52 protein-coding genes and 1 CRISPR repeat array (2 of these 53 running past the window's edge) are annotated in these 57671 nt (G+C 54.4%); of the genes, 36 read left to right on the forward strand and 16 right to left on the reverse strand.

Going from position 1 to position 57671, the window contains the following annotated elements; all coding sequences use genetic code 11:
- From E0E37_RS11970 to E0E37_RS12015, 10 genes are all read left to right on the forward strand, one after another.
- Positions 1-320: the 3' portion of a TerD family protein gene (locus E0E37_RS11970; protein WP_130863265.1), read on the forward strand. It extends 259 nt beyond the left edge of the window; the window shows 320 of its 579 coding nt (coding positions 260-579); its start codon lies off the left edge, out of view; its stop codon occupies positions 318-320.
- A 21-nt stretch (positions 321-341) separates the two neighbouring features.
- On the forward strand, positions 342-929 hold the full coding sequence (locus E0E37_RS11975; RefSeq protein WP_130863266.1) for a TerD family protein: 588 nt from the start codon (positions 342-344) through the stop codon (positions 927-929).
- 339 nt (positions 930-1268) lie between these two features.
- Positions 1269-3926 (forward strand): calcium-translocating P-type ATPase, PMCA-type, encoded by a 2658-nt coding sequence (locus E0E37_RS11980; protein ID WP_130863267.1) that lies wholly within the window; start codon positions 1269-1271, stop codon positions 3924-3926.
- 126 nt (positions 3927-4052) lie between these two features.
- Entirely contained in the window at positions 4053-4865 is an 813-nt protein-coding gene (locus E0E37_RS11985) for an HAD family hydrolase (protein WP_130863268.1), read from the forward strand.
- Between the two features lie 162 nt (positions 4866-5027).
- Positions 5028-5372 carry a hypothetical protein gene (locus E0E37_RS11990; RefSeq protein WP_130863269.1) on the forward strand — a complete coding sequence of 115 codons (345 nt, stop codon included), beginning with the start codon at positions 5028-5030 and terminating at the stop codon, positions 5370-5372.
- Positions 5373-5617: 245 nt separating this feature from the next.
- A complete protein-coding gene (locus tag E0E37_RS11995; protein ID WP_130863270.1) occupies positions 5618-6337 on the forward strand; it encodes a Bax inhibitor-1/YccA family protein in 720 nt (239 codons plus the stop codon).
- A gap of 263 nt (positions 6338-6600) precedes the next feature.
- Positions 6601-7287 carry a response regulator transcription factor gene (locus tag E0E37_RS12000; protein WP_130863271.1) on the forward strand — a complete coding sequence of 229 codons (687 nt, stop codon included), beginning with the start codon at positions 6601-6603 and terminating at the stop codon, positions 7285-7287.
- Entirely contained in the window at positions 7274-8263 is a 990-nt protein-coding gene (locus E0E37_RS12005) for a sensor histidine kinase (protein ID WP_130863272.1), read from the forward strand. The genes E0E37_RS12000 and E0E37_RS12005 overlap by 14 nt, the downstream gene beginning before the upstream one ends.
- Positions 8264-8348: 85 nt before the next feature.
- Positions 8349-9032 (forward strand): ABC transporter ATP-binding protein, encoded by a 684-nt coding sequence (locus E0E37_RS12010; RefSeq protein WP_130863273.1) that lies wholly within the window; start codon positions 8349-8351, stop codon positions 9030-9032.
- Positions 9029-11617, forward strand: coding sequence for an ABC transporter permease (locus E0E37_RS12015; protein ID WP_130863274.1), 2589 nt, complete (start codon positions 9029-9031; stop codon positions 11615-11617). The genes E0E37_RS12010 and E0E37_RS12015 overlap by 4 nt, the downstream gene beginning before the upstream one ends.
- Here E0E37_RS12015 and larA read toward each other — a convergent pair.
- The 6 genes from larA to E0E37_RS12045 all read right to left on the reverse strand — a co-directional run bounded on the left by larA (position 11614) and on the right by E0E37_RS12045 (position 19780).
- Positions 11614-13152: a nickel-dependent lactate racemase gene (gene larA / locus E0E37_RS12020; protein ID WP_130863275.1), complete on the reverse strand. Its 1539-nt coding sequence runs from the start codon at positions 13150-13152 to the stop codon at positions 11614-11616. The genes E0E37_RS12015 and larA overlap by 4 nt on opposite strands.
- Before the next feature lie 1235 nt (positions 13153-14387).
- Positions 14388-15788, reverse strand: coding sequence for an FAD-binding oxidoreductase (locus E0E37_RS12025; RefSeq protein ID WP_130863276.1), 1401 nt, complete (start codon positions 15786-15788; stop codon positions 14388-14390).
- Entirely contained in the window at positions 15775-16986 is a 1212-nt protein-coding gene (locus E0E37_RS12030) for an electron transfer flavoprotein subunit alpha (RefSeq protein ID WP_130863277.1), read from the reverse strand. Before E0E37_RS12030 ends, E0E37_RS12025 begins: the two co-directional genes overlap by 14 nt.
- A gap of 17 nt (positions 16987-17003) precedes the next feature.
- Positions 17004-17792, reverse strand: coding sequence for an electron transfer flavoprotein subunit beta/FixA family protein (locus E0E37_RS12035; protein ID WP_130863278.1), 789 nt, complete (start codon positions 17790-17792; stop codon positions 17004-17006).
- A gap of 299 nt (positions 17793-18091) precedes the next feature.
- Positions 18092-18994 (reverse strand): FadR/GntR family transcriptional regulator, encoded by a 903-nt coding sequence (locus tag E0E37_RS12040; protein WP_130863279.1) that lies wholly within the window; start codon positions 18992-18994, stop codon positions 18092-18094.
- A 24-nt stretch (positions 18995-19018) separates the two neighbouring features.
- Positions 19019-19780 (reverse strand): IclR family transcriptional regulator, encoded by a 762-nt coding sequence (locus E0E37_RS12045; RefSeq protein WP_130863280.1) that lies wholly within the window; start codon positions 19778-19780, stop codon positions 19019-19021.
- Positions 19781-20193: 413 nt separating this feature from the next.
- Here E0E37_RS12045 and E0E37_RS12050 point away from each other — a divergent pair, with 413 nt between their 5' ends.
- From E0E37_RS12050 to E0E37_RS12095, 10 genes are all read left to right on the forward strand, one after another.
- Positions 20194-20391 carry a 4Fe-4S dicluster domain-containing protein gene (locus E0E37_RS12050; protein ID WP_130863281.1) on the forward strand — a complete coding sequence of 66 codons (198 nt, stop codon included), beginning with the start codon at positions 20194-20196 and terminating at the stop codon, positions 20389-20391.
- 21 nt (positions 20392-20412) lie between these two features.
- Positions 20413-21462 (forward strand): 3-methyl-2-oxobutanoate dehydrogenase subunit beta, encoded by a 1050-nt coding sequence (locus E0E37_RS12055; protein ID WP_246019784.1) that lies wholly within the window; start codon positions 20413-20415, stop codon positions 21460-21462.
- A 1-nt stretch (position 21463) separates the two neighbouring features.
- Positions 21464-22207 (forward strand): thiamine pyrophosphate-dependent enzyme, encoded by a 744-nt coding sequence (locus E0E37_RS12060; protein WP_130863283.1) that lies wholly within the window; start codon positions 21464-21466, stop codon positions 22205-22207.
- Complete coding sequence (locus E0E37_RS12065; RefSeq protein WP_130863284.1) at positions 22204-22737, forward strand: 2-oxoacid:acceptor oxidoreductase family protein; 534 nt, start codon at positions 22204-22206, stop codon at positions 22735-22737. Before E0E37_RS12060 ends, E0E37_RS12065 begins: the two co-directional genes overlap by 4 nt.
- Positions 22738-22795: 58 nt before the next feature.
- A complete protein-coding gene (gene nhaC, locus E0E37_RS12070) occupies positions 22796-24280 on the forward strand; it encodes a Na+/H+ antiporter NhaC (RefSeq protein WP_130863285.1) in 1485 nt (494 codons plus the stop codon).
- Between the two features lie 21 nt (positions 24281-24301).
- Positions 24302-25363, forward strand: a complete 1062-nt coding sequence (gene buk, locus E0E37_RS12075; protein WP_130863286.1) for a butyrate kinase — start codon at positions 24302-24304, stop codon at positions 25361-25363.
- Entirely contained in the window at positions 25356-26300 is a 945-nt protein-coding gene (locus E0E37_RS12080; protein WP_246019716.1) for a phosphate acyltransferase, read from the forward strand. The genes buk and E0E37_RS12080 overlap by 8 nt, the downstream gene beginning before the upstream one ends.
- Positions 26297-27484 carry an aminotransferase-like domain-containing protein gene (locus E0E37_RS12085; protein WP_130863288.1) on the forward strand — a complete coding sequence of 396 codons (1188 nt, stop codon included), beginning with the start codon at positions 26297-26299 and terminating at the stop codon, positions 27482-27484. The genes E0E37_RS12080 and E0E37_RS12085 overlap by 4 nt, the downstream gene beginning before the upstream one ends.
- A 7-nt stretch (positions 27485-27491) precedes the next feature.
- Positions 27492-28877: an MFS transporter gene (locus tag E0E37_RS12090; protein WP_130863289.1), complete on the forward strand. Its 1386-nt coding sequence runs from the start codon at positions 27492-27494 to the stop codon at positions 28875-28877.
- A 615-nt stretch (positions 28878-29492) separates the two neighbouring features.
- Complete coding sequence (locus tag E0E37_RS12095) at positions 29493-29972, forward strand: metallopeptidase family protein (protein WP_246019717.1); 480 nt, start codon at positions 29493-29495, stop codon at positions 29970-29972.
- A gap of 199 nt (positions 29973-30171) precedes the next feature.
- Here the strand turns inward: E0E37_RS12095 and fabZ are convergent, their stop codons facing one another.
- The 3 genes from fabZ to E0E37_RS12110 all read right to left on the reverse strand — a co-directional run bounded on the left by fabZ (position 30172) and on the right by E0E37_RS12110 (position 31989).
- Positions 30172-30603 (reverse strand): 3-hydroxyacyl-ACP dehydratase FabZ, encoded by a 432-nt coding sequence (gene fabZ / locus E0E37_RS12100; RefSeq protein ID WP_130863290.1) that lies wholly within the window; start codon positions 30601-30603, stop codon positions 30172-30174.
- A gap of 15 nt (positions 30604-30618) precedes the next feature.
- A complete protein-coding gene (locus E0E37_RS12105) occupies positions 30619-31020 on the reverse strand; it encodes a MerR family transcriptional regulator (protein ID WP_130863291.1) in 402 nt (133 codons plus the stop codon).
- 90 nt (positions 31021-31110) lie between these two features.
- Entirely contained in the window at positions 31111-31989 is an 879-nt protein-coding gene (locus tag E0E37_RS12110; RefSeq protein ID WP_130863292.1) for a DUF362 domain-containing protein, read from the reverse strand.
- A gap of 318 nt (positions 31990-32307) precedes the next feature.
- Between E0E37_RS12110 and E0E37_RS12115 the strand changes: the two genes are divergently transcribed.
- The 11 genes from E0E37_RS12115 to E0E37_RS12165 all read left to right on the forward strand — a co-directional run bounded on the left by E0E37_RS12115 (position 32308) and on the right by E0E37_RS12165 (position 42431).
- Positions 32308-32655, forward strand: a complete 348-nt coding sequence (locus E0E37_RS12115; RefSeq protein WP_130863293.1) for a DRTGG domain-containing protein — start codon at positions 32308-32310, stop codon at positions 32653-32655.
- The gene (locus tag E0E37_RS12120; protein ID WP_130863294.1) at positions 32655-33077 is read left to right on the forward strand and encodes an ATP-binding protein; all 423 of its coding nucleotides are present in this window, start codon (positions 32655-32657) and stop codon (positions 33075-33077) included. The genes E0E37_RS12115 and E0E37_RS12120 overlap by 1 nt, the downstream gene beginning before the upstream one ends.
- Positions 33078-33186: 109 nt before the next feature.
- Entirely contained in the window at positions 33187-34692 is a 1506-nt protein-coding gene (locus E0E37_RS12125) for a [Fe-Fe] hydrogenase large subunit C-terminal domain-containing protein (RefSeq protein ID WP_130863295.1), read from the forward strand.
- Positions 34693-34722: 30 nt separating this feature from the next.
- Positions 34723-35133 carry a hypothetical protein gene (locus E0E37_RS12130; protein ID WP_130863296.1) on the forward strand — a complete coding sequence of 137 codons (411 nt, stop codon included), beginning with the start codon at positions 34723-34725 and terminating at the stop codon, positions 35131-35133.
- Positions 35134-35160: 27 nt separating this feature from the next.
- Entirely contained in the window at positions 35161-35961 is an 801-nt protein-coding gene (locus E0E37_RS12135; RefSeq protein WP_130863297.1) for a PHP domain-containing protein, read from the forward strand.
- 372 nt (positions 35962-36333) lie between these two features.
- Positions 36334-36828, forward strand: a complete 495-nt coding sequence (gene nuoE / locus E0E37_RS12140) for an NADH-quinone oxidoreductase subunit NuoE (RefSeq protein ID WP_130863298.1) — start codon at positions 36334-36336, stop codon at positions 36826-36828.
- 63 nt (positions 36829-36891) lie between these two features.
- Positions 36892-37452, forward strand: coding sequence for an ATP-binding protein (locus E0E37_RS12145; RefSeq protein ID WP_130863299.1), 561 nt, complete (start codon positions 36892-36894; stop codon positions 37450-37452).
- Entirely contained in the window at positions 37449-37820 is a 372-nt protein-coding gene (locus E0E37_RS12150; protein ID WP_130863300.1) for a (2Fe-2S) ferredoxin domain-containing protein, read from the forward strand. Before E0E37_RS12145 ends, E0E37_RS12150 begins: the two co-directional genes overlap by 4 nt.
- A 13-nt stretch (positions 37821-37833) precedes the next feature.
- A complete protein-coding gene (nuoF, locus tag E0E37_RS12155; protein ID WP_130863301.1) occupies positions 37834-39627 on the forward strand; it encodes an NADH-quinone oxidoreductase subunit NuoF in 1794 nt (597 codons plus the stop codon).
- Positions 39628-39645: 18 nt separating this feature from the next.
- A complete protein-coding gene (locus E0E37_RS12160) occupies positions 39646-41397 on the forward strand; it encodes an NADH-dependent [FeFe] hydrogenase, group A6 (RefSeq protein ID WP_130863302.1) in 1752 nt (583 codons plus the stop codon).
- A gap of 365 nt (positions 41398-41762) precedes the next feature.
- Complete coding sequence (locus E0E37_RS12165; protein WP_130863303.1) at positions 41763-42431, forward strand: hypothetical protein; 669 nt, start codon at positions 41763-41765, stop codon at positions 42429-42431.
- A 73-nt stretch (positions 42432-42504) separates the two neighbouring features.
- On the opposite strand, the gene E0E37_RS19120 is transcribed toward E0E37_RS12165, so the two are convergent.
- The 3 genes from E0E37_RS19120 to E0E37_RS12175 are packed head-to-tail and all read right to left on the reverse strand — an operon-like array spanning position 42505 to position 43884.
- Complete coding sequence (locus tag E0E37_RS19120) at positions 42505-42894, reverse strand: hypothetical protein (protein WP_330548578.1); 390 nt, start codon at positions 42892-42894, stop codon at positions 42505-42507.
- Entirely contained in the window at positions 42891-43301 is a 411-nt protein-coding gene (locus tag E0E37_RS19125; RefSeq protein WP_330548579.1) for a class I SAM-dependent methyltransferase, read from the reverse strand. Before E0E37_RS19125 ends, E0E37_RS19120 begins: the two co-directional genes overlap by 4 nt.
- A gap of 25 nt (positions 43302-43326) precedes the next feature.
- Positions 43327-43884 (reverse strand): TetR/AcrR family transcriptional regulator, encoded by a 558-nt coding sequence (locus E0E37_RS12175; RefSeq protein ID WP_130863304.1) that lies wholly within the window; start codon positions 43882-43884, stop codon positions 43327-43329.
- Between the two features lie 498 nt (positions 43885-44382).
- Between E0E37_RS12175 and E0E37_RS12180 the strand changes: the two genes are divergently transcribed.
- The 4 genes from E0E37_RS12180 (at position 44383) to E0E37_RS12195 (ending at position 50805) form a co-directional block, all read left to right on the forward strand.
- Positions 44383-44997, forward strand: a complete 615-nt coding sequence (locus E0E37_RS12180; RefSeq protein WP_130863305.1) for a class I SAM-dependent methyltransferase — start codon at positions 44383-44385, stop codon at positions 44995-44997.
- Entirely contained in the window at positions 44990-47488 is a 2499-nt protein-coding gene (locus tag E0E37_RS12185) for a DEAD/DEAH box helicase family protein (RefSeq protein ID WP_130863306.1), read from the forward strand. The genes E0E37_RS12180 and E0E37_RS12185 overlap by 8 nt, the downstream gene beginning before the upstream one ends.
- 7 nt (positions 47489-47495) lie before the next feature.
- A complete protein-coding gene (locus E0E37_RS12190; RefSeq protein WP_130863307.1) occupies positions 47496-47900 on the forward strand; it encodes a (deoxy)nucleoside triphosphate pyrophosphohydrolase in 405 nt (134 codons plus the stop codon).
- Positions 47901-47964: 64 nt separating this feature from the next.
- Positions 47965-50805 carry a DUF3427 domain-containing protein gene (locus E0E37_RS12195; RefSeq protein WP_246019718.1) on the forward strand — a complete coding sequence of 947 codons (2841 nt, stop codon included), beginning with the start codon at positions 47965-47967 and terminating at the stop codon, positions 50803-50805.
- Positions 50806-50874: 69 nt separating this feature from the next.
- Here the strand turns inward: E0E37_RS12195 and E0E37_RS12200 are convergent, their stop codons facing one another.
- From E0E37_RS12200 to E0E37_RS12215, 4 genes are all read right to left on the reverse strand, one after another.
- Positions 50875-51759 carry a helix-turn-helix domain-containing protein gene (locus tag E0E37_RS12200; protein WP_130863309.1) on the reverse strand — a complete coding sequence of 295 codons (885 nt, stop codon included), beginning with the start codon at positions 51757-51759 and terminating at the stop codon, positions 50875-50877.
- Positions 51760-51936: 177 nt separating this feature from the next.
- A complete protein-coding gene (locus E0E37_RS12205; protein WP_130863310.1) occupies positions 51937-52827 on the reverse strand; it encodes a cation diffusion facilitator family transporter in 891 nt (296 codons plus the stop codon).
- 45 nt (positions 52828-52872) lie between these two features.
- Complete coding sequence (locus E0E37_RS12210) at positions 52873-53511, reverse strand: MarR family winged helix-turn-helix transcriptional regulator (protein ID WP_130863311.1); 639 nt, start codon at positions 53509-53511, stop codon at positions 52873-52875.
- A 158-nt stretch (positions 53512-53669) separates the two neighbouring features.
- Entirely contained in the window at positions 53670-54320 is a 651-nt protein-coding gene (locus E0E37_RS12215; RefSeq protein ID WP_130863312.1) for a VanZ family protein, read from the reverse strand.
- 302 nt (positions 54321-54622) lie between these two features.
- Here E0E37_RS12215 and E0E37_RS12220 point away from each other — a divergent pair, with 302 nt between their 5' ends.
- The gene (locus E0E37_RS12220; RefSeq protein WP_330548605.1) at positions 54623-55063 is read left to right on the forward strand and encodes a UPF0236 family transposase-like protein; all 441 of its coding nucleotides are present in this window, start codon (positions 54623-54625) and stop codon (positions 55061-55063) included.
- Positions 55064-56715: 1652 nt separating this feature from the next.
- Positions 56716-57671: direct repeats of the CRISPR family, unit length 32 nt; unit sequence GTCAGGCTCCGTGTGAGCCTGTGGATTGAAAT (it continues 670 nt past the right edge of the window).

The raw sequence follows: 57671 nt of genomic DNA on the forward strand, positions 1-57671 counted from the left end.
ACGACGAACAGATCCAGGTGGATCTGACGAAAGTGCCCGCCGGCGTCAGCAAGATCGCTTTTGCGGTCACCATCTACGATTCCGACGTGCGGAAGCAGAATTTCGGTCAGGTCTCCAACGCGTATATCCGCATTGTGGACATGGATACCAATCAGGAAATGATCCGCTACGATCTGGGAGAAGATTTCTCCATCGAGACGGCTGTAGTAGTCGGCGAGATCTATCAGCACAACGGCGAATGGAAGTTCAACGCCATCGGCAGCGGATTCCAGGGCGGACTGGCTGCGCTGTGCGGAAACTATGGGATTGATGTGGCGTAAAACGCCGAAGGAGGAATAGAGATGTCAGTCAGTTTGCAGAAGGGACAGAAGGTAAGCCTGACCAAGGACAACGCAGGATTGAGCAGGATCCTGATCGGTCTGGGTTGGGATGAAGTAAAGCAGAAGAAGGGATTTTTCGCGCCCAAGCCGGCGGCCATCGACTGCGACGCTTCCGTGATGGCGCTGAAAGAAGGCAAGCTCCGGGGCGTGGAAGACGTGGTCTACTTTGGCAACCTGCGCCATAAATCCGGTGCGATCCAGCACATGGGAGACAATCTGACGGGAGCCGGAGACGGAGACGACGAACAGATCGTGGTGGATCTGACCAAGGTTCCGGCGGAGTATGACAAGCTGGTCTTTGTGGTGAACATCTATCAGGCGGTACAGCGGAAGCAGGACTTCGGTCTCATTGAAAACGCCTTTATCCGCATCGTGGACGGGCAGAAAAATCAGGAGATGCTGAGATACAACCTGAGCGCGGAGTACGCCGGTATGACCGCGGTCATTTTCGGAGAGATCTATCGCTACAACAACGAGTGGAAGTTCAACGCCATCGGACAGGGAACCACCGATCCGGGCCTGAACGAACTGGTCAGGAGATTCCAGTAGAGGGGATCTGACGGTTGTTCGTATGCCGGAGATGAGATATGGTCTCCACCGCAGATTGGAAAAGAGGAAATCACCCCCTTCAGGAGCGGTTTCCTCCTTTTCGTTTCAATGAAGGTCCCGGCGCGCCGGGTTTTGACGGGGCGAGAGTCTGCCGCGAAGAAAGGTCCGCCCGCTTCCGTTTCTGAGAATAGAACGCGAAGGCCGCGGCTGCATCCCTCAGAGCCGGGGCGAAGGGCCAGGCCTGCCGCGCCGCATTGTCGGCAGCCGGCGTTGAGAAGGCGCGTTTCGGACAGCCGGGACAAAATAATAAAACAGGAGATAAAGAGGTAACTAGCAAAAATGAAAATAATGGGATTAACAGATGAGCAGGTGGAATCGTCGAAACAACAGTACGGCGACAACCGCATGACGGAACAGGAGACAGAGAGCTTTTGGAGTAAGCTGCTGGGCAACTTCGGAGATCCGATGATCAAGATCCTTTGCGTCGCCCTGATCATCAATATTGTGTTCGCCTTTTTGGGACAGACGGAATGGTACGAGTCCGTGGGCATCGCGCTGGCCGTGATCCTGGCTACTTTTGTGTCAACTTTTTCTGAGTTCAGGAATGAGAACGCCTTCCAGAAGCTGCAGGAGGAGGCGTCCAGGATCTACTGCAAAGTATACAGAAACGGACAGGTGGCGGAGGTCTCCATCAACGATATCGTGGTGGGCGACTGCATCCTGCTGCAGACCGGCGACAAGATCCCGGCTGACGGCGTCGTCATCGACGGGACCATAAAAGTGGACCAGTCGGTGCTCAACGGCGAGAGCAAGGAGGCCACGAAAAAAGTCATTCCCGAGGACTACACGGAGGAGGACGCGTCGCTGGATTTCCTCAATCCGTATAAGGTGTTCCGCGGGGCGGTAGTCTGTTCCGGAAATTCCGTCATGCGGGTCACCACCGTGGGCGATAAGTCTGTTTACGGACAGATCGCCAGCGAACTGCAGAGCGAGGAAGACCGGGATTCCCCGCTGAAGGTGAAGCTGGGCAATCTGGCAGACGGCATCAGCAAGTTCGGTTATATCGGCGGTATCGCCATTGCCGTGGCATTTCTGTTCCAGTCTATCGTGATCCAGAACGGGTTCGACATGGCGCAGATCATGGCTTACTGTTCCAACTGGATGACGGTGGTCAACGACGTGGTGCAGGCAGTCATGCTGGCTGTCATCATCATCGTTATGGCGGTGCCGGAAGGCCTGCCGCTGATGATCGCGCTGGTATCCGCCCTGAATATGGGCAAAATGCTCAAAGACAACGTACTGGTGAGAAAGATCGCGGGCATTGAGACCGCAGGCAGCCTGAACATCCTGTTCAGCGATAAGACGGGGACCATTACCAAGGGAAAACTGGAAGCCGTCACTTTTGTGGACGGTTCGGCAAGGGATTACGCCAGTTTTGACAACGTGATGAACGAGCTGGGAAATGTACTGTCCCTGAGCGTTTATCACAATACGGACGCCGTTATCTCTGACGAGGGCGGCGAGATGAAGATCTTCGGCGGAAACGCTACGGAGCGTGCCATCCTCAGTTATGCCGCCAACTCCAGACACGCCAATACCATGAATGTGGCGCACATTTCCGCCATCCCCTTCAGCAGCGACAAAAAGTATTCCGCCACCAGCGTGGAAGGCGACTACAACCTGACGCTGATCAAGGGAGCGCCGGAAAAGATCCTGGCTAAATGTCAGTTCTATTATGACGCGGAGGGAAAGAAGCAGCCCCTGGACATGGCGGGAAAAGGCCGCATCGACGACAAGATCAACGAGCTGGCGGAGAGGGCCATCCGCGTGCTGGCTTTCGCCACCTCCGACGACAAGATCAGAGACGACGAGCTGCCTGAGGGCGCCTGGACGCTCATCGGTGTTCTGGGCATCCGCGACGAGGTGAGACCGGAATCCGTGACTGCCATCAAGGAGGTGCAGGGCGCCGGCGTTCAGGTGGTCATGATCACGGGAGACCGTCTCGATACTGCGGTGGCCATCGCCAAGGAAGCGGGTATCGTTCAGAGCGATAAGGATATCGTGCTGACATCCGATCAGCTGGCCAAGATGTCCGACGACGCGGTGAAGGAGCACATCAAAAACATCCGCGTGGTTGCCCGGGCGCTGCCCAGCGACAAGAGCAGACTGGTGCGTCTGGCGCAGGAGATGGATCTTGTGGTAGGCATGACAGGCGACGGGGTCAACGATTCCCCGGCGCTGAAAAAGGCCGATGTGGGCTTCGCTATGGGCGGAGGAACAGAGGTGGCCAAGGAAGCCAGCGACATCGTGATCCTGGATGACAATTTCAGCTCCATCGACAAGGCGATCCTCTACGGAAGAACGATCTTCAACAGCATCCGGAAGTTTATCATCTTCCAGCTGACGATCAACGTCAGCGCTGTGCTGATCTGTTTCGTTTCGCCTTTCCTGGGCATTCCCACTCCGCTGTCCATCATTCAGATCCTCTGGGTCAATCTGGTCATGGATACGCTGGCGGCTCTGGCCTTCGGAGGCGAACCGGCCCTCAGGAGGTACATGCGGGAGAAACCCAAGCGCAGAGACGAGAGTATCATCAGCAGATACATGTGGACGGAGATCCTCACGGCCAGCCTTTGGGGCTTTGCCCTGTCCATGTTCCTGCTGCTGTCTCAGACCGCGGATCACTTCTTCCGCGACGATTACAACTTCCTGCTGACGGGATATTTCACATTCTTCATCTTCTTCGCCGTGTTCAATGCGTTCAACGCCAGAACAGAGCAGATGAACCTGTTTGACAATATCGGCAAGAATCACGGATTCTGGCAAGTAATGGGTCTCATCGTCGTGGTTCAGATCATCATGACCGACTTTGGAGGAGATATTCTTCGCTGCTACGGACTGAACGGAGGAGAATGGGCGCTGGTGCTGGCGCTGGCCTTCACCATCATTCCTGTGGATCTGATCCGCAAGGCTGTGTTAAAGATCGGCGGGAAATAGCCGGAAGTTCCGCCCAGAAGGGACGGAAAAAAGAAAAAGCGGATAAACTGCAGAGCAGCGGACCGGCGTATACTGCGTGAAGACAGAGCAGGATCGCCGGTCCGTTTTTTCAGAAAGGAGGACTGGGTGGATCTTTTCGTATCGGACCTGGACAATACGCTGATCTATTCGTATAAGAGAGACATCGGTCCGCAGAAACGGCTGGTGGAGGTAAAGGAGGGGAAGGAGCTTTCCTTTATGACGGAGTACTCCTGCCGCCTGCTCTGCCAGATCGCGGACCGCTGCTGCTTCGTGCCGGCTACCACCCGGTCCCTTGAGCAGTACGGGCGGATCCGATTTTTTATAGGGACGGCAGGATCGCCGTCCGCAGAGCCGGAGTACGCGCTGGTGAGCAACGGCGGAAACCTGCTGCGCGGGGGCGTCCCGGACAGACAGTGGTATGAAGATTCGCTGCGCCTCTGCGCACCGGCGGAGGAAAGTTTAAAGGAAGCGGAAAGGCTGCTGGCCGCCGATCCCCGCGTAAACTTTGATGTGCGGAGGGTGGACGGGCTGTTCGTCTTCACAAAGAGCGGCGATCCGCAGGGGACTATGGCCGGACTGCGGGCCGGTCTGTATGGCGGGAATGTGAGGATCTTAAACAACGGGTCCAAGATCTACATCCTTCCCGGAGCCCTGGACAAGGGGACGGCGCTGCTGCGTCTGCGGAAGCTGCTGGGCGCAGAACTGGTGCTGGCCGCAGGCGACAGCGAGTTCGATGTACCCCTGCTTCTGGCCGCCGACGAGGCCTGGATGCCCCGACAGCTGTATCAGGCCGCGTCCGGCAGTCTCAGCGGGATGGATGGGCGGCGGCTCCACGTTCCGCCCGGGGACGGCCTGTTCTCCGACCTGATGCTGACAGAAGCGGCAAAACGGCTGGGGATCGCCTGCAGACAGGAGTAACGGCTCCCGCTGAGGGACCCACGACGCTGAAAATGAGACCCTGTCGAAAATTTGGGCGAAGGCGTAAACGCATTTTGACGTTTTTCTCCTTCCGTCTGTGGTAACCTGTTCAATGGATGAAGGAAAATTGGACAAGACCTTTGACAGAAGGAGGAATTTGATATGAACAGAGCGATGGAAATGTACGGAAGGCCGGAGATGCCGGCGATCGAGGGACTGAGAACGAGAAACGCCGCGGGGGATGAGATCATCATTTATATAACGGGCCAGTCGGCGGGAGGCCGGATCAAATTTGTGATCTCTGACATTACGGTCCGAAAAAAGCGGTCCAGGCAGTACTGCTCTGTGACAGAACTGGCTAAGGACAGCTATCTCTACCGCTGCCTGTCCACAGGCCGGGAGCGGAAAGCCTATCTGGCGGACGTCTATCTGAAATATGTGACGGAAGAGCAGGTGGAGCAGGCCCTTCTGTGCGCGTGGGAAATGTGCCGGCCGCAGATCGCCTGACGCGAAAGCGGCTGCGGCTGGGTTCGAGATCCGTATGACTCCTCTGTGACTGGAAAAAGTATACTGTTGTCAGCAGAGTTAAAAAAAAGTGCTGTAAAATCGCCTGTTTTGTCGTATAATAAAGTGGTATAAGTATACTTGTATCAAGAATTGAAAGCAGGCTTTTGGCCGGGCATCGGCGCCGCAGAGGGTCCGCAGCCGGCCGGCGGCAATTGCAGTAATGAATTGGAGAAGGGGGATATTACATGGATGATCTGAATGAAATGAAAAGCGACTTTATCGGAGGCGCGTCGTACGGACAGGAGATCGAACCTGTAGGCGCATACGCGGCGAAAACGTTCGGCTGGATGTGTCTGGGACTGCTGACCACTTTTGCGGTGGCTATGGCCATGATCTTTACGGGAGCGATCTGGGCAGTATTTTCTGTTCCGGCTATGCCGTTTATTCTGCTGATCGCAGAGCTGGGCGTTGTAATTTACCTGTCGGCCCGCATCGGTTCCATGTCTGTGGGAAAGGCCAAGGGGCTGTTTTTCACCTATGCGGTGCTGAACGGAATCGTATTTTCTACCATTTTTGTGGCATACGGCATGTGGAGCGTACTGCTGGCATTTCTGTCTGCGTCGCTGTATTTCGGCGTCATGGCGGGAGTGGGTTATTACACTAAGGTGGATCTCTCCGGCATGAGACCGATCTTGTTCAGCGGCCTGATCTTCCTCGTGGTGGTCTGGTTCCTCTCTATCTTCATCGGACTGGGCGCTTTTGAGAGGATCGTCTGCATGATCGGCGTAGCTGTGTTCCTGGGCTTTACCGCCTACGACACGCAGAAGATCAGAGCGTATCACGCCGCTTTCAGCTGTGACCCTGAGATGGCGAAAAAGGCGTCGATCTTTTCCGCGCTGCAGCTGTATCTGGACTTCATCAATCTGTTCCTGTACATCCTGCGGTTCATGGGCAAGAGAAACTAGTCCGGGCGTTGCACCGGCAGTTCCATATGAGAACACAGATCAGCAGATCTTAACATCTGCTGATCTTTTTTTGTTTTGGATCAGGGCTGCGCTCATAGGCGCACTTTCTCTTTTTGCGGGTTCGTGGTATAATCTTTCGGTCATATCTCCGTTGACAAGGCGCAGCGGGCGCCTGCAAGCGGAGAGCACCGGCTGACAGAAACGCCCGCGGTCTTCAGGGGCGGGCGGAAGAAGAGCCGGAAAAAATGAAGGAGGGCAGCTGCATGACACGAATATTCCTGGTGGAGGACGACAGCGCTATTGCCAGAAATCTGGAACTTTTGCTGCAGTCGAAAAATTTTACAGTCACCCATGTTTCCTCTAGGGAGGAGGCGCACAGAGCGCTTGAAAAGCGGAAATTCGACCTGGCGCTGGTGGATATCTCTCTGCCGGACGGAAATGGATTTACGGTGTGTACGGAGGTCAAAGCCACACAGGACATCCCTGTCATCTTTCTGACGGCCTCCGGAGACGAAGCCAGTGTGGTCACCGGGCTGAATATGGGAGCGGACGATTATATCACCAAACCTTTCCGCCCCCGCGAACTGGTGGCGCGGATCCAGGCCGCCCTGAGAAAAAACGGGCGCTCTCAATCCGTTTTTGAAGTGGACGGCCTGCAAGTAGATACGACAAGCGGCGTGGTCAGGAAAAACGGCGGCGAAATTTACTTATCCGCGCTGGAATATCGTCTGCTGCTGGTATTCGTCAACAATCCCCAAAATATCATCACCCGGGGCCGGCTGCTGGACGAACTGTGGGACGCGGCGGGCGAGTTTGTCAATGACAATACTCTAACTGTTTATATCAAACGTCTGCGGGAGAAAATAGAGGATGACCCCGGAGAACCCAGGATCATTCTGACCGTCCGGGGCACCGGTTATCGATTGGGAGGCGGAAATGTTTCGGAATAGAGAATTTCGGCTTTTTGCCGTTTCGTTTTTCCTGATGGCGGCCGTGGCCGCGGCGTTTGGCTTTGCCATCGGACAGGCGGCGGGTATTCTATGCCTGGCGTCCGCGGCCGTTTACGGCGCGGCCTTTACATTGTTTACAAGAGCCCGATATCGAAACATCGCCAGGATCTCAGACCAGATCGATCTTGTGCTGCACAATGAAGACCGCCTCTACATTGACGATCTGGATGAGGGAGAGCTTAATATCCTCCACAGCGAGATCACAAAAATGATGCTGCGCATTCGGGAACAGAACCAGTCGCTGAAGGACGAAAAAGTACATCTGGCTGATTCTCTGGCCGATATCGCCCATCAGCTGCGCACGCCGCTCACGTCGGCAAACCTCATACTATCGCTTTTGGAGGAAACTTCCGATGAAAGCCGGCGCCGGGCGTTTGTGCGCGAGGCGGAGGAGCTGCTCGTCAGGATGGACTGGCTGATCACTTCGCTGTTGAAATTGTCCCGGCTGGACGCGGGGGTGGTGGAGTTTCAGAGCCGGAGGGCAAAAGCGGCCGATCTGATATACGCTTCCGCACGTCCGCTGCTGATCCCCATGGAACTGCACAATATCCATCTGCACACAGATCTGCCAGAGGAGATCGTGATCCGCTGCGATCCGGGCTGGCTCCAGGAAGCGATCCAAAACATCCTGAAAAACGGTATGGAGAGCGCGGGCGACAATGGGAGCATCGAAATCGCCTGCAGGGATAATCCCCTCTATACGGAGATCACCATCCGCGACGACGGCCCGGGATTTGATGAAGAAGAACTGCCCCGGCTCTTCGACAGGTTTTACCGCGGCAAAAGCGCCGGCGTTTCCGGTTATGGGATCGGCCTGGCTCTCTGTAAAATGATCATCACGCGGCAGGGCGGAACCATCACGGCTAAAAATCACCCCCTGGGCGGTTCGATCTTTTCCATTCGTTTTCCAAAGTGACAGATCTCTCACCGGAAAGTCATCGAGATACACAGTTAACTGCTCTATGATGTGGATAGCCAATTAAAAGAAGGGAGGCTCACAAATGGAGCTGATTAAAATCGAAGATCTGTGCAAGGTCTACGGCGAGGGAGGAAATCGGGTGACCGCCTTGGACCACGTCTCGCTGACCATCGAAAAAGGAGAGTTTATCGCGATCATCGGTTCCTCCGGTTCCGGCAAATCCACACTGCTGCACATCATCGGCGGCGTGGACGTGCCCACAAGCGGAAAGGTGTATGTGGACGGGAATGACGTATACGCACAAAACAATGAAAAGCTGGCTATTTTCCGCAGACGGCAGGTGGGGTTGATCTACCAGTTTCACAATCTGATCCCTACGCTGAACGTGGTGGAAAACATTACACTGCCTGTCCTGATGGACAAGCGCAGGGTGAACAAAGAGCGTCTGAACGATCTGTTGGAGATGCTGGGGCTTGAAGGCCGCAGGACGCATCTGCCCAATCAGCTCTCAGGCGGCCAGCAGCAGCGCGTGTCCATAGGCCGCGCTCTGATGAACGCTCCGGCCGTCATGCTTGCCGACGAACCCACGGGCAGTCTGGACAGCCGGAATGGACGCGAGATCGTCGATCTGCTGAAGCTGAGCAATAAAAAATACGGGCAGACCCTGATCATCGTGACCCACGATGAAAATATCGCGCTGCAGGCGGACCGCATTATCAGTATCTCGGACGGCAGGATCGTGAGAGACGAGAGGGTGCGGCCATGAATATTTTTAATAAAGTCACCTTGCAGGGTATGAAAAAAAGCCGGGCGCGGACCATCGTGACGGTGATCGGAGTCATCCTGTCCGCCGCCATGATCACAGGGGTGGCCACCTTCGTTGTGTCCCTGCAGAATTATATGGTCGATGGCGCCATGTTGAAATACGGAGGCTGGCATGTGGAGTTCCCGGATGTTTCTCCTTCCTTCGCGCAGGAACGGGAGACAGACGGCAGAACAGCTGACGCCGCGGAGTTTCAGAACATCGGCTACGCAGTCCTTGAGGGCGGAAAAAATCCTGACAAACCGTATTTGTTTCTGGCGGGATTCAGTCAGAAAGCTTTCGAACTTCTGCCCATCGACCTTATCTCCGGCAGACTGCCGGAAAACAGCGGGGAGGTCCTGATCCCGGCCCACGTGGCGGCAAACGGCGGCGTTAAAATTTCGGTGGGAGACACCCTGTCGCTGGCCGTGGGAGAGCGTCAGGCTGGGGATGGAGCCCTTAGCCAGCATGATCCCTATGTTTCCGGAGATGAGTCCGGGACGGCGGGAGAAGCTCTTGTACCGGAATTCAGGAAGTCCTACACGGTGGTGGGCATCTGTGAGAGACCCGCTTTCGAGGAATTTTCCGCACCGGGCTACACGCTGATCACAACGGAAGATCCCGCGTCGCAGGCAGACAGCGTCAGTGTTTTCGTCACTCTGAAAAATCCGCGGCAGGTCCGCAATTATGTGAAAGACACGGCCGGAAGCTGCGCCTACGTCTTAAACGACAACATTCTGCGCTTTATGGGTCTCTCAGAGGACAAAATGTTCAATACGCTGCTGTATTCCATCGGCGGCGTACTGGTGGCTCTGATCATGACCGGCGCCATATTTCTCATCTACAATTCGTTCAACATATCGCTGAACGAACGAACGCGTCAGTTCGGCATCCTTTCATCTGTGGGGGCCACAGCAAAGCAGCTGCGGAATTCCGTGTTGTTTGAAGGACTCTGCATCGGCGCGGCGGGCATCCCCATCGGCGTCGCGGCAGGGATCGGAAGTATGGGCATTGTGATCTCGTCTGTGGCGGGGAATTTCGGAACTTTTGCTTACAGCGCCGTGCCGCTGACTCTGAAAGTATCCGCTCCTGCCGTGGCAGCCGCGGCGGCGGTCAGCATGGTTACCATACTGATCGCGGCCTATGTTCCGTCCCGGAAAGCCGCAGGTACGCCTGTGATGGAGAACATTCGCCAGACCAACGCAGTGAGGATATCATCCGGCGCTGTGAAAACTTCCAGGTTCGCACAGCGCATGTTCGGTCTGGAAGGCACGCTGGCGCTGAAGAATTTTAAAAGAAACAGAAGGCGTTATCGCAGCATCGTATTATCGCTCACGTTAAGCGTGGTACTGTTCGTGTCGGCCGATACTTTTGGAGCACACCTGAAACAAGCTGCGGAACAGTCCGTGATGGAAAGCGATTATGATATCTGCTTTTATACACAGGACATGGACGAGGGAGAATGGTTCAGGCTTTACGACCGGCTGAAAACAGCCGGCGGAGTCACGGAAAGCTCCTATCAGACGATCTCGGCATACCAATGCGCGGTCCGGGCAGGGGATCTTTCCGACAGCTACCGGAAGATCGCCGGATATGATCAGGGGGATGAAATGATCGATCTGCCCATGGACATCCAGTTTGTGGAGGACAGCGTGTTTCTGAGCTTTATCGAGAGCCAGGGATTGTCCCAGGAGGATTATACCGGGGAGAATGCGAAGATGATCGCCGTCGCCAAGGCCAAAGAGAAGGATGAGACAAAGGACGGGAAGACCGTGCTGATCAACATGTTCGAAGACTCTTCCGGGGATTTCCGGGTGACGCCTGAGACAGGCGGCGGTACCGGGCTTGAACGGGAGCAGGATATCCATATGACCTTTGTAGATACCATACCCTCCGATACGCTTCCCAGAAAACCCTCAGAGGTAAAGCCGTACGTTTTTATGGTGGTGGCTCCGTACCAGCTGAAAGAGAAGTTTGAGACGCCCGGCGTCCGTGAAGAAATGGGCCTGACTTTTCTGTCCGGGGATCCCGCCCGGTCGGTGGCTGAAATGGAAGCGATGATAAAGGCCGAGGGGATCACCGCGGACTATACCCTGTACAACACGCACAAAATGTTTGAAGAGAATCGCAGCATCATGTACGTAGTCAATGTGTTCACATCTGTTTTTGCCGCGATGATCTCGCTGATCGCGGTGGCCAATGTGTTTAACACCATTTCCACCAACATCCGGCTTCGACGGCGGGAACTGGCCATGCTCCGCTCTGTGGGAATGCCTGACCGCGATTTCAGAAAAATGATGAACTTTGAATGCGCTTTTTACGGCATGCGGACGCTGCTGCTGGGGCTTCCTGCAGCAGGCGTGCTCTCCTGGCTGATCTACAGAGGATTCGTCCTGGGCGGAGCGGATATGAATTTTATATTCCCGTGGAGGAGCATGACGATCAGCGTGCTGGGCGTTTTCTTCGTGGTGTTCATCACCATGCTTTACGCCGTCAGCAAGATCAAAAAAGAAAATATCATCGATGCGCTCCGGGACGATATGAATTAACAGCCGCTGCGTTTCACGATGACGGATACGCCGTCAGGGATGACGCTGACGCTGCCTTTTCCGCCCAGCCATCTGTCTGCCATGCGCAGAGCTTCCGCGATGTCAGGCGCCCATTCCATGTGCATGGCCCGTACCATATCCCGGGGCGCGTCAGTGACCATGATGACCCGATACTTCAGGAGGATGCGGCAGAGGATCTGGGATTCCCACTGGTCGGGGACCGTATCGTTTTGCTCTGTGGCCAGGAAACGTTCCATGATGGCTTCCGCAGAAGGCTGCTGTGCAAAGGTCTCGTAGAAGGATTGTCCGCCGTGACCGTCGGAGCAGGCGGAGACCATGATGATGACGCCGCCGGGACGGCACGCAGCTTCTGCGGCGGTCATGCCCTTCACCGCCTGATAGATATTCTGATCGAGAGGATAGCCGCCGTTGGTGGAGATGACGATGTCCGCGGGGACGGCTTCCACGCCGGCCAGCCGGCTCACGCTGCGGCAGCCAGCCAGATGTGCCTCGTTAAAATGACCGGCGAAGGCGTCGGCCACGCGTTTTTCCCCGTCCAGGACCACATTGACGATGAAGGCAAGGTCAGCCAGTTCCGCGGCCCGTACCATGTCGCGGTGGATCGGATTTCCCTCAAGGACCCCTGTCCGCGAACAGGGATGGGCGATGAATTTCGAACAGTGGTTGGCCAGTACCGTCGTTCGGTCCGCGATACCGGGGAGCACGCTCTTGCGCCCTCCGGAAAAGCCGGCGAAGAAGTGGGGCTCGATGAAGCCCTCCGCAAGGAGAAGATCGGCTTCCGCCGCCAGCCGGCTGATACGCAGGGGAATGCCGGAGGGCAGAACGCCGGCGCACATCATATCCTCAGATTTTCCGCTCTCGTGGACCACAAAGCGAAGCCGGGGATCATCCGCCAGCCTGGGACCGAATTTGTAGATCAGTTCCTCCCGGGTGGTGGGCCGGTGAAAACCTGTGGCGATGAGAACGGTGAGAACACCGCGGTAACCCGCCAGCTCCAGTTCCTCCAGAACCGCGGGAAGGATCACGCTGCTGGGAACGGGGCGGGTGTGGTCGCTGGCGATCAGCACGATATTTTCTTTGTTCCGGGCCAGATCCCGAAGCCGGGGGGAGCCGATGGGATTTTGCAGCGCCCGGCGCACCAGTTCCGTCTGCGCGGCGGCGGAGTGTGCTGCTTCAGAGACGGTTGGCGGTGCGCCTACAGCAGCGGGTCGTGGCGCTGCTGCGGGCTGCGCTTCTGCAGATCGGGCTGCTGTTGCGTTGGGTTGCGTAGCGTCGGAAGAAGCGTGTTCAGCGGCGGAGAGCTCCTCCTGGCGCGCAGATGACTCGGCGGCGGGCTGCGCCGCGGTGGATAAGGTCGGCGTCTCGGAGACGGCGCGTGCTGCTCCTGCAGTAGCGGGTTGTGGCGCTGTTGCGGGCTGCGCCGCGGCAGGGCGGAGAATGGCGGCCAGACGTTCTTCCGGGATTTCCGCGTCGAGGAAGCCTTTTCCGTAGGGCAGCTTGATGATTCGATTCATAGGAAGCCTCATTTCGTAAAAATATAATTCAATAGGGGAGTTTAAAGGAGTACTGCGAAGGGAAAATGCCGCGGTACTCCCTTTTGTTGTGCCTTGTTTTTTGGCAGTGCATTTTTTGAATGTGCGCGGGAAATGGTTTATCGCAGGGCTTTCAGGCCGTATCAGCCCGTATCGTCCGGTGTATGGCCTGTCACGGATCTTCCATGACCCATGTGCTGCAGGAGGTACAGGAGCTGAACGACTGCCGCGGTCGAGACTGGCGGTGTTGGGACAGCGGCGGGGGCCGGGTGCCTGCGGTGGTCTGGCGCCTACAGGGGGCAGGGCGACTGCAGGGGTAGGGAGCATGCGGGAGATCGGGTGCCTGCCGGGCAGGTGCTTGCGAGTGTCGGATGGCAACGGGGCCGGGTGCTTGTGAGTGCCCAATGCCTGCGGGGACCAGATGGCGGCAGATTGCGCAGTCATTAAGTGGAATAGGTGAAATTCGATTTTTTTTCTTTAAATTGCATAAATCAAGCAATAAAATATGCAAAACTAGATGAAAATATTAATTTTCGCCTATTTCTCTTGAAAATATTGGATAATTGGGCCTGCTTTTCCGCTAAAATAGGTGAAAATTCGATTTTTTTTCTGTTTTCACCTATTCAAACGATCTGAAGATGTGATCTGGCGCAGTACGGTTCTGGATTATCGATAACTGACGGTCGTGCAATGGCGTCTGACCTTGTACGATAGAATATCGGCTACCTCGCCTGCCGGATCCGCCCGCCCGGCAGAACAACCGTCCGCCCGCTGGCTGGTCCCCGCACAGCAGACTCGCCCGGCCATCCGTCCGTCCCCCAGACTGCCCGCCCGGCAGAACATCCGTCCGCCCGCCGGCTAGTCCCTGCACAGCAGACTCGCCCGGCCATCCGTCCGTCCCCCAGACTGCCCGCCAGGCAGATCATTCGTCCGCCCGCTGGCTAGTCCCCGCACAGCAGACCCGCCCGGCCATTCGGCCGTCCGCCAGACTGCCCGCCCGGCAGATCATTCGTCCGCCCGCTGGCTAGTCCCCGCACAGCAGACCCGCCCGGCCATCCGTCCGTCCGCCAGACTGCCCGCCCGGCAGAACATCCGTCCGCCCGCCGGCTAGTCACCGCACAGCAGACTCGCCCGGCCATTCGGCTGCCCGTCAGATCCACCCGCCAAGCAGCCGGGCAATCAATCAATCAATCAATCAATCAATCAATCAATCAATCCTAACAGATCTTATGAGGATTCAGAATGTTTTTCGGATCGAAGGCGCTTTTGATCCCCCGCATGATCTCCAGAAGGTCGGGGTCCAGGGACTCGGCAAGGTAGGGCTTTTTCGCAAAGCCGATGCCGTGCTCGCCGGATACCTGGCCATTGAGCTCTCTGGCTTTGGAGTAGATCAGTTCCATGGCCAGAGACATTTTTTCTTTCCACTCTTCGTCGCTGAGTTCATCTTTCAGAATGTAGATATGCAGGTTTCCATCCCCGGCGTGGCCGAAGGTCTTGATGCGGATGGAAGCGATCTGCTGTATTCCGTGTATGTATTCCAGCAGGGTGTTGACGCTGCTTCGGGGGACGACCACGTCCACTTCGTCCATGTAGGTAGTGGAACCTTTGATCGCTTCCAGGAACGCGCCTCTGGCTTTCCAGATGGAGTCGTTGCGCTCTTCTGTGTCTGAGATCAGCACGTCGAGAGCTCCCTGCTGAAGGCAGATCTCCGCCACATTGTCATAATCCTTTTCGATCTCCGCGTCTGTTGCTCCATCGAATTTCAAAAGAAGGTAAGCGTCGGCCTGATTGTCGGGAAACTTTCTGCCCAGATATTCTTCAGCGTCGATGATGACCTCCCGCTGCATGAATTCGATGGCGGTGGGCACAGCTTTGGATTTGATGATCAGCGGCGCGGCGCCGATGGCCTTTTCCAGCGAGGGAAAGGGGACCAGCAGACTGATGGATCTGGCGGGGAGGGGAAGAAGTTTCAAAGTCGCCTTCGTCACGATGCCCAGGGTGCCTTCTGATCCGACCATAAGATCTTTCAGCGCGTACCCGGAACTGTTCTTTACCACTTTGCCGCCCAGCTCGACTACGGCGCCGTTTGGAAGAACGACCTCCAAGCCGCGGACATAGTCCCGCGTCACGCCGTATTTCACAGCGCGCATCCCCCCGGCGTTTGTGCTGATATTGCCGCCGATGGTGGCTGATTTCTCGCCGGGGTCCGGGGGATAGAAAAAGCCCCGCTCTTCCACATAGGCGGCCAGCTCCATGAGCAGTACGCCCGGCTCCACTGTGATGGTGAGATTTTCTTCATCCAGCTCGATGAACCGGTTCAGAAGGGTGGTCTCAATGACGATGCCGCCTTCCACGGGCACGCAGGAACCCACCAGACCGGTTCCTGCTCCTCTGGGCGTGACGGGAATGTTATTGTTGAAAGCGTATTTCATCACGGCGGAAACGTCCTCCGTGCTGGAGACGCGCACTACCACATCCGGCCAGCACTGGGTACCGCCCAGTTCGTCGTGGCTGTAGTCCTCGTGGATGGATCCGCCGGTCAGCACGCGGTCGTCGTCGCCGATCAGCGCGCGGATCGCCTGAAAATCTGAGTCGTCTATCTTTTTATATGCCGTCATGGTATAACCCCCTGTTCGCTTTGATCTTGGCAATGAGTCCGGGAACGATTTCATACAGGTCTCCGACGAGACAGCAGTGAGCGATCCGGAAGATCGCCGCTTTCTCGTCCGTATTGATGGCGACGATGTGGTCGGCATTGTTCATGCCCGCCGCAAACTGCACGGAGCCCGAGACGCCGCAGGTGATAATGAGCTTAGGCCGCACGGTCCGCCCGCTCAGACCGATCTGACGCTTGGCGTCCATCCAGCCCGCTTCGATCATGGGACGGGTGCAGGCCAGCTGACCGCCCAGCAGAGCGGCCAGCTCCCGGAGCAGATCCAGATCGCCCTCCTTTTTGACGCCCCGTCCGGCGACTACCAGAACGTCGCAGGCTTCGATGGAGGTCTCCGGGGCCTTGGGAAGGACCTCAAGCACGTCCAGATTGCTGTGCAGTTTTTTCTCCGGCAGCAGGCAGGGTATGATCTCGCCCGACTCTTCCTCCGATCGGGTGGGGGCGGTCATGATCTTGTATCTTACCGTAGCCATCTGCGGCCTGTGGTCGGGGGTATGGATCTGCGCCATGATGTTTCCGCCGAAGGCAGGCCGGATCTGGATCAGGTCTGTATCCGGACTCATGTCTAAAATGGTGCAGTCCGCCGTAAGGCCGGTCTTTACTCTGGCTGCAGTACGGGGAGCCAGCTGTCTGCCCACGGTGGTGGCGCCCACCAGGATGGAAGATGGCTTCACGTTTTCGATAAAATCTTCCAGGACGTTGGTGTACGCCTCGATGGTGAAATGTTCCAGGGCGTTCTGGTCGTAGACGTAGACCGCGTCTACGCCGTAGTGCAGAAGTTCCCGGCACTGTTCGCTGAGACCGCTGCCTGCGAACAGCGCGTAGACAGGATGACCGATTTTGGACGCCAGCTCCCTGGCTTTGCCGATGAGCTCGTATGTAACAGGATGGATCTCGCCGTCCACATGGTCCACGTATACGGCGATGCCCCGCCACTGATCCTTATCCAGGGCGGGACGTCTGTCCTCTGTTTCCTGAACCGTTACGGCACCGGCAGGTCCCTGTTTAACGCAGAGCCTGCACATTTTACAGGCAGCGTTGATCTCCAGCTTTCCGTCGCGTTCTTCCAGAGCGTGGAAGGGACAGAGCGCGATCAGTTTTTTTATGTCTCCGACCTTCGTCTGATCGATGATTAGTTTTTCCATATTCCGTTTTCCCCCTTTTATACGAATTTTAACTCTGTCAGCTTATCGTACAGCCTGTCGCAGAGTTCCGGGCCGCTGCCCCGCCAGATCTCCTGAGTGATCTCCGATTCCGGGGAAAAGATGCGCTGGACCTGAGTAGGCGAACCGCTCAGACCGTAATGGGATTCTTCCTGATCTTCCATGTCCGCCAGAGTCAGAATGCGGATCTTCCGATCAGAGGTGGCCTTCTTTCTGACATAAGAGGGGAGACGGGGCTGGTAAATATCTTTATCCACAGCCAGGAGACAGGGAAACCCCAGCTTGACGATCTCGACCGCTTTGGGCATATCCATCTCCACGGTAAGTCCTTCGGGACTGCTCTCGATAACCCGCCGCACGTTGGAGACACTGGGGATCCCCAGCCATTCCCCGATCTCAGGCCCCACCTGGGCGGTGTCGCCGTCAGTGGTCTGCTTGCCGCAGAGGATCAGATCAAAGGCGCCTGCGCTGCGGATCCCCTGCGATAGGGTGTAACTGGTGGCCAGCACGTCGGCGCCGCCGAAACGGCGGTCGGAAAGCAGCACGCCTTCATCGGCGCCCATGGCGAAAGCCTCGCGGATGACCTGTTCCGCCTGGGGCGGACCCATGCTGATCACCGTGATGCTTCCTCCGTGCAGCTCCCGAAGGCGCAGTGCGGTCTCCAGAGCGTAAAGGTCGTAGGGATTCATTTTGGAGGCCACGCCTCCGCGGAGCAAAACTCCGGTGTCGGGGTCCACCGCCACCTTGTTTGTCTCCGGAACCTGTTTGATACATACCAGAATGTTCATGTTATCCTCTTTTCTCTCGCTGTTTTCTCAAAATTTCTAACTGTTTCGGCGCGGTCGCAGATCTGTCCGGCCGCCGGCGGAAACCGGCCGGGGCGGAGCGGCAGCGCGCCCCTGATCGTCCTCACGGCGCAATCTTTCGATGTACGTGTTCCGTGGGGCAAAATGGTCCTACCAATTTGCCGTTGAAATAATTATATTTGTTTGCAGAGGGATTGTCAATAAAAAAACCGCCGCGGTGGACAGGGTCCGGTCTGCGGCGGCTCAATAAAATCTCATCATATGGGGAAATAGGGAATGAATTACTGCGGCCCTTCAGTCTGTCGAGTGATCTCCCGGTCGATGATCTCAAAATGCAGTTTCAAAGCGGCGTCGGCCTTCTGCGTGTCGCCGAGGGCTACAGCGGCCGCGATCTCCTCGTGGACGCGCTGAAGAGTGCCTTTTTCCATCTCCGCTGCCATGATCTTGCGGCGCATGTCGGCGATGAATAGATCCATGACCCGGCTGAGAGCCTGCAGGATGTTGATGATCAGCTTATTTTCCGAGTGGAGCGCGATGGTGTAGTGGAGTCTGGCGTCCAGAAGGGCGCTGATTTTTTCATCATCGCTCTCCGCCAGTTGTGTCACGATCGCCTTCAGTTCTTCTACGAAAGCGGGGGTGCGGTGCTGTATTGCCAGTTCCAGCGCCTTCGCCTCGATGGCGGCGCGCAGCTGGCTGAGCTGACTGTAATCCAGTTCCTCCAGAACGAACATCATGGACATGGATTCCATCAGATTCTTTTCAAAATTGCCGGACACGTAGTTGCCCGCGCCCTGCAGGCTTTCCAGCACGCCCATGATCTCCAGAGTTCTCAGGGCCTCGCGGACGGAGTTGCGGCTGACGTCCAGCGCCTGGGCAAGCTCGCGCTCCGGCGGAAGTTTTTGTCCCAGCCGGTATTCGCCGGTCAGGATCTTCTCTTTGATATGGCGGATCACCTTTTCATACGTTTTGCCGGGGGCGTCCTTTCGCTCTGTGCAGTTTTTTTGCTCCGAACTGTCCTTCTGCTCCGCGCAGTTTTTCTGGTCCACACTGTCCTTCCACTCCGCGCAGCTTTTCTGGTCTGAACAGTTCGCCCGATCTGCGCTGTCTGCCCGCTCCGGGCTGTCCCCCCGATCAGTGCGGTTCTTCTGTTCCGGGCAGCCCTGGGCCGTGTTTGTTTCGCTCATGAGTATGATCCCCCTTTATATGTGTCAGCGGATCGCCTCGCTGATCCTGGCCGCTATGGTTTTTACCCGCTGGATCTTATACTGAAAATCCCCGGACCGCATTCTCTGCGTGGGGCCTGAAAGACTGATGGCGGCTATGGCCGTGCCGCTGCGGTTCAGTATGGGAGCGCCGATGCAGGTCAGTCCGATCTCCAGTTCTTCATTGTCCACGGCGTAGCCGTTTTCACGTACCTGCTCCAGAGTGTCAAGAAAGGCAGGCCAGTGTGTGATGGTGTTGGTCGTGTGATGTGCCAGGGGCGTCTGCTGATATTGATCGAAGTCCATAGAACTGCTGAAAGCCAGCAGGCATTTTCCCACGGAGGAGCAGTGGCATTCACTGCTGGAGCCCACGGGGGGATTGGCCCGCAGAACTTGTCCCGGATCTTCCGCCTTCAGGATGATCACGCTCTTTGGATGGCGGGGATCTGTGTGTTCCAGCGTGGAGACATTGACCACCTCGTGGAATTCGTCGTAGAGTTCCTGGGCAAATGGGCGGATAATGCTCTTGATACTGAGATTTGCGTCGAAGGACATGCCGATGCTGTACAGGCGCAGGCCAAGCCAGTATTTTTCGTTTTCAGGATTCTGTTCGACGAATCCCTTTTCTTCTAATGTCAAAAGGGTGCGGTGGACCGTACTCTTGTGTATATCCATCTCCCGGGCGATCTCCGATATGCCCATTTCATGATTGTTTTCGCTAAGCAGGATCAGAATGTCTAATGCTCTGTCTAACGCCTGAATTGCCATGATACTTCCTCCATTCCTGTTGAACGATAACTGATGATCATCATGATTTTAACACGAAAAATGCTGAATTGCAAAATAGAAATCGACTCTGCGGTCCGACGGCAGCTGGAGTTATCTCCAGAGTCCGTCTGCGGGCCTGTTTCCGGAAATTTCAGAGAACAAAAAACGGAACGATGTTCTAATTTTTAAGCATACACCTTGGACAATCTCTCTGTCAATTAAATTCTCAGATGTTTTGCAAATAGTTTGTTAAATAAAAAACGTTGTAATTTCAATGATTTTTATTATCGAAATCGTTTGACTTTTCCATCGAAAAGCAGTATGATCAAAAAACAGAACGACGTTCTAAAAATAAAATCAGAGCAGGGACGGCGCCGGCGGGCGCCGCCTGTCAGCGGTAGGAGGAAACAATCATGAAGGTCAATGTCAATGAGTCACGATGCAAAGAGTGCGGATTGTGCATCGCTCATTGCCCCAAAGAGGCGATTTATCTGAGGAGCGAAGTGAATTCGAAGGGTTACCGTACCGTAGTAGTGCGGGAGGACAAATGTATCGGGTGCGGTATGTGCTATCTCACATGTCCGGACGGAGTCTATCAAATACTGGCGTAAGGAGGCGTAATTGTGGCAGAAATGATGAAGGGCAATATTGCGATTGCCGAGGCGGCGGTGAGGGCCGGAGTGCGGTTGTACGCGGGATATCCGATCACACCGTCTACAGAAATAATGGAATATCTTTCAGGTCGGCTGCCGGAAGTGGGCGGCGCGTTCATTCAGGCGGAAAGCGAACTGGCCGGGATCAATATGGTGATCGGCGGCGCAAGCTGCGGCGTCCGCGCGCTGACGGCTTCCTCCGGACCGGGAATCAGTCTGAAACAGGAAGGGATCTCCATCCTGTCCGATGAGGAGCTGTCCGCAGTGGTCATAAACGTGGTGCGTTATGGAAATGGTCTGGGAACGCTGTATTCATCCCAATGTGATTATAACCGGGAGACCAGAGGCGGCGGAAACGGCGACTATCGATGCATCGTCCTGTGCCCGTCCAGCATTCAGGAGGCGGTGGAGCAGATCTCTCTGGCCTACGAGCTGGCAGAGAAATACCGCGTCGTATCCGTTCTGATGACCGAGGGAGCCCTTGGCCAGATGATGGAACCGGTGGATCTGCCGGACTTCGTGGAACCCAAGCGGAATCCCTGGGGCTTTGACGGAAAGTATACATACAAAAAGATCGGTATATTCGATCGGGATTCGATGAAAGAATCGGTTTTGCTCAAAGAGAAGTACGCGGCGATCAAAGAGAACGAGCAGAGATGGGAATCGGAGGGCGTGGAAGACGCTGATTACGTCTTCGTCTCGTACGGACTCCCGGGAAGAAGCACGCTGGGCGCTGTGAGACAGCTGCGGGACGAGGGGTTCCGGGTGGGACTGATCCGTCCTATTACCGCGTGGCCCTTCCCGGAAAAAGCCTTCGCCGAGATCAATCCCGGAGTAAAGGGGATCATAACCGTGGAAGCCAACGCTACGGGCCAGCTGGTAGACGACGCGGCGCTGGCCATCAAGAAAAACAGCAGCGCCAACATACCTGCCTACGCTCTGACCTATGTGTACGGAGTACCGCCGATCAAAAGCATCAAGGCAGACTTTAAGAAAATATTGAATGGCGAAATCAGGGAGGTGTACTAATATGGCGGTCGAACGTAAGGTCCCATCTATCATTGATAATCCGATGAACTTTTGTCCGGGATGCGGACACGGTATCATCATACGGCTGATCTGCGAATGCCTTGAGGAACTGGGACAGGATCAGAACGTAATATTTGCCATCGGCGTGGGCTGTTCGTCCAATCTGGGCGGCGGGCTGGTGACAGACCGGCTGCACTGCGCGCACGGCCGGGCGGGAGCTGTGGCCACGGGCATGAAGCGGGTCAATCCGGACAATATGGTGATCACATATCAGGGCGACGGCGACGCTTACAGCATCGGCATCGCGGAAAGTTTCAACGCTGCATACAGAAATGAAAATATCACGGTAATAACCGTAAACAATACAAACTTTGGAATGACCGGCGGACAGATGAGCTGGACCACCATGGAGGGACAGAAGACCACCACCTCGCCTCACGGCAGAGATTGTGCGGTCACCGGATATCCCATCCGCTTTCCGGAACTGGTGGCAAACGAGTTCAGGGTGGCATATGCAGCCAGAGGAAGCGTCAGCAGTCCCGCTCGGATCAACGCGCTGAAGGGTTACATAAAAAACGCGCTGGAGGCGCAGATCAATAAAGAAGGCTATTCAATTGTGGAAGTATTGTCGCCCTGCGCCGTGAACTGGGGTATGACCCCGGAGGAGGCAATGACGCACATCGAGGAGGATCTGACACAGTATTTCCCCATCGGCGTATTTCAGGACAGGAGGAATCAGGAATGAAAGAGATCGTATTTGCAGGATTCGGAGGTCAGGGAGTACTGACCTCGGGGCTGATCATTTCAGAGATCGCCGTAAACAGAGGAGACAACGCCACCTGGATCCCTTCCTATGGCTCGGCTATGCGGGGCGGGACCGCCAACTGCACAGTGAAGTATGGCAGGGAGACTATCTATAACCCGGCGCAGGAGGAACCAAATCTGCTGCTGGCTATGAACGAACCTTCCTTCCAGATGTTTATCAACATCGTAGCGCCCGGCGGGATCGTGCTGGTGAGCGATATCGTCAACTGCGATCTGAACGTGAGGGACGACGTGAAGGTAGTCAAGGTGCCCAGCTCCGCTATTTCCCAGGAACTGGGCAACCCCAAGGGAGCCAACGTGGTGATGACCGGGGCTATCGTAAAGCTGATGGGAGACTTCTCGAAGGAAGAAGCTCTGGCCGGCATGGAGCGCATGTTCAGCAAAAAAGGAAAGAACCGGTTTGCGGAAGCAAACGTCAAAGCCTTTGAAGCCGGTTACGCCGCCGTATGATCCAGACTGACCGTCCGCCGCAGACAGGCGCGCAGTCAACTGTGAAGGGAGAAATCGAATGGATAATGGAACGGTCCGTGAAAAAAAATATCCGGAATTTAAACATGCCGCCGCCGCTCTTGGCGTCGTTATAGTATGTCTCTTTCTATCTATCATGGTGTTTAAAATTTCGATCCAGGCCGGCCTGATGGCTGCTATCGTGTGTGTGACATTTGTATCCAGGCCCCTGGGTTATCGGTTTGAGGAGCTGCTGAAGTTTTCCGTCAAGGCGCTTGACGAGGCCTCGGGAGCGCTCTGGATCTTCCTGCTGATCGGAACGATCATCGGGACATGGATGATATCCGGCACGGTGCCGGCTGTCATCTATTACGGCCTGGGGGTCATCACTCCCGCCGTGTTTCTGCCGGCGGGCCTGATCCTCTGCAGTCTGACTTCCCTGGCCACGGGAACTTCCTGGGGCACCATGGGGACCATCGGCATCGCGCTGCTGGGAATGGGTCAGGGCATGGGGATCCCGACGGAATTGACGGTGGGCATGATCATCTCCGGAGCCTGTTTCGGCGATAAAATGTCGCCGATCTCCGATACGACGAATCTCTGCGCCGTGGCCTCCGGGGCGGATCTCTACGCCAGCATCCGGGCCATGATACTGACCATGACGCCGGCCTATCTCATCGCGCTGGTGATCTTTACGATCATGGGACTTCAGTATGGAGACAACAGCGCCAACTTCGCGGTCATCGAGGAGACCAGAGCGGTGCTGGCGGAACATTTTAACCTGAATCCCATCGTAATGCTTCCCATCGTTATCCTGCTGGGACTGAATGTACTGAAAATGCCGGCGGTGCCTGCCATGGCCTGCGGGACCTTCGCCGGCATCGTGGTGGCGGTCGTCCTTCAGGGAGAGACCATAGCTGCGGCGATGGAGGCGATGAACAGCGGTTTTGTCATCTCCACGGGAAGCGTTTACGTTGATCCCATCTTGAACCGGGGCGGAGTCCAGAGCATGATGAATACCTTCTCGCTGGCTTTCATCGCCATCTCTCTGGGAGGGATCCTGGACGGCGTGGGCTATATGAAAGTGATCGTGGAACAGGTGATCAACCGGGTCAGGACCGTGGGCCAGCTGGCCGCATCGGTGATCGCCACCTCGTTTCTGTCCAGCACCATGCTGGGGGAGGACTATCTGAGCCTGATCCTCAACGGAAATCTTTACAAAGAGGAGTTTGACAGGAAGGGTCTGACACGGCCCATGCTGGCCAGGCTGGTATCGGAAGGAGGCATGATGATGGCTCCCCTGATCCCCTGGACCACAGTGGGGGCTTTTGCCAGGACGACGCTGGGCGTACAGGGCTTCGGCGTATCGGCCTACTGTTTCCTCAACCTGATCAATCCGGTGGTCTCGATCCTGATGGCGACCTTTGGGATATTCGTGCTGTGGAACGATCCCGCAAACAAGGGAAAACGGCGGTTTGACACCAATACGTCTCTGCGGCGCGAGGTAAAGGGAGCTGCAAAAGAGGCAAAAGGAGCCGGAAAATAGGAAGGGAGGAAGAAGAAAGCAATGAAGCTGTTAGTCATAAACCCAGGAGGAAGCTCCACTAAAATAGCGGTCTTTGAGGACGAAACGGAACAGTTCAGCCGCAATATCGCTCATACGGGGGAAGAACTGCGCCCCTATCCGAGGATCTTTGACCAGTTTGATTTCAGGCGGCAGCTGATCCTGGACGAATTGAAGGCAGGCGAGTATACCCCCGCCTCCTTCGACGCGGTGGTGGGTCGAGGCGGTCTGATGAAGGAGATCGAAGGCGGCGTCTACCGCGTCAACGACGGGATGATCTCCGATCTGAAAGCTGCCGTCCGCGGCGAGCACGCAGCCAATCTGGGCAGCGCGCTGGCCAGAAGTATCGGCGACGAGACCGGCGCGCCGTCCTTCGTAGTCGATCCGGTGTCCGTGGATGAATTTCAGGAGATCTCCCGCGTCACGGGGATCCGTGACCTGAAGTATTCAAGCTGGCTTCACTCCCTGAATCACAAGGCCGTGGCCCGGAAGACCGCGGCGGATATGGGCGGGAAGTATGAGGAGTTCAATTTTATCATCGCCCATCTGGGATCGGGAATCTCCATCGTGCCCCACTGCCGGGGACGGATGATCGACGGCAGCGGCGGCAGGACCAACGGACCGTTCTCCTCCGACCGCAGCGGCGGGCTGCCCGCCTATCCGCTGATCGAGCTCTGTTATTCAGGGAAGTATACCAGAGAAGAGCTGGTGGATAAAGTGAGCAGCTTCGGAGGTTTTTACGATTACCTGGGGACGAAAGACCTGGTGGAGGTAGAACGCCGCATCGCCGGCGGAGACAGTGAGGCGAAGCTGATCATGGACGCCTTCATCTATCAGATCGCCAAAGAGATCGCATCCTATGGAGCGGCGCTGTACGGAAAAGTGGACCGCATCGTGCTCACCGGAGGCATCGCCCACTCCGCGCTGGTCACAGGCGAGGTGGAAAAGAGGGTGCGCTACCTGGCGCCCGTATCCGTGGTGGCCGGAGAGATGGAGATGGAGGCCATGGCGCTGGGAGCGCTGCGGGTCCTTCGCGGCGAGGAAGAAGTGAAGGAGTATGAATAACATGGAAAGAGATCTTGGAACTATAGAAAATTTTGAAGCCATCATAGAGCGCGCGCGTAAAACGGGTCCCCGCCGGGTCTGTGTGGCGTCTGCGGGAGACCCGGAGCTGCTGCAGGCGGTGAAACAGGCCTGCGATATGGGTCTGATCTACCCGATACTGACCGGAAAGAGCGAGGAGATCGCCGCCTGTGCAAAATCCTGCGGTCTGCGGGAATACGACGCCTTTCAGTGTTCCGGCCCGGAAGAAGCGGCGAAGGCCGCGGTGACCATGGTGAGGGAAGGACGGGCCGACATCCTGATGAAAGGATCGGTGAACACCAGCGTGTTCATGCGGGCGGTACTCAATCGGGAGCAGGGACTGCGGGCCGGCGGACTGGTGAGTCTGCTGGCGGTCTACGAGCTTCCGGGCTATCCAAAACTGATATTCGCTACAGACAGCGGCGTCAATCCGGCGCCGGATCTGGAGCAGAAAAAAGAAATTCTGAAAAACGCCCTGACGGCCATGAAGCGGATCGGCGTGGAAGATCCCAAGGTTGCGATGCTGACAGCCAACGAAATGGTAGATCCCAAGATCACATCCACCGTGGACGCCGCTGCCCTGGTGCAGTTTGCCGATTCCGGCCAGTGTCCCCCCTGTACGGCGGAGGGACCCGTGGCCTTTGACGTGGCTTTCGATCCCGCCGCCGCGGCCCACAAGGGGATCGACAGCCGGATCTCAGGAAAGGTGGATCTGATCCTGTTCCCCAACATGGAGACGGGAAACGCGCTGGGAAAATCATGGCTGTATTTTAACAGGGCAAAGTGGGCAGGGATCGTACTGGGAGCCGCCAAGCCTGTTATACTTGGGTCACGGTCCGATTCCGCAGCGGTAAAAATCAATTCCATAGCGCTGGGCTGCCTGGCCGCAGGCGAACAAGAGAGAGAGGAAACACGATGAAATTTTCAGACAGAGCGAACGAACTTCGCCCGTCCGCCATACGGGCGGCGGGAAAACTCATAGCCTCCAGAGAAGGCTGCATCACATTTGCACAGGGGTATCCGGCGGCGGAACTGATGCCGGTTCGTGAGATGACGGAGATCACCGACGATATACTTGGCAGCAGAGGAGAAATTGCGCTGCAGTATGGAATGACAAAAGGAAATGAGGAACTGCTGAAGGAGATCGTCAGTATGCTGGCCAAAAGCGGCATCAAATGCGAGCCCAAGCATATCCAGGTCACCACGGGATCGCAGCAGGGCGTCTTTCTCTGCGCCATGCTGCTGCTGAATAAGGGCGATACCGTGGTAGTGGAAAATCCCACCTATCTGGGAGCGCTCTCTTCCTTCACGCCGCTGGAATGTCAGTTCGCCGGGATCGACGCGGACAGCGAAGGCATGGATATGGAAGCGCTGGAACAGCGACTGGCCGCGGACAGCTCTGTGCGCATCATCTACGTGGTGCCGAATTTTTCAAACCCAACTGGAAAGACCTGGAGCCTGGAGCGCAGGAAAAAGCTGCTTGAGCTGGCTGTAAAGTACGATGTGATGATCCTGGAGGATAATCCGTACGGGGATATCCGCTTTGAAGGAACGCCGGTGCCCTCCATCAAGAGCATGGATGAGACCGGTCACGTCATCTATCTGGGATCCTTTTCCAAGGTGCTCTGCGCCGGACTGCGGGTAGGATTTACAGTCAGCTCCGAAAAGACGGCGGATATTTTCGAGGTGTTTAAGCAGGGAGTGGATCTGCAGTCCAATGAATTCGCCCAGGTGCAGGTAGCCGAATATCTGCGGCGCTACGGTCTGGACGACCAGCTGGAGCGCATCCGCAGCGTATACAGACGGAAGAGAGATCTGATGATCCAGGTCATCGACGAGGAATTCCCGGCCTGTGTAGAGAGGACGCATCCCGAAGGCGGCATGTTCGTGTGGATCGTTCTTCCGGAAGGGACCGACGCATCTGTTCTGCTGGAGAAGGCCGTGCGGGAAGCGGCGGTGGGCTACGTTCCGGGAGGTCCGTTCTTCGTAGAACCGGGACATGAAAACACGGCCCGCCTGAATTATTCGGCGGGATCTGACGAGGAGATCGTGGAAGGCATGCGGCGTCTGGCTGCATTCTTTAAAAAAGAACTGGAGGGTTAGAAGATCCATGAGGCGAAATGGCTGGCTGATCTGGTCTGTTCTGGTGTTTGCATACGCCATCAACTTTTTTCACTCGCTCTCCATGGGCGTGGTAAAAGAGGATCTGATGGAAGAATTTCAGATGTCGGAGACCTCCTTTATATCCATCGGCAATATGTATGCCAATCTGTATTTGATCATGCAGATACCGGCAGGGCTGCTGGCCGACTGGCTGGGACCGCGCAAAACGGCCTCAGCCGGCATGTTTCTGGCAACAGTCGGCGTCATCCTCTTTGGGGCGGCGCCGTCGGCGGGCCTGCTTTACGTGGGAAGAAGTCTGGTGGGACTGGGAACCTCCGTGCTGTTCGTCTGTATCCTGAAGATCCAGGCCAGCTGGTTTCCGGAACCCATGTTTGGAACCCTGACAGGTTGGACTTGTTTTATCGGCACCATGGGCGGGGCCTTTGCCCAGACGCCCCTGGCCGTGCTGACTGCCGCCGTGGGCTGGCGGATGGCGTTCCTGGGAGTGGGCGTGATGTCCCTGGCCGTGACGGCGTCCATCGTGCTGATCGTGCGCGACGTACCGGGGGATGCACTTCAGGATGCACTTCAGTTGGAAGACGGCCGCCCGGTTCAGAAAGGACTGGCCGCCGGCGCGGCGGATCTGCGGACGGCAGAGCGTGGTGCAGAAGCGTCGGGATCGGGAACGGAGTCTCTGAGCGCCAGACTCAGAGGCGCGGCCGGCGTGCTGAAGAATCCGAGGACCTGGCCTATTTTCTTTACATATGCCAGCTTCTACGGCTCCTTTGTGGTACTCATGGGGTATTACGGGACGTCGTTTATCACGGAAGTATATGGAATGAGCACCGTGACCGCCTCGCTGTTTACCACCGCTGGAGTAGTGGGCAGCGCCGTGGGGGCGGCTGTGATCGGCAGCTTGTCAGACCGGATGCGGAGCAGAAAAAAACCCGCCGTCTGGGCGGGCGCCGGTTACCTGGCCTGCTGGGCGGTGCTGACGGCGCTGGCGGGGAAGATCCCCGGAGCCGCGCTGGGTCCGCTGTTCTTTATCACGGGCTTTCTGAGCTACGCCTACGTGGTCAGCTGGCCGGCCGCCAGAGAGGTGAACGATCCCAAGGTCATGGGGGTGGCCGCCTCCGTGACTAACATGGGAGGGTTTATGGGCAGCATTTTCATTCCCATCTGCGCGGGCAGAGTGTTCACTTCCGGAGGAGGCGTTTCCTCCAATACCTACGGCAGTATGTTTCTGCTGGTGACTGCATTCGTGGCGGCGGGATTATTCAGCGCGCTGCTGATGAAGGAGACCGGCTGCCGCAACTGCTGGATGGAGAGCGGAGACGACAGCGGAAAGGTATTGAGAGAACGGGAATTGTCCGACCCATCGGCCTTGCGGTAAGGTATGGAGCCGTGAGGCCGGGCTCCGCGGCTTCGGGCCGGGGGACCGGCGCGGGACCGACGGCCCGGGGGAAACATCGGGAAGCAGGCCCGGGAACGCCTGAAGTTTAGGACCCGCCGGCAGATCAGAGAACGCCGGCGGGGTCCGCAATGATGGCGGGCCGTCAGAGGGCCGTGAAGCGGCCGAAGGGACGGAAAACAGTAATAAAAGCACAAAAAAGAACCGGCGCCGGGCCGGTTCAGAAAAGAGACTGCTTGCGTCTCGATCTATGCAGACATTGACTGGTCAATGAGAAAGTCTGAAAAAGGGACAGGATGTCCCGCCCGGCTAAGTCGGGCAGTTACCGTTCCGACACGTCCATGTTGTTTTCTTCCATGTTGTCGAAATCATACAGACTCATGTCATAATCTTTCAGATCCATCGTCATAATATCACCTCCTTTTTCAAAATCAACGCAGTTATTATCTTAGTTATTATAATATGCGCCCAATGTTAAATCTGTTTAAAGCCCTTGTGAAGAGTGTGTAAAAACAGATATAATACAAACGTAATTATGATACCCCAATATCGGGCGTTTTAAACAGACAGTCTGAAGGGGAGAGAGGTGACGTCGTTTTGATTACCATAGATGAAATGCAGGAAATGCTGGAAGAGATCGCGGAAGAAGTGCCGGAGGTGTTTTATGAGGGACTCAACGGAGGGATCGTCCTGCTGCCGGACCGGGTGCTCAGCCCGGAGGCTAGACATGATGATCTCTATACGCTGGGCGAGTATATAACAGATCCGGTGATGGGCTGTTACATCGTGCTGTATTACGGTTCTTTTGAAGCGCTGTTTGGTCAGGAGCCCCTTGAAACGCTGCGGGCGGAGCTGAGGGAGACGCTGTTTCACGAGTTTACGCACCATCTGGAAGGCCTGGCCGGGGAAGCGGGGCTTGACAGGAAGGATGCCCAGGAACTGAGAGAATATCTGGAAGAGGAAGAGGGCGGATGGGTCTCATCGCCCAAGCTGCGGAACTATCACATGGGCAGAAAAGCGAAGCGAAACAGCCCGGGCGGGGAGACAAAGGCAAAGAAGAGACCTTTTTGGCGCTGAACTCCGCGCTTGGCTGCTGAAGATGAGAAAATGCCTTCTGCAGGCCACGTATCTTTCAACGCAGCATGCAGAAGACACTGCGCCGGGTCCGGCCCGGCGTGCAGGCGGGCGGAACGGCCTGCACGGGAGCACTCCCTTCTACCCCACTAGGTGGCGGCGTGCAGGCGGGCGGAACGGCCTGCACGGCAGCCGGCCCATTTCAGCGCATAGCCAGGGTGACGTCGCCCGTGGCCGCCAGTTCTCCCCGGCGGCAGACCTGACAGCTGCAGGTGGCGATGGCCTTCTCCGGCCTCTCTGACGTGAGGACCGCGCTGATCTCCAGCGTGTCTCCCGGTTCGATCTTTCGGAGAAATTTTACCTTGTCGATCCCAAGAAACAGCGGCGTTTTTCCGCTGTAACGCTCCGTGGAAAGGAGCAGGATATCGGCGGCCTGCGCCATGCATTCTGCGGTGTAGACCCCCGGGAAGACAGGCGATCCGGGGAAATGCCCCTTAAAGATCTCCCGGGATGGATCCACGTAAAATTTTGTGGCGATAGATACGCCGTCGATCATCTCCTGGACTTCGTCCACCAGCAGCATGGGATCCCGGTGCGGGATGATCTCCATGATCTGAGCTCTGTTCATCTGCATGCCATATGCCTCCTTTTATATGGCGGGACTCTCCGGCCTGACGGCCTTCAGGTTTTCCTCACATTTAAGCATCCGTTCTTCATAGCCGTCCAGTTTCCAGTCAAGTCTTGTGAGAATATCGTTCAGTTCGCTGATGCGGGCAACGATCTGTTCCCGCTGTTTCAGGAGCAGATTTTTTCTGGCCTGGATAGTGGACGGTCCCTGGTAAAACAGCGCGACGTACTCCGCCAGCGTCTCCACAGAGACGCCCGCGCTGCGCATGCATTTGATGTATTCCACCCAGCTGCAGTCATCTTCCGAGTAGTTTCGGATGCCGCCGGCGGTGCGGCTGATATTGGGCAGCAGACCGACTTTTTCATAGTAACGCAGCGTATCTGCCGAGACGCCGTATCGCCTGCTGACTTCTGCGATGGTCATGCATATCGCCTCCTTGCATTATAGTTTAATCGCTGCCGGCCGTTGGTGCAAGAGAAATCCAGCCGGTCCCATCTTTTCTGCCGATCCCGGTTACTGCTCATCAATGTCGATCAGTTCATACGTCCGGTCGCCCAGGCCCAGAGCCGCCGCGGCTTCCACCGTGCGGATCCCGTTGCGCGACTCCATTCGCTCGATCAGGGCCGCCTTTCCGGAATCAGGAGACTGGTACACTGCGTCCACACAGGCCTGATCCAGCGCCACAGGGTCCGTGGAGGCGAAGATGCCGATGTCGGCCATCTCCGGATCGTGAGGGTGGGCGTCGCAGTCGCAGTCCACAGACAGACGGTTGGCTACATTAATATATACGATTTTATCCTGTCCCATGAAATCCATTACGGATTTGTCCGCGTCCGCCATAGACTCAAGGAAGGAATCGTGATCCGCGGTAAAGGCGTCCTCAAACTTATCGCTGGTGGCGGAGGTGTGGATCAAGACCTTGCCGACGGCGGAGGCCACGCCGATGGACATGTTTTTCAGCGCGCCGCCGAATCCTCCCATGGCGTGCCCCTTGAAGTGAGAAAGCATGAGCATGGAATCATAGTTTTTCAGATGCGCGCCTACATAGTTTTCTTTCAGATGAAAGCCGCCTTCTACGGGCAGAGGCATGTCGCCGTCTTCATCCAGAATATCGCAGGGCGCAATGGCGGAGAAACCGTGATCGTCCATGGTCTGCCAATGGGCCTCCGTCGTGTTGCGGCGGCCTTCATAGGCTGTGTTGCATTCCACGATGGTGCCGTTCAGTTTTTTCACCAGACCTTCGATGAGTCCGGGCTGCAGAAAGTTGTGTCCGCCGGGTTCGCCCGTGGATATTTTTACCGCTACGTTTCCGGACAGGGAAACGCCCAGGGCATCGTAGATGCGGATCAGGCTTTCCGGCGTGATCTCTCTGGTCTTGTATACGTTTGACATTGCAGATCCTCCTGTTCATACAAAAAATTTCGTTGTGTCTGTCCCTGTCACAGACCTGCTGCGCTGCGGCGGATCCCGCCGTCTGATGGCCCGGCCGGCTGGGGTGCAGACTGTCATTTCGAGAATATCCTACAACTTAGAGTTAACTTCAAGTCAAGTATTTTTCGGCATTTTTTTAAATATTTTTGATCCGTCTGCGCGGCGTCTCCCACAAAAGAAGTGTGGCGTATCGCTGTATTCTTTGATATAATCATCATATGAAAATTACCGAAAATTCTAACGAATGGCGCGTCTGACGACGGTCAGAAGGAGGCAAGGATGAAACTCGCGAAGGTGAAGGAGCTTCTGAACGCGAAGGTTTGTACGGATATGGACTATGAAAATGTGGAAGTGTTTTCCGCCTGCGGGTCGGATCTCATGAGCCACGTGCTGGCTTATTTCAAGGATCGGGGGCTGCTGCTCACGGGCCTGAACAATCCGCAGGTGGTGCGCACCGCCGAGATGATGGATATACTCTGCATCGTCATGGTGAGGGGAAAGGAGCCGGAGCCGGAGGTAGTGAAGCTGGCCAATGAAAAGGGGCTGGTGGTGATGAAGACCGACTGTACGCTGTTCACCGCCTGCGGACTGCTCTATACAGAGGGACTGCGCGGAGGTGGTTACTGATGGCGGAGGTGATCAGACACACCTGGCAGGTGCTGGCCGACGATTACAGCACGGCGGGAGAGGCGTCGGCCTCTCTGAAAAAGGTCCTGAAGCAGCTGGGCTTCGCCGCCGATATTATACGGCGGGTATCCATCGCCATGTATGAAGGCGAGATCAACATGGTGATCCACGCCAACGGGGGCACCGCCTCGGCGGAGATCAGCGAGGATCGGATCACGATCACGCTGGCGGACAGCGGCCCGGGCATACCCGACGTGGGGCTGGCCATGAAGGAAGGGTATTCCACCGCATCCGACCGGGCCAGATCACTGGGCTTCGGCGCGGGCATGGGACTTCCCAATATCAAACGCTGCAGCGACGATCTGAAAATAGAAACGGAGGTAGGCGTGGGAACGACGCTGACCATTACTATACTCGCCTGATCGTTTTGGTAAAAAAGACATGCGGGAGAATGCACGGCGCCGGCGCGAAGGAGATCAGCCGCGGCCAGAGCCGGCAGAAATGTACGCCCGCTGGAATGGAGGCGCGATAATGAAACAAGTGACGCATTCCGTTACTTTGGAAACCGATAAATGTATAGGCTGTATCAACTGCATCAAGAAGTGTCCGACGGAGGCCATCCGTGTCCGAAACGGCAAGGCCACCATCATGAGCGATCGCTGCATCGACTGCGGCGAGTGCATTCGGGTCTGCCCTCAGCATGCGAAAAAGGCGGTCTACGATCCCATGTGTGAAATGGACCGCTTCAAATATAAAGTGGCGCTGCCTGCGCCTACGCTGTACGGCCAGTTCAAGTTTGCTCAGGATGTAGACTATGTTCTGGCGGCGCTGCTGGACATCGGTTTCGACGATGTTTACGAGGTGGCGCTGGCGGCCCAGACCATCTCCGACCACACGGCGGAAGTGCTGCCGGAGGCCAAGAAGATACTGCGCGATCCTCTGATCAGCTCCGCCTGTCCTGCGATCATCAAGCTGATCAGCATCCGCTTTCCGGAGCTGGTGGACAATGTGATGAAAGTCATCGCCCCCGTGGAGCTGGCCGCTATCGCCGCCCGGCGGGAGGCGCAGGAAAAAACGGGCCTGCCGCCGGAGGATATCGGAGTGTTCTTCATCTCACCCTGTCCCGCGAAAGTGACGGCTCTGAAATACCCTCTCACTTACGATAAGCCGGTGGTGGACGGCGTGCTGTCCATGAAAGAGGTCTACGGAAAGCTGATCGCCGCTCTGGATAAGATCGACGAACCGCCCCGGCTGTCCACAGCGGGTTTTCGCGGCATTGGCTGGGCGTCCTCGGGAGGGGAGAGCCGGGCTATGGGAGAGGAACTGTTCATCGCGGTGGATGGGATCCAGAATGTGGTAAAGGTTCTGGATGAGGTAGAGACGCAGAAGCTTCATCACGTGCAGTTTATCGAACTGAACGCCTGTCCCGGCGGCTGCGTAGGCGGCTGTCTGACGGTGGAAAATCCTTATGTAGCCCGCACAAGGATCACGCGCCTGTCCAAGATGGTAAAACCGGAGCTGGACAAAAACGGCGTGGATCCGTTGAAAGTAGCTGCCAGCGAGGTCATGTGGAGCAATACGCTGGAATACCAGCCGATCATGATGCTGGACGCAGACCGCGGCACCGCCATGCGAATGATGTCTGAGATCGAAAAGACCGCGGCGACGCTGCCGGGACTGGACTGCGGTTCCTGCGGAGCACCCTCCTGCCATGCGCTGGCAGAGGATATCGTCATGGGGATCGCCCAGGAAGGAGACTGCGTCTTCAAACTGCGGGAGCGCATGCAGGCGCTGTTCGACGAGATGATGAAAGTTCAGGCCTATATGCCGCCCACCTTTGGAGTCCGCAGTGCGGAAACGGAGGAAGAGACGGCGGAGAAGGACCTGGAAGAGGAGAAAAACACGGGAACTGCAGGAGCCGCGGGAACTGCGGGAATGACAGGGAGCGCTGAAACTGCCGAGGATGCGGAAGCAGAGGCAGGATCCGAAGGATCGAATGGAGCGAATGGATCGGAAGGGGCCGATCCGGAAAAATAGAGCCGGGCGGCACGCTCCGGAGACGCGGCTGTGTTAAAACTGCGTCTGGATGAGGCGCGTCTGACCGGCAGCGGCGGCGAGAGGGCCGCCGGAAAGCGGGTGAGTGAAATGACAGTAAAGGATCTGTGCGGAAGGCTGGGCTGGAACCTGATCTGCGGCAGCGGTGAGAAAGAAGTCTCGGGCTGTTATATCGGCGACCTCCTGAGCCGTGTCATGGGAAACTGCGGGGAGAGCGATATCTGGATCACGGTCCAGACCTCCCGCAATATGATCGCCGTGGCGGTGCTGGCAGACGCGGCCGCCGTACTTCTTCCGGAGGGCATCCACGTGTCGGAGGAAGTGATCCGCTGGGCGGAGCAGGAAGACGTCACATTGGCAGGCTGCGGCACTTCGGCGTTTTCCGCCGCAGTGTCCCTGGCAGGGGAGCTGGGGATGATCTAGAAAAGAAGCGGGGAAGGGAGGCGCGTTTTGGAAAAGCTTTATTATGACCTTCACATCCATTCGTGTCTGTCGCCCTGCGGCGACGACGACATGACGCCGAACAATATTGTAAACATGGCCCGTCTGAAAGGACTGGATCTGATCGCTGTGACGGACCACAATTCCTGCGCCAACGGGCCTGCGGTGAGAGAGGCGGCCCGCCGGTCGGAGGAGCTGTGGTCCGGCGGCGCACCGGACGGCGTACCGGGCGCCGCCGGAATGGCCGGAACTGCAAAGGAGCTTTTGCTGCTGTACGGAGCCGAAGTGGAGACGGAGGAAGAAGTGCACTCCCTGTGCCTGTTTGCCACGCTTGAGGAAGCGCAGGCTTTTGAGCGAGCTCTTGCTCCTTATCTGGGCGATGTGAAGAACCGCCCGGATATCTACGGAAATCAGTGGATCATGGACGAATACGACCGCGTGACGGGCGAGGAGCAGCGACTCCTGGCTTTTGCCGCGGGGCTTTCTTTTTATGACCTTTTCAGGCTTACTGAAAAGCTGGGCGGCGCGTTTGTGCCGGCCCATATTGATAAGCCTGTCTTCAGCGTACTCTCGAACCTGGGTTTTATACCGGAAGAACTGCCCATCGCCGCGGCAGAGGTCTCTCCTGTGGGTCTCTGCCGCGGTTTTTCGGATGAACACCCGGAAATTTCCGAGCGGTACAAGATCATCACATCTTCCGACGCACATTATCTGGAGGAGATCGCGGAGCCGCAGCGTTTCATGGAAGTATCCGAACGGACGGCGGAGGCGGTTATCCGGTGGCTAAAATCCGGTAAAAGTCTGAAATGAACCTCAATATTACGGGATAATTTCGAATTGTCTAAAAATTAACAAAACATCTGCGGATTTTGCCTGACACGGTATGAATTCTGTTGTAATTTTGGTATGATGCTACATATATTATATTCCAACGGGTATTTTTATCCAGTACCCGCCCCGCAGGCAAAAGCCGGCGGCGCCGCAGAAAAAAGACTGCGGACCGCCCCGGGCGGCCGCGTGTGAAATACAGATCGCGGGCGGAATCCCCAGGGGCGCAGAACGAGACCCGGCAGGCCGGGAACGGCGGAAAAAAGAGGGACAAGTCCGGCATGACCGGATACGCCGCAGCAAAGTAAAAGCAGGAAGCGAGAGCAGTCTGCCGACAAGTGAAGGAGGGAGAAGATGAACGTAAAACCGATCGTTTCGTTTAACGGAACAAAAGAGCAGGAGCAGGAGCTCCGTCAGGCCATTGCGCAGCACAGGGACGAGCGGGGGGCGCTGATGCCCATACTGCAGGCGGCCCAGCGTATATACGGTTACGTGCCCTACGAAGTCCAGAAAATGGTGGCCGGGGAACTGAACATTTCCATTTCCGAGGTTTACGGTGTGGTGACCTTTTACTCACAGTTCAGCCTTTATCCCAAGGGCGAGTATCAGATCAATGTCTGTCTTGGGACGGCCTGCTACGTGAAGGGAGCGGGACTGATCCTGGAAAAATTCGAAAAAGCCCTGGGGATCAAGGCCGGCCAGTGTACGCCGGACGGGAAGTTTTCCATCGACGCCACCCGCTGTGTGGGCGCCTGCGGACTGGCTCCCGTGATTTCCATAAACGAAGATGTGTACGGCAAGATGACCGAAGATAAGGTAAAGGAAGTCCTGTACAAGTATCAGAAGTGATCCGGCGTCAGGATCTGCGGCGGAACGCCGCGGGAGATCGGCCGGAGGAGGGAAGCAGAAAAGATGATGGAGGAGCTTTCGCTGAACATTCTGGATATCGTCCAGAATTCCATAGCGGCGGAGGGGACGAAAATTGAGATCGGCATTGAAGAAGACGACGCCGCGGACCGCATGGTCATACGGATCAAAGACAACGGAAGGGGCATGAGTCCCCAACTGTTGGCGCAGGTGGAAGATCCTTTTGTCACCGGCAGGACCACCCGAAAGGTGGGGCTGGGCATCTCTTTTTTCAAGGAGGCGGCCGAGACGGCGGGAGGGTCGTTTCACATCGGCTCCCAACTGGGAAAAGGGACCTGGGTGACGGCTGAGTTTCAGAAAAGCCATATCGACCGGCAGCCGCTGGGAGACGTGGCGGGTACGCTGACTTCTCTGATCCTTCTCAACCCTGACATTGACTTTTTTCTGAACTATCGTGTGAACGACGATACATTCGATTTTTCCACAGAGGAGATCAGGGAACAACTGGGCGGCGGCATCAAGCTGTCCCATCCTGATGTCATTTCGTTTATTTCCGAGTATCTGTCGGAACATCTAAGAGCGCTGAATGGAGGTGTAGGAATATGAAATCCCTGGAGGAACTGGCTGCGATCAGAGACAAGATGAAAAACAACGCGGCCGTGAGAGAGAGCGACGGCGACGAGATCCGCATTGTCGTGGGAATGGCCACCTGCGGTATCGCAGCGGGGGCGCGTCCTGTTTTAAACGCGATCATGGAGGAACTGGAAAAGCGGGACATCAAAAATGTGACGGTGGCGCAGACGGGCTGTATCGGTATGTGCAAGCTGGAGCCCATCGTGGACGTTTACATACCGGGAAAAGAAAAAGTGAGCTACGTTTTGATGAAGCCGGAAAAGGTTGGAAGGATCATCGCGGAGCACGTGGTAAACGGCAGGCCGGTGCTGGAATACACCATCGGCGCGTATGAGAAATAAGGAGGGCAGTCGCATGCAATTATACAGATCTCACGTGCTGGTCTGCGGCGGCACAGGCTGCAGTTCATCCGGCAGCAAGAAGGTAGTCGATGAGCTGGAAAAAGAACTGAAGGCCGCGGAACTGGAAGGCGAAGTCAAGATCGTACAGACAGGATGCTTCGGACTCTGCGCTCTGGGACCGATCATGGTCGTCTATCCGGAAGGCTGTTTCTATTCCATGGTCAAGCCCGAAGACGTGCATGAAATCGTGACCGAGCATTTGCTGAAGGGACGTATCGTCAAGCGTCTGCTCTACGAGGAGACCATCGAAGACGACATGGTGAAGTCTCTGAACGAGACCAACTTTTACAAGAAGCAGCTCCGGGTGGCCCTGCGCAACTGCGGCGTCATAGATCCGGAAAACATAGAGGAATACATCGGCTTCGACGGATATCAGGCTCTGGGAAAATGTCTCACTGAGATGAAACCCGACGACGTTATCGATATCATCAAGCGTTCCGGTCTGCGGGGCCGGGGCGGCGCGGGCTTCCCCACGGGGGTGAAGTGGGAGTTTGCGGCCAGAGCCAAGGGCGATAAGAAGTACGTCTGCTGCAACGCCGACGAGGGAGATCCGGGCGCTTTCATGGACCGCTCCGTTCTGGAAGGCGATCCCCACGCCATCATTGAAGCCATGACCATCGCGGCCTATGCGATCGGCGCGGACCAGGGATATATCTACGTGCGGGCGGAATATCCCATCGCGGTAAAACGTCTGGAGATCGCCATCAGCCAGGCGAAGGAATACGGCCTGCTGGGCAAAAACATCTTCGGCACGGATTTCAACTTTGATCTGGAGGTGCGTCTGGGAGCCGGAGCCTTCGTCTGCGGTGAAGAGACGGCGCTGATGACTTCCATCGAGGGCAAGCGCGGCGAGCCGCGGCCCCGTCCGCCGTTCCCGGCCAACCAGGGTCTCTTCGGCAAGCCGACGATCCTGAACAACGTGGAAACTCTGGCCAACGTGGCGCAGATCATCCTGAAGGGGCCGGAATGGTTCGCTTCCATGGGTACGGAAAAGTCCAAAGGCACCAAGGTATTCGCTCTCGGCGGCAAAGTGACCAACGTGGGTCTGGTGGAGATCCCCATGGGAACCACTCTGCGGGAGATCGTGGAAGAGATCGGCGGAGGCGTGCCAAACGGCAAGAAGTTCAAGGCGGCTCAGACCGGCGGACCTTCCGGCGGCTGCATCCCCGCGCAGCATTTCGACGTGCCCATCGACTACGATAACCTGATCGCCCTGGGGTCCATGATGGGTTCCGGCGGCCTTATCGTCATGGACGAAGATAACTGCATGGTGGACATCGCCAAGTTCTTCCTGGGCTTTACGGTGGACGAATCCTGCGGCAAATGCTCCCCCTGCCGGATCGGTACGAGAAGACTGTACGAGATCCTTGACAGGATCACCAAGGGAGAGGGAGAGATGGAGGATCTGGAACGGCTGGAAACTCTGTGTCACCACATCAAGGCTTCCGCCCTGTGCGGACTGGGCCAGACCGCGCCCAATCCTGTTCTGTCTACCTTGACTTATTTCAGAGATGAATACATCGCTCACATCGTCGAGAAACGGTGTCCTGCAGGGGTCTGCAAGGATCTGATGACCATCCAGATCGATCCGGACAAGTGCGTGGGCTGTACCCTCTGCGCGAAGGGCTGCCCGGTGGGCGCTATCCGGGGCAAGCTGAAGGAGAAGCACACCATCAATCAGGAGAGATGTATCCGCTGCGGCGTCTGCATGGACACGTGCAAAGTCGGAGCTATTTCGAGAAAATAAGGAAAGGAGCGAGCGAAAATGAATTTAGTGAATATCAAAATAAACGGCATGTCGCTCCGGGTTCCCGAGGGGATCACGATCCTGGAAGCGGCGAAGTACGCGAACATCGAAATTCCGACCCTGTGCTATCTGAAGGATATCAACAAGCTGGGCGCCTGCCGCATCTGCCTTGTGGAGCTGAAGGGAGCCAGATCTCTGGTGGCCTCCTGCGTCTATCCCGTCAGCGAGGGTATGGAGGTGCAGACCAACACGCCGAAGGTGAGAAAGTCCAGAAAAAGCACGCTGGAGCTGATCGTTTCCGACCACAGAAAAGACTGTCTGTCCTGCGTCAGAAGCGACGGAGCCTGTCACCTGCAGAGGCTGTGCCACGAATACGGCGTGGACGAGAACCATTTTCTGGGCGTCAACCCGGAGCATAAGATCGACGATCTGTCCACCTCCATCGTTCGGGACAACACCAAGTGCGTGCTGTGCCGGCGCTGCGTGGCGGCCTGTCAGAACCTGCAGGGCATATCCGTCATCGGAATGATCGACCGCGGCTTCGCCACCCATATCGGCTCCGCCTTTGAGTCCAGCCTGGCGGACGCGCCGTGCACCAACTGCGGCCAGTGTATCGTGGCATGTCCCACGGGAGCTCTCCACGAAAAGGACGATACCCAGAAGGTGTGGGATGCCATCGCCGATCCTGATAAGCTGGTGCTGGCCTTCACTGCGCCTTCCATCCGCGTCACACTGGGCGAAGCATTCGATCAGCCTCTGGGAACCGATGTGACGGGCAAGATGGTGGCTGCTATGCGCCGGGTGGGCTTCGACAAGACCTTCGACATGAACGTGACAGCTGACCTGACCATTATGGAAGAAGCTCACGAATTTCTCGACCGGGTGAAAAACGGCGGAAAGCTGCCGTTGATCACTTCCTGCTCACCGGGCTGGATCAAATACTGCGAGCATTATTTCCCGGAATTTACGGATAACCTGTCTTCCTGCAAATCGCCCCAGCAGATGTTCGGCGCGGTGCTGAAGACTTACTATGCGAAGAAAAACGGCATCGATCCCAGCAAGATCTTCGTCGTCTCCATCATTCCGTGCACCGCCAAAAAGTACGAGGTCACCAGAGACGATCAGTCCGCCGCGGGCGAGGGCCTGCCGGACGTGGACGTGGCACTGACTACCAGAGAGCTCTCCCGCATGATCAAGGTGGGCGGCGTGGAATTCAACCGCCTGGCCGACGAGGAGTTCGACAATCCCTTCGAGGTGGGAACCGGCGCGGCTGTCATCTTCGGAGCCACCGGCGGCGTCATGGAAGCGGCCCTCAGAACTGCCAGCCACTGGCTGGACGGAGAGCTGAACATCGTGGACTTCAAGGAAGTCCGGGGCACCGACGAGGGCATCAAGCGGGCTACCTACAACGTGGCCGGCATCGAGGTCAAGGTAGGCGTCGCCTCCGGTCTGGCCAATGCCAAGAAGCTGCTGGAGGCCGTCCGCAGCGGCGAGGAAGAGTTCCATATCATCGAGATCATGGCCTGCCCCGGCGGCTGCATCAACGGCGGCGGTCAGCCCTACCAGAACGATTCGGTCCGCAACAGCGACATCGACGTGAAGGGTATCCGGGCCAGAGCGCTGTACGAGCTGGACCGCCAGCTACCCCTGCGCAAGTCTCACGAAAATCCAGTGATCAAGCTGCTTTACGACGACTACTTCGGGGAACCGGGCAGCCATACAGCCCATGAGATCCTGCACACCAGCTATGTGAAGCGGGGAAAATACTGATCAAAACAGTGAAACGCATCTGAATTCGTGAACGGAGGGTTCGGATGCGGAAGATCGATCCTTTGCCGCCTGCCGGCGGCAGATCAGATGTTTGCTGTTGGAGGGCGGACCTGGAAGGGTCCGCCCTTTTTGCGCTTTTGTATGTCTGCATGGGGAAAGACGGCGTTTCCCTGTCCTGTGAGACCCAGGGGAAAACAGCAGGAGGGCAAGATAAGCGTCAATGGCTTGTGAAGCGCACTGGATCGCGATATACTATAGACAATAGAACGCGCCTGAATAGGTAATCGGTGTGGCAATAAATATAGGCAGTACCAGACGGGTTTAAGCTGAATACTGTGTCTGAATCGGAGGATAAGGAGTGGGAGATGGTCACTGAATTGGAAAAGCTCAAGCGTGCGAAGCTATATCTGGACAGGCTGGCAAGGGGAGCAGACCCGATCTCCGGAGCGGAGCTGCCGGGGGACACGGCGCTGAACCAGGAGCGGCTGGCCAGGTGTTTTGATTATGTGTCCGGAATTCTGGAGCAGGTCATACAGAATGGAGGCGTCGTGGGGAAACCGCCGAAGCAGGAGGCGCTGCCGCCCTTTACCATCACGGAGGAGCAGTTGGACCGGCTGCAATACTCGGAGGAACCTGTGGGCATCAGCCGCTTTGCCGGCCGCATCAACGAGCTGATCGATCAGAGCGCCGTACAGAAGATCAAGGTCACGGCCTTCACGAAATGGCTGCTACGGGAGGGTTATCTGCGGGAAGAGATCGCGGAGGAGGGCCAGAAGCGCCGGGTGCCCACGGAAAAGGGCGGGATGATCGGGATGAGCACCCAGGAATACGATGGACAGGGACGGAAATATCAGATGGTAGTCTACGATCTGGGCGCGCAGAAATACCTGGCCGGCTGCCTGAAGGAGATCCAGGCCTGCGGCAGGGAAGGCGCTGACGGGGAGAACATTGGCCAGGGCGGCGATGGGGCGCACGGTGAGGACGCCCTGCTGAGAATGGCCGATGCCACGGAGACAGAGATGCCGACAGAGTGAGTATGGAGAACAATGCATAAGGGATCAGGACGCGGGAGGACGCGGGAGGAGAGCCGGGATCTTTTATGCGTTATTATTGTTTCTGAAAAATATCGATCCCATGGCTTGTGACGCCTAATAGATCATGACGTTCACAAGTAGCAAAATGATATTTTAAATATAGCTCAAATGTTTCAGGATCCATGGCGTCGATCGCTTCACGCATAAACAGGGCGCAGCCGTCGGCAGCAACATAGTGAAGCTTTTTTACTGTAAATTCGGACATCAGATCGTCAATATCCTCTTTTCGTACAAGTTCAAATAAATCTTTTGGTTCGGATTTTGCGGCGAATGTTTCGGAGTCAAGCAATCCTTTTTTTACATATTCAGCCACACTGATATTGTTTCGCTTAAAGCCCTCATCGAGCAGACAGCCGTCTGAAATCACATACGCTGCAAAAATGATACCGCCCTGCTTTGTCACGCGGATTGCTTCCCGAGGATAGCCTGCTGTTTATCCTCTTTGTTATACAAATGATAAAGTGGTCCTAATAAAAGGGTAATGTCATATTGAACGCTTGAAAAATCAGAAAGGTCTAACGCGTTACCGCGCACAATAGAAATATTTTCGTTTGCTAAAGTATTTTTGCGGAAAATTTCTATATTATGTTCAACAAGTTCTACTGCGTCAACCGCATATCCTAGACGTGCTAAAGCATGAGAATATCGACCTGTCCCTGCGCCGATTTCAAGTATGCGGTCGCCAGGCTTTAAATGTTTCTCCACATAACGCATGGTAGTAAAAAATTCAACCATACCATGCATTGATGCGAGACGGTTATCTTCATCATAATGATTATAAAAATCAATTAAGTATGGATTTATTTTCATTATATACTCCTGTCTTTTCGGCTTCCTAACCAATAAATGTAGATAGGAAATTCGTCAACATTTTTTCTAGATCACCACAATCAAATGACAGTTTGCCGGTCGCTGTCAAAACGGCTATACCATGCGTGTAAAGGAACAGATCTAAAAATATTTTTTCCCCACGCTCTGACTGAACACCGACCATCTCCGAGAAGCTTTTTGCCTTTTCCTCATTTCCGTGTTCCTTATAAAAATCATTGGCTTCTGACATATCCAAATCCATGTCGTTTATAAATAGCAACTTAAATAGGTGTGTTTCTTCTTTGGCAAACGAGATATATGAAAGGGGCAGAAACAAATATGGCTTGATGTTTACGGAAATGCTATAGTTTGAAACATAGCGTTCATAGTATTCGAAAGCAAATTCAAGAAAATCTTTTTTAAGTTCTTCCATATTCTCGTAACAGGTAAAAATCGGACGCGTTGAACATTCTAACTTGCTTGCAACACTTCTTGCATTGACAGCGTCAAATCCCATTTCCTGAGTGATTTCCAAAACGGTATTTAAAATCATATCTTTTGTTATTTTCGGTTTCGGTGGCATACTTGCGTCCTTTCTTTTTCACATATATACAACTAATGTTATATAACTATTGTTACATATAAAACCGCTCGTGGCAAGAGATAGATCAAATAAAAATATCCCGCTGTGTTTGCTGGATGATCAACAGAACAGGAAAACGGCATAACTGAGACTATGTAGTTGCCAGAAAATAATTCTCATGCTGTTTTATCGGTGCTGCCCAAAGGCTGCCTGCGTTTTCGTTTAGATCTGAAAATGTGGGAATTGAATGATTTCGAACCACATTATGGCTTCGTATATGATATAATAGCCGCAGAGCGGCTATTATACTAATTCCATGCGCAGCAGACGCATGCGCGGATTATCCCCTGATGGCCTTCGGCCAGTCATGGGATAATAGCCGCAGAGCGGCTATTATACTGATTCTATGCGCAGCGGACGCATGCGTGGATTATCCCCTGATGGCCTTCGGCCAGTCAGAGGATAATGGATCCAGAGAAAAGTGGAGAATTTTGATAGATGATAGAAAATGAGTTCAACACCGCAAAATACTATGACGATCACGCAGAGGTGTTTTATCAGGACACAGTAAACGCTGATATGAGTAAAATACGGGAACGATTCGAGTCTCTGATGCCAAAGGGCGCGGAGGTTCTCGATCTGGGCTGCGGATCCGGCCGTGACGCTCTTGCTTTCGCAGATAAAGGGCTCTGCGTTACGATGATGGATCCGTCAAAGGAAATGTGCGAACGGGCGGAAAAGCTGACCGGTCGTTCCTGTGTTTTAGCAAGGGCGCAGGAGCTGGATGCATTGGAAGCATTCGACGGCATATGGGCCTGCGCGTCCCTGATCCACGTACCGGAGGCGGAAACGGTGGAAACGTATCAGAAAATTGCAAAGGCATTGAAGCCGGGCGGTATTCTGTTTACGACATACAAATACGGGACGGGGGAAAAGATGAGGGGCGAGCGCTTCTTTTACGATATGACGGAGGATTCGCTCAAAGCTATCATAGGTCAAGTGGCAGAGCTTTCGGTGATGGATACCTGGCTCACTGGGGATGTGAGACCGGGAAGAGGGGAAGAACGGTGGCTCAACGCCATTGTACAGCGTGTGGAGATGGAGCATGACTAAAATACAGACAAGCTATCTCGGAAAAAACAAGCCTCTTGCGGAAGGCCTGAAGGAAGCCATGGCGAAGGCGGAGGCGGTGGATATCAGCGTGTCCTTTATCATGGAATCCGGCGTGCGCCTGTTGGAGCCGGAATTGAGGTCGCTGGCGGAGCGGAAGGTCCCTATTCGGATTCTGGTGGGAGAATACATGGGTATTACGCAGCCGCAGGCGTTGTACCTGCTGCGGGAGATATGCGGCGATGTGCTGGATATGAGGTTTTATTCTGATCTGGAGGAAGAGCATTTCCATCCGAAGGCGTATTTTTTTCACTATGGCGGGATGAAGAGCGAGTTTTTTCTTGGATCTTCAAACATGTCCCGTTCAGCTTTGACAACGGGGATCGAGTGGAATTGCCGATTGAATAACACGGAGAACAAGGATGAGTTCGATGATTTTTACGATGAGTTCCTGTTCCTGTTTGAATACAATGCCAGACCCATTGACGACAGGTGCCTGAGCGACTACGCGCGCAACTGGCGCGCGCCAAAGGTTTTCGGACGAAACAGGACTGACGCGTCAGAGGAAGTATTCACAGACAACGGGCGCATACAGCCCCGGGGAGCGCAGATCGAAGCGCTTTGCGAGCTGAAGCGTACCAGAAACGAGGGATTGGATAAGGCTTTGGTGGTCGCCGCTACAGGAGTGGGGAAAACTTATCTGGCTGCTTTTGACTGCGTTATTGCGGAGCGGATTCTGTTTGTGGCGCACCGGGAGGAAATACTAAAGCAGGCGTCTGAGACCTTTGAGAAGATCTATCCAAACAAGAAGCTGGGCTGGTTCAATTCGGAAAAGAAGGACACAGAGGCTGATATTCTGTTCGCCTCTGTACAGACTTTGGGGAAAGATGTTTATCTGAAACAGGATGTTTTCTCTCCTACATATTTTGATTACATTGTGGTAGATGAATTTCATCACGCGGCGGCTGTCGGTTATGGGAGAATACTCCAATATTTTAAACCGCGATTTTTGCTGGGCCTGACGGCCACGCCGGACCGCCTGGACAATAAGGATATTTACCGGTTGTGCGATTACAATCTCGTCTACGATATTGACTTATTCGCAGCGATCAACCGGGATTTTCTCGTACCGTTTCATTATTACGGTATTTATGACGAGACGAACTATGATGAGATCGAATTTCACAATGGCCGCTATGACGAAAAGCAGTTGGAAAAGGCGCTGATGCTGCATAAGCGGGCGGAGATCGTCTATGCAAACTACAGGAAATTCAATTCAGCGCGAGCCATCGGATTTTGCGCCACACAGGCTCACGCTATCCAGATGGCGGAATATTTTGATTCCAAAGGGATCACTTCCCGTGCCGTCGTGAGCGGAAGGGGGGGAACGCCTCGGGACAGAGCCATTGAAGAATTGGAGAGCGGGAGAGTCCGCGTGCTTTTTACTGTAGATATGTTTAACGAGGGCGTGGATATTCCCAGTCTGGACATGGTGCTGTTTCTGAGGCCTACGGAGTCTCCTACCGTGTTTTTACAGCAGCTGGGCCGCGGTCTTCGCAAATGCGGCGGAAAGAAATATCTGAACGTGCTGGACTTTATCGGAAATTACAAAAAAGCGTTTCTGATCCCCAGCTTGCTTCGCGGCAGGAGCCAGACGGAAAAGGCGGAAATAGAAGCGCGGGGAGAGCGTATACTCAGCGTGGACGTTTATGCAGATATGGAGGAATGGCTCCCGGAGGGATGCAGGGCGGATTTCGACTTCCGCCTTATCGATCTGATGGAGCGTCAGAGGAAACAGAGCTGCAAGCTGGAGGATCAGCTGAGGGAAGAGTATTTCCGTGTCAGGGCTTATCTGGACCACAGGCCGAGCCGCACAGAGTTTTACACGTATATGGATGACGGAGTGAAAGCGTTTTTTAAGAAACGAGGCACGGCGGCGTTCCATCCATTCCGCAGAAAAGGCGGCTATCTGGCTTTTCTGGAATCATTGGGCGATCTGTCCACAGAGGAACTTGAGCTGAAAAACACTTTTGCTGCGGATTTCCTGCATCTGTTGGAAACGACAGATATGTCTAAGCTGTACAAGCTGCCGCTGCTCCTTGCATTCTATGACGGAGCAGGGGGAAGCATCCGGCTTGAGATCGGAGATAAACAGATCGCGGACAGCTTCCGCAGCTTTTATGAGAATCCGTCCAACGGCTGGGATATGAAGAGACACAAGAGCACGGAGGGTTATCTGACCTGGACGGATGAGGAATACATACGGCTGGCAAAAAAGAACCCCGTTCATTTTTTGATGAAAACTTCTGCACGGTACTTCACTTTGGAAAATGAGAGGTTTGGACTGTCGAAAGAGTTGGAGCCTTACTGTGAACAGCCGCGGTTCGCAGAGCATTTTCTGGATTGCCTGGAACAGAGACGGGTGGAGTTTTATAAGAACAGGTTTGATAAGATTGTTGGAGAAGGAAAGGGTGACGGTGAGAGCCCAAAATGAGGTGACTATGAAACACATCTACGTAGCCGCAGCCATCATCATAAAAGACGGCAAAATTTTATGTACGCAGCGGGGAAAAAATAAACACGACTACATATCATATAAGTTTGAATTTCCAGGGGGAAAGCTGGAGCCGGGGGAGGACGGAAAGACTGCGCTGGCCCGGGAGCTGGAGGAGGAGATGAAACTGACGATTCCGGTGGAACAGCTGGAATATTTTATGACGGTAGAGCATGAATATCCGGATTTTGCGATTACGATGTACAGCTATCTCTGTCCGTTGGGAGAAAAGAACTTTGACTTGTTAGAGCACGTATCAGCGAAGTGGCTGCCGCCCCGCGAGCTGGGGCAGCTGGACTGGGCGGGGGCCGACAAGCCTATTGTGGAAGAACTGATGAATCAGAAACTGTGAGGGTGTTATGGCGATTTCAGAACGGCTGGAAGACGGACTGCGGACCGGATTCATCGACTGCAATTTGACCTCGTTGGAGCGGTATCATCCGAAGCTTTTGGTTAATGACCACAAGCGCGGGATGAAAGTGCTGACCAATATTATTGACGAGCTCCACAACTGCGAGGAGTTCTATTTTTCTGTGGCCTTCATTACAAATAGCGGCGTCACATCTCTGATTAACATTCTGTCAGAGATGAAAGAGAGGCAGATCAAGGGGAAAATCATCACCTCGCAGTATCAGAATTTTACACAGCCCAAGGCCCTGGAGCGGCTTCTTGCGTTTGAAAACATCGAGCTGCGCATAGTGACAAAAGGAAATTTTCACGGGAAGGGATATATATTTAAACAGTCAGACAGCTATTCCTTCATCGTAGGCAGCAGTAATTTGACCCAGAGCGCGCTTTCTAAAAATAAAGAGTGGAATTTAAAACTGTCTTCGCTTGAAAATGGTCTACTCATGCAGAATATCATGCGGGAATTTGACCAGACCTTTTCAGCAGCGGAGTCTGTTGACGTGCGGTGGCTGAGGGATTACACAGAGCTCTACACGCGGATCCGGCAGACGCAGAGTGAACTGAGAAAGAAAGTCCAGGCATCTGCAAGTCAGGGAAATGTCCTGAATTTGACTCAGATCACACCGAATAAAATGCAGCGCGAGGCGTTGACTGCGCTTGCGTCACTGCGCAGAGACGGAAAGCAAAAAGCATTGCTGATTTCTGCTACTGCCACAGGAAAGACCTATTTGTCAGCCTTCGATGTTGCGGTTTTTCAGCCAAGGCGTTTTCTATTTCTCATACACAGGGAGAATATTGCCCGAAAGGCGATGGAGAGCTATAAGGCGATTTTGGGACAAGATCTGGATGCGGGTATTCTCAGCGGAAGGGAAAAGGGTGGGGACGCCGCCTATGTATTTGCAATGATACAGACCTTATCGCAGGATTCCGTTTTGAATCAGTTTGGACCGGAGCATTTTGATTACATCGTCATCGACGAGGTGCATCGCTCCGGGGCTGCCACCTATCAGAAGATATTGGAACACTTTAAGCCCAAGTTCCTGTTGGGGATGACGGCGACGCCGGAGCGTACGGACGGCTTTGATATTTTTAAGGCTTTTGACTACAACATTGCCTATGAAATTCGTCTCAATCAGGCGCTGGAGGAACAGATGCTGGCCCCCTTTCATTACTTTGGAGTCAGCGAGATTCAGGTATACGGCGAGTTGTTGGACGAAGGCGCGGACTTCAATCGTCTGACCAGTGAGGAGAGGGTTCGCCATATCATCGAGAAGGCGAACTATTATGGGTGGGACAATGGCCGCGTAAAGGGGTTGATATTCTGCAGTCGTGTGGAGGAGGCCAGAGTTTTATCAGAACGTTTCAACCGTCGGGGTTATGCCACTCTGGCGTTGGATGGAAGCTCCACGGAAGAGCAGCGGGAAGAAGCGATCCGCAGGCTGGAGCAGGATCAGCGCGAGGGCGGGTTGGATTACATCTTTACTGTGGACATTTTTAATGAAGGCGTCGATATTCCTTCGGTCAATCAGATCATTATGCTGAGACCTACCCAGTCGGCAATTGTGTTTGTGCAGCAGCTTGGACGTGGTTTGAGAAAGACAGAAGAGAAAGATTTTCTCACGGTAATCGATTTTATTGGGAATTACGCCAATAACTATTTGGTGCCGATCGCGCTTTATGGAGATCGTTCATATAACAAGGATACCATACGAAAGTTGATCAATAATGGGAGCAGCACCATACCCGGGTGTTCAACCGTAAATTTTGATACGATAACTAAGGAAAGGATTTTCCAGTCCATAGATGAAACCAACCTGTCGAAACTGAAGGACCTGAAAAAGGATTATCAGTTGTTGAAATATCAGCGTGGGTCGATTCCAAGCATGATGGATTTCTTGAATTACGGGCAAAGAGAGCCCTATGCTTTTGTAAAATACTCAAATTCATACTACAATTTTGTTTGTAAAGCTGAGCATCAGGCGCCGGCTATGAACCTGTCAAAGCTGCGGCTTCTGGAGTTTTATTCAAAGGAAATTCTCAACGGTAAGAGAGTAGAGGAGGTTGTTTTTTTAGCTCTGCTCGTAGCAAAGGGGCAGGCGACAAAATCGGAAGTACAACAGATACTATTGAAGAACTTTGGTTTTCAGGCTTCTGAGGAAACGCTCCAATCCGCAGTGCACTGTTTGAATGGAAGCTTTCTGACAAAAGCGGACCGGAAAAAATATGGGGTTAATCCGAACATTACAGTCGAAGATGATACCTTCCGTATGGAAGGAGAATATTTGACGGTACTTACGGAAACGGTGTTTTATGATTGTCTCAACGATATGATAAAATATGCGTTCCGCCGATTCCAGCTGGACTTCGAGGCCGGACGCTACAGAGACGGTTTTCTCCTGTATCAGAAATATTCCAGAAAGGATGTCTGCCGGATTTTAAACTGGGAAAAGGACGTCTCTTCGATTGTTTATGGGTATAAGATTGAAAACAATACCTGCCCTATTTTTGTAACATACGAAAAGAAAGAAGATATTCGAGACGGAACAAAGTATGAGGATCGCTTTGTAAACGCTCAACTGTTTAGCTGGCAGACAAAGCATGATCGAAAGTTGACATCCAAGGATGTGGTGAGCCTGCAGGCAGCGAATAATACGGGTATGCGGATACTTCTTTTCGTAAAAAAGAGCGATGGAGAGGGCTCAGATTTTTATTATATGGGCGATTTGGCTCCTGCTGAATTCAACCAGTCGGAGATTTTGGATAACGGCCGTATGGTTCCCATCGTAGACGTTCTGTTCCACATGAAAGATGAGGTTGCAGAATCAATGTATCAGTATTTGGAAGGATAATGTATAAAGCCGCTGCATAGATCAGATTTCCATATTGACGGCTGGAGTATCGAGGAGCTTTGCTCCTCATCATCCTGGTTTCTTCGCTACCGGCGGGCGCCGGCCGCACAGGGCGGCGACGATGAGCGCTGTCAGCAGTATGAGCCGTGTCCAGTCGAAAGCGGCGGACAGCGTAAAAGAAAACCATCGGTCCTTGAACCACAGGAATTGGGAGAGCTGTATCCCGGCCAGCAATACCCATCCACAGATAAAGAGCGTTCGGTTTTTTCCCGTCAGTTGGATCCCTTTCGTCTTGAAGGACAAGATCGTCAGGATGACCAGCAGGATCATACATATCGTCTGGATCCAAGCGATATAGAGACGTATGTAGTTCATTTCAGGGGTGTAAGATAAGGTGAACAGAATCAAGCGCCAGTTAATGCCCGTGGCAAAACGCAGATAGATGTCTGCGGTGAAATACACGATCCAGCCGCACCACAGGCCGATCCGTTGCCGCAAGAGGAAGCAGACGACGCTGCAAAGCAGAATCGGCGAGGCATATAGCAGCGACAGGATCGGCGAACCGGAAAGAAACACGAGCAGAAGAACGACCAGTAAGCCCGTGCAGAGTAAGATCGTTCCTACGATCTTGCGCGGCGGAAAACCATGTTCCCGGTCCGATGCATTTTCCAATTTGTTTGTTGTTTCATCTACAGTTACGATTTTCTGTACGTGTTCCGGCGCATTTTTTTCTGCGGTCTCCGGCAAATGTCCGGGCTTCTCACCTTTGACCAGCTCGTCCAGCGTGACGCCGAAAATATCGCTGAGTTTTATTAATTTGTCCAGCTCCGGAACGGCGCCGTCGGTCTCCCATCTGGAGACCGACTGACGGGACACATCCAGCGCGCCGGCCAGATCGCCCTGAGACATGTTTTTTTCTCTGCGCTGACGGCTGATATTTTCTCCAAGGCTCATAATACGACCCTCCTCTGATTTCTTTATGGTGTTGGTCATCCGCCGGGGCCGCAGGTCGAAAGCGGAACTTTTATCCGGGGGAGGTACTTGTTATTATAGAGTCTCGGAAGTCATAAGTCCACCAAGCTGCCTTGTAAATTTAGCAATCAGCAGTTGCACATGAAAAATCGCCTCCGTTTACTTTGGCTCTTCCGACAGATCCCAATAAAGGGTGGCGTCGATCTGCAATTCCTGCTTCAGCTGCTGCTTGATACGGGCCAGCGTGCGGGAGCTGGAGCTCATTTTATCTGCGGGCGGGGGATCCAGCTTTATATAAACCAGTTTATTTTCCGGGCCGTAATCGTGCAGTGATATTTCCTCCACAGATTTTGCCGGAATGAACTGGGAGATGATCTGCATGATCCCGTCTTCTGTATCCGCATCCACGCCTTCACCTAAAAGCAGAACGAGGCTTTCGCAGAACGAGCTGAAGCCGGATTTGAGGATGACGACGGTTACGGCGATCCCGAGCATTCCGTCCACAGGCAGATCTGTGTGAGGAACAGCCAGAATACCCATCAGCGTGGCTGCCGTGACAAGAGCGTCGGAAAAATTATCCCGCTGTACGGCTTTCAGCGCGGTGGACCGGACGTTTTTGTTCAGATAGCCAACGTACCACGCCATTAGGGCTTTGATCGCGATGCTGAAGCTCAGAGCTGCCACGGTCAGCCCGGTGATGGTGATCTGCAGAGGATGCAGCAGCCGTCCCAGGGCATCTGCGCCCACAGAGGCGCCGGTGATCATGATCAGAAGCGAAATGGAAAAACCACAGATATACTCCATGCGCCCATGCCCGTAAGGGTGGGCGCTGTCTTTTCCTCTCCCGGAAAACGAAAAGCCCAGAAGCGTCACCAGAGACGACACACAATCAGCCAGATTATTCATCGCGTCGGCGGTGACCGCCACACTGTTGCTGAGAACGCCTGCAACTCCTTTGATCAAAAAGAGCAGCAGATTTCCCAGAAGTCCAGCCAGACCGGACCGTATGCCCACCGCATCGCGGCTGGTTTCACATTTCTTGCCTTTCATCTGTTCGCCTCCTTCCTATATCGTTTTTTTGGTTGCCGCGACACCTCACTCTCTGCACGGATCCCCCGGCCGGCCGTGACGGCGCTGGTGGAAGCCGCATCCGCCTCGTCCGCCGTGCGGGCGTCCGTGACCGTGTCCACCCATGGCAAATCGTTTTCCGCGCATAGCCATGAGATGTTCAAAGGCTTCGTCACCCATTCTTGAACGGGCCTGTTCCATCCACCGCATCATATCCTCGCTGCTGTCCGTCTCCGGCTCACCGGCAAATGTTTGGATGATCCGGTCCAGATAGCCGCCGAAAGCATCCTGCTCCTCTGGTGTGAGACAATCGAAGAGACCTGAGAAATCGGGCCTTTCCTGCGGGATGGCCTTGCCCTTATCCGTGAGGGTTATCATCATCACACGTTTGTCGCTTTCCATGGGTGTGCGGGTTATATATCCCGATTTTTCCAGTTTGCTCAACAATTCACTCAGGGACTGCTGACGGATATCCAGCAGGTAAGATAGATCTCTGGTGCTGATCTCCGGCTGCAGTTTCAGGATCGCCAACACGCGCCCCTGACCTCTTGTGGGGTCTGCGAAGGGGCCGTGCCCGCTGCGGCTCTGCAGATGTCGACGGTGGAGCAGCCACTGAAGATACATCATTTTTTCAAACAGATCATTGGATTTTAATTTATCTGACATTCTAATATCCTCGCTTTCTTGTTTCACAGGTACCTGTCGATTACAATAATACAGGTGCCTGTGTAATTTGTCAAGGAATTATTAAGGTACCTGTGAAATAAGGTCAAGCAGCAGGTTCAGCGGGCATTCTCACTTCGAGAGCTTTTGCAGATAACGCTTCATTGATATAAAATCTCCCACACGGCGTTGAGCATAGGACTCCCGATGAAGAAATAAGCAGAGAAGAACAGCACAGTGCAGAGCGAGGCACTGTTCATCACAAAGAAATCTGTATTGCTGTTGTCTATCTGGACAACAGTGATTTTTTTGAGCAGAAGACGAGACAGTCCAAAGCCGATCATCGTTCCGATCGTATTCATGATCAGATCGTCGATGTCTGTCGTACGCCAGTTAAGCAGTTGACTGGTTTCGATCAGCAGGGAAAAGAGGAAACCGGTAAGGCTTGTCCTAAGAAAAGACACGCCGTTTTTCCAAAGCAGGGGAAGGGCTGCACCCAACGGGATAAAGAGGACAGCGTTCATACTCAGTCCGAAGAAATTAACCCTGCCCCAACCGGTGAAGGGGGTCAGATTGAACGCGTCCAGGCTGAGGATGACATCTCCATGGCAGCCAATATCGTCAACGCCCCCCGCGCCGGTGATCGTCAGCATAGCTGTCAGCAGCAACAGAAATAGTTGAAAACCGACGACAAAACCGTAGGTGATTTTTACTTTTTTCGTTTTATAATATTGGCACAGGATCGTTTCCAGTGCGATGGAAATGGGTATCGTAAATAAATAGTTAGCCAATGCGGCTCTGATCAAGTTCATTTTTCTGTCCTCCCTGTTTCCATTATATAGATCAGGAGACAGCAAGATCTTTATTTTATATGAATGAATTCTTAGGATTTATTAAATTCGTTTTTTCCCGAAAAACCATGCATTTCGGTATGAATTCAGAGGGTAAACCGACTGAAGCGGCACGACAAGACAGGATGGATCGCTGCAGGGACGACATGGGCATGAGTCAACTGCACAGTCGATTCCAAGCTGTAATGCGGGAGAAGTCGTCTGTTAATTTCAATCTGTCCACCTAAAGCCCCACAACAACTTGACACTACCTCCAGGGCCTGCTGGAGATGGCGGGGAACGAAACGACGCAGAAGCGGGTAAGGGAATTCGGCGGGTATCTGCTGAGGCACTGGGAGGAGATTCGACGTCGGCGGACCGAGGAGGTTCCTGGGAGCTGTACAGAGGGCCAGGTCAGTCACTTGCTTTCGAAACGATTCAGCCGGGATCCGATGGGATGGAGCAGAGCGGGTCTAGGAAAGCTGAGCAGAGTCAGGATCTATCTAAAAAACGGAGGAAAGCTGACAGGCCTGGAGAAGGAGCGGGAGGAAAAGGAACAAACAGAGGCTTACAGCGCCTATGCAGAGCGGATGCTGTCGGAAGCCGTGGAAGGAGCTTGCGATTGGAGCATCTTCAGCCGGAGGGAGACGGTTCCGTTTGATCAGGCCGCCGGAACGCAGCAGATATTACACAGACTTGGCTCGTGCCGCGGTCTCCTGAACTGACAGTCGATGCGCTTGTTGATTTCCATTTATCAATCAAAAACTCCACAACAACTTGACACGACCCGTAAAACAGCACTGTTTGACTTATAACGCAGGACAAAGTAAAATAGACGTATAGAAAGTGAATAGGAAGCGTGAAATGCCTTATGAGAATGTTGCTTTTGTTTTGCGCATAGGAAGCAGGATGAAGCGCTGAAATCGTATGGCATCTTCACAAACCAAATCAGGATTAGCAGCAGTGCGAATGGGAAGCTCACATAAAAATCCCGGGGCATTCGCACCTGAAATGGGAGATATAAAAGCAGTTGAACGGTCGTAGTGCTAAAAATATTGTGAAAGAAGAGAAGAAATAGTTGGGAAATTGGATATCTGCAGGAATCATTGCGGATATTTGCTGTCGCAGCCTGTGAGGGCTGCGTGGATTGAAATTTCGAGCACACATAAAAAATTTCGCGCCACGCCATGGTCGCAGCCTGTGAGGGCTGCGTGGATTGAAATGCATTTGAAAAAACCGCAGACCCCGCCACGGCTAACGTCGCAGCCTGTGAGGGCTGCGTGGATTGAAATTAGTCCATCGTTACTCAGGCTACCTCTGTCAGAAGCGTCGCAGCCTGTGAGGGCTGCGTGGATTGAAATTCCGACGGAATAAATTCTTCATCTTCCAGCCCTTGTCGCAGCCTGTGAGGGCTGCGTGGATTGAAATATGATGTCGTCGAATATATTAGTAGCTTGATGACGAAGTCGCAGCCTGTGAGGGCTGCGTGGATTGAAATGCTAATAAGCTTAGCGAGGCAACATAGACCATCGTCGCAGCCTGTGAGGGCTGCGTGGGTTGAAATTAAGGCTGACTCAGCAAGATTTCGCAGATAAACTGGGTTGCAGCCTGTGAGGGCTGCGTGGGTTGAAATCGTCATAAACATTATTCTCTTTGGGGATTCCAGCTCAGGCGCTATGAAAATAATGGGAAAAATATTCTACTTTGATTTTATTTCCTTACAGATCCGGAGTTTAACGAAGCGCTAAAGAAAATAGCGGGGCGGATCGATCTAAGCAAGATCAATAATCTAATTGAAGAAATACCTATAATTGATCTATTACAAAAGGATTTTTTAAGGTGATGATACAGGAACAGAAGGAAAAAAATCATTGATTACAGCAGGAATCCGCTAATGAAGCTGGAAGCTAGTCTTTCACATACGAAGTGATTTATCACTACCGATGATCCAATATATTTTGTGGCTTTTAGATGTCTGCATCACAGAACGATTACTTTATGTTGGATCGTCTGTACAGATTCTATTACAAGCTAAGATTTAGAGAACCGGCTTGACCTAGAATAGGTGTTCCGATATAGTTAAATCAGGCGATGAATGGGGCTTGATAAAAATGGATCATAGTTACAATGACTGGGAATGCAGAAAAGACAGAAAGGCAAACAAGGATCATCAGCGACAAGTGGTGAATTGTTTCAAAATGAACAAAAGGTATTAGCAGTGCGAATGTGAAGCGAACATAAAATCTCTGGGAGATTCGCACCTGAAAAATTTTATTTTTATGTAAGATATTGTTTCGAAGCTGGCATGCGATGAGATGAGGGGCGTAGGAATTTCGGTGGTATTGCTCGCGGGGAAACATTTTTCTTGCATTTTGCAGTCAGGCTCCGTGTGAGCCTGTGGATTGAAATACCTTTTCTTCTGCCGAACAATAGCGATTGTAATGTCAGGCTCCGTGTGAGCCTGTGGATTGAAATATTACAAGACGCAAAATAATTAATGTCATTAAGCCGTCAGGCTCCGTGTGAGCCTGTGGATTGAAATACCATCGCCGTATTCTCGCCCGGCTTGATATCAAGTCAGGCTCCGTGTGAGCCTGTGGATTGAAATCAAATTTCTCGATTGCAGTATCTGCAAAGTCCTGTCAGGCTCCGTGTGAGCCTGTGGATTGAAATCGTCTGTATAGCAGTCACCCGTGCCATATCCGGGCTGTCAGGCTCCGTGTGAGCCTGTGGATTGAAATGGATCACCCTGTATCCGGTGGTGGTCCTGCAGTGGTCAGGCTCCGTGTGAGCCTGTGGATTGAAATAAGAGATCTTTGGAGCTGCGCCAATTCATCGTCGTCAGGCTCCGTGTGAGCCTGTGGATTGAAATCGTCTGTTTGGCTGACAGGGGGCCGCCGCCTCGGTCAGGCTCCGTGTGAGCCTGTGGATTGAAATAGCATACCAATCGGATCCAGGGCAGGCCGCCGACCGGTCAGGCTCCGTGTGAGCCTGTGGATTGAAATCGCACGGTGTTGTCATAGCTCCCGGAATACACATGTCAGGCTCCGTGTGAGCCTGTGGATTGAAATGCAGTATAGCGCGCCAGATCACAGGTTAAGCATGTCAGGCTCCGTGTGAGCCTGTGGATTGAAATGCGGCGGGGGAAAACGGCACGTTGCATATACGGGTCAGGCTCCGTGTGAGCCTGTGGATTGAAATAGGAATTATCGGAGTTTTATCTGGCAAATCCGGGTCAGGCTCCGTGTGAGCCTGTGGATTGAAATAAGGAAGAACAGAAAGAAACGACCGTTATAGTAAAGTCAGGCTCCGTGTGAGCCTGTGGATTGAAAT

This window comes from Bacilliculturomica massiliensis (assembly GCF_900605495.1).
Classification (GTDB): Bacteria; Bacillota; Clostridia; order Peptostreptococcales; family Anaerovoracaceae; genus Bacilliculturomica; species Bacilliculturomica massiliensis.

Coding starts and splice junctions, on each gene's coding strand:
- E0E37_RS11975 (WP_130863266.1), top strand. CDS start 342: ATGTCAGTCAGTTTGCAGAAGGGACAGAAGGTAAGCCTGACCAAGGAC.
- E0E37_RS11980 (WP_130863267.1), top strand. CDS start 1,269: ATGAAAATAATGGGATTAACAGATGAGCAGGTGGAATCGTCGAAACAA.
- E0E37_RS11990 (WP_130863269.1), top strand. CDS start 5,028: ATGAACAGAGCGATGGAAATGTACGGAAGGCCGGAGATGCCGGCGATC.
- E0E37_RS11995 (WP_130863270.1), top strand. CDS start 5,618: ATGGATGATCTGAATGAAATGAAAAGCGACTTTATCGGAGGCGCGTCG.
- E0E37_RS12000 (WP_130863271.1), top strand. CDS start 6,601: ATGACACGAATATTCCTGGTGGAGGACGACAGCGCTATTGCCAGAAAT.
- E0E37_RS12005 (WP_130863272.1), top strand. CDS start 7,274: ATGTTTCGGAATAGAGAATTTCGGCTTTTTGCCGTTTCGTTTTTCCTG.
- E0E37_RS12010 (WP_130863273.1), top strand. CDS start 8,349: ATGGAGCTGATTAAAATCGAAGATCTGTGCAAGGTCTACGGCGAGGGA.
- E0E37_RS12015 (WP_130863274.1), top strand. CDS start 9,029: ATGAATATTTTTAATAAAGTCACCTTGCAGGGTATGAAAAAAAGCCGG.
- larA (WP_130863275.1), bottom strand. CDS start 13,152: ATGAATCGAATCATCAAGCTGCCCTACGGAAAAGGCTTCCTCGACGCG.
- E0E37_RS12025 (WP_130863276.1), bottom strand. CDS start 15,788: ATGACGGCATATAAAAAGATAGACGACTCAGATTTTCAGGCGATCCGC.
- E0E37_RS12030 (WP_130863277.1), bottom strand. CDS start 16,986: ATGGAAAAACTAATCATCGATCAGACGAAGGTCGGAGACATAAAAAAA.
- E0E37_RS12035 (WP_130863278.1), bottom strand. CDS start 17,792: ATGAACATTCTGGTATGTATCAAACAGGTTCCGGAGACAAACAAGGTG.
- E0E37_RS12040 (WP_130863279.1), bottom strand. CDS start 18,994: ATGAGCGAAACAAACACGGCCCAGGGCTGCCCGGAACAGAAGAACCGC.
- E0E37_RS12045 (WP_130863280.1), bottom strand. CDS start 19,780: ATGGCAATTCAGGCGTTAGACAGAGCATTAGACATTCTGATCCTGCTT.
- E0E37_RS12050 (WP_130863281.1), top strand. CDS start 20,194: ATGAAGGTCAATGTCAATGAGTCACGATGCAAAGAGTGCGGATTGTGC.
- E0E37_RS12055 (WP_246019784.1), top strand. CDS start 20,413: ATGATGAAGGGCAATATTGCGATTGCCGAGGCGGCGGTGAGGGCCGGA.
- E0E37_RS12060 (WP_130863283.1), top strand. CDS start 21,464: ATGGCGGTCGAACGTAAGGTCCCATCTATCATTGATAATCCGATGAAC.
- E0E37_RS12065 (WP_130863284.1), top strand. CDS start 22,204: ATGAAAGAGATCGTATTTGCAGGATTCGGAGGTCAGGGAGTACTGACC.
- nhaC (WP_130863285.1), top strand. CDS start 22,796: ATGGATAATGGAACGGTCCGTGAAAAAAAATATCCGGAATTTAAACAT.
- buk (WP_130863286.1), top strand. CDS start 24,302: ATGAAGCTGTTAGTCATAAACCCAGGAGGAAGCTCCACTAAAATAGCG.
- E0E37_RS12080 (WP_246019716.1), top strand. CDS start 25,356: ATGAATAACATGGAAAGAGATCTTGGAACTATAGAAAATTTTGAAGCC.
- E0E37_RS12085 (WP_130863288.1), top strand. CDS start 26,297: ATGAAATTTTCAGACAGAGCGAACGAACTTCGCCCGTCCGCCATACGG.
- E0E37_RS12090 (WP_130863289.1), top strand. CDS start 27,492: ATGAGGCGAAATGGCTGGCTGATCTGGTCTGTTCTGGTGTTTGCATAC.
- fabZ (WP_130863290.1), bottom strand. CDS start 30,603: ATGCAGATGAACAGAGCTCAGATCATGGAGATCATCCCGCACCGGGAT.
- E0E37_RS12105 (WP_130863291.1), bottom strand. CDS start 31,020: ATGACCATCGCAGAAGTCAGCAGGCGATACGGCGTCTCGGCAGATACG.
- E0E37_RS12110 (WP_130863292.1), bottom strand. CDS start 31,989: ATGTCAAACGTATACAAGACCAGAGAGATCACGCCGGAAAGCCTGATC.
- E0E37_RS12115 (WP_130863293.1), top strand. CDS start 32,308: ATGAAACTCGCGAAGGTGAAGGAGCTTCTGAACGCGAAGGTTTGTACG.
- E0E37_RS12120 (WP_130863294.1), top strand. CDS start 32,655: ATGGCGGAGGTGATCAGACACACCTGGCAGGTGCTGGCCGACGATTAC.
- E0E37_RS12125 (WP_130863295.1), top strand. CDS start 33,187: ATGAAACAAGTGACGCATTCCGTTACTTTGGAAACCGATAAATGTATA.
- nuoE (WP_130863298.1), top strand. CDS start 36,334: ATGAACGTAAAACCGATCGTTTCGTTTAACGGAACAAAAGAGCAGGAG.
- E0E37_RS12145 (WP_130863299.1), top strand. CDS start 36,892: ATGATGGAGGAGCTTTCGCTGAACATTCTGGATATCGTCCAGAATTCC.
- E0E37_RS12150 (WP_130863300.1), top strand. CDS start 37,449: ATGAAATCCCTGGAGGAACTGGCTGCGATCAGAGACAAGATGAAAAAC.
- nuoF (WP_130863301.1), top strand. CDS start 37,834: ATGCAATTATACAGATCTCACGTGCTGGTCTGCGGCGGCACAGGCTGC.
- E0E37_RS12160 (WP_130863302.1), top strand. CDS start 39,646: ATGAATTTAGTGAATATCAAAATAAACGGCATGTCGCTCCGGGTTCCC.
- E0E37_RS12165 (WP_130863303.1), top strand. CDS start 41,763: ATGGTCACTGAATTGGAAAAGCTCAAGCGTGCGAAGCTATATCTGGAC.
- E0E37_RS19125 (WP_330548579.1), bottom strand. CDS start 43,301: ATGAAAATAAATCCATACTTAATTGATTTTTATAATCATTATGATGAA.
- E0E37_RS12175 (WP_130863304.1), bottom strand. CDS start 43,884: ATGCCACCGAAACCGAAAATAACAAAAGATATGATTTTAAATACCGTT.
- E0E37_RS12180 (WP_130863305.1), top strand. CDS start 44,383: ATGATAGAAAATGAGTTCAACACCGCAAAATACTATGACGATCACGCA.
- E0E37_RS12185 (WP_130863306.1), top strand. CDS start 44,990: ATGACTAAAATACAGACAAGCTATCTCGGAAAAAACAAGCCTCTTGCG.
- E0E37_RS12190 (WP_130863307.1), top strand. CDS start 47,496: ATGAAACACATCTACGTAGCCGCAGCCATCATCATAAAAGACGGCAAA.
- E0E37_RS12200 (WP_130863309.1), bottom strand. CDS start 51,759: ATGAGCCTTGGAGAAAATATCAGCCGTCAGCGCAGAGAAAAAAACATG.
- E0E37_RS12205 (WP_130863310.1), bottom strand. CDS start 52,827: ATGAAAGGCAAGAAATGTGAAACCAGCCGCGATGCGGTGGGCATACGG.
- E0E37_RS12210 (WP_130863311.1), bottom strand. CDS start 53,511: ATGTCAGATAAATTAAAATCCAATGATCTGTTTGAAAAAATGATGTAT.
- E0E37_RS12215 (WP_130863312.1), bottom strand. CDS start 54,320: ATGAACTTGATCAGAGCCGCATTGGCTAACTATTTATTTACGATACCC.